Source organism: Streptomyces sp. S.PNR 29 (assembly GCF_030386795.1).
In the GTDB taxonomy this organism is placed as follows: domain Bacteria; phylum Actinomycetota; class Actinomycetes; order Streptomycetales; family Streptomycetaceae; genus Streptomyces.
This window is the reverse complement of the sequence record NZ_JANUQM010000010.1, coordinates 227,799-283,842: the sequence shown is the minus strand read 5'-3', so window position 1 is coordinate 283,842 and position 56,044 is coordinate 227,799. Positions and strand designations below refer to the sequence as shown.

Below are 56,044 nucleotides of genomic sequence, written 5' to 3'. Positions count from 1 at the left end.
GCAGCGGACGGTGAGCAGCTGATGGCGTGGACGCGCGAGGAGATGGCCGCGCGGGCCGCGCGCGAGCTTCGGGACGGCCAGTACGTGAACCTCGGTATCGGACTGCCGACCCTGATCCCCAACCACCTCCCGCCGGGCGTCGAGGTCATCCTCGAATCGGAGAACGGCATCCTCGGCACCGGCCCCTACCCCACCGAGGACCAGGTCGACCCCGACCTGATCAACGCGGGCAAGGAGACGGTGACCGTGCTGCCGGGCGCGTCCTTCTTCGACTCGGCGCTGTCCTTCTCGATGATCCGGGGCGGACACATCGACGTCGCCGTGCTCGGCGCCATGCAGGTCTCCGAGAAGGGCGACCTGGCCAACTGGGCCGTCCCGGGCAAGATGATCACCGGTATCGGCGGGGCGATGGACCTGGTCCACGGGGCCCGCACGGTCATCGTCGTGATGACCCACACCGCCAAGGACGGCTCGCCGAAGATCCTCGCCGAGTGCGCGCTGCCGCTCACGGGCAAGGCGTGTGTGAACCGGGTCATCACCGACCTCGGCGTGATCGACGTGACACCGGAGGGCCTGGTGTTGACCGAGGTCGCCCCCGGCGTGAGCGTCGACGACGTCCTCGCCAGGACCGACGCCAAGCTGACCGTCGCGGAGGACCTGCTGTGAACCCCGTGTACCTCGTCGACGCCGTCCGCACACCGATCGGCCGCTACAACGGCGGGCTGGCGAGCGTGCGCCCCGACGACCTGGGCGCCCACGCCATCCGTGAACTCCTGGCCCGCACACCCGAGTTGGACCCGTCCCGGATCGAGGACGTCTACTTCGGCAACGCCAACGGCGCCGGTGAGGAGAACCGCAACGTCGGCCGCATGGCCGCACTGCTGGCGGGCCTGCCCACGTCCGTGCCGGGCGTGACCGTGAACCGGCTGTGCGCGTCGGGCCTGGAGGCGGTCGTCCAGGCCGCCCGCGCCATCGCCGTCGGTGACGCCTCCATCGCCGTGGCCGGCGGGGTGGAGTCGATGACCCGCGCCCCCTACGTCCTGCCCAAGTCCGACAGGCCGTTCCCGGCCGGGCACACCGAGCTGTACTCGACCACCCTGGGCTGGCGCATGGTCAATCCGCGGATGGAGCCGCAGTGGACCGTCCCGCTCGGCGAGAGCGCGGAACTGATCGCCGAGAAGCACAAGATCAGCCGGGAGCAGCAGGACGAGTTCGCCCTCACCTCCCACCGGAAGGCGGCCAAGGCGCAGGCCGAGGGGCTCTTCGACGCGGAGCTCGCGCCGGTGCCGATCCCGCAGCGCAAGGGTGACCCGGTGCTGTTCGGCGCCGACGAGTGCGTACGGCCGGACGCGTCCCTGGAGGCGATGGCCAGGCTCAAGCCGTCCTTCCGTCCCTCCGGGGGAACGGTCACCGCGGGCAACGCCTCCCCCCTCAACGACGGCGCCGCGGCCCTGCTCCTCGTCGACGAGAAGGGCCTGAAGGCCACCGGCCGCGAACCGCTGGCGCGTATCTCCGCGACCGGCGTCCACGCACTCGACCCGCACTACTTCGGTCTCGCCCCCGTCGAGGCCGTGGGCCGGGCCCTCACCAAAGCCGGGAAGACCTTCGCCGACCTGTCCGTGCTGGAGCTGAACGAGGCCTTCGCCGCCCAGGTGCTGGGCTGTGTCGCCGAATGGCCCGAGTTCGACCCGGCGATCCTCAACCCGCAGGGCGGTGCGATCGCCCTCGGCCACCCCCTCGGCGCCTCCGGTGCCCGCCTGGCCGGCACGGTCGCCCACCAGCTCGCCCGCAAGGGCAGCGGGGTCGGCGTCGCCACCCTCTGCATCGGCGTGGGCCAGGGCCTCGCCCTCGTCCTCGAACGATAGGAACCCCCGAGGAACCCCATGACTCTCACTCAGCACGACATCGACCAGGAGATCGCGGCCGAGCACGCCGCGTACGAGAAGCGCCTCGCCGACGGAGCCCCCGTCGAGCACCACCCGCGCCGCGACTACGCCCCCTACCGCTCCTCGGTGCTGCGGCACCCCAAGCAGCCGCCGATCACCATCGACGTCACCAAGGACCCGGAGCTGGTGGAGCTCTCCTCCCCCGCCTTCGGCGAGCGGGACATCACCGAGATCGACAACGACCTCACACGGCAGCACAACGGCGAGCCGATCGGCGAGCGCATCACCGTCTCCGGCCGTCTCCTGGACAGCGACGGCCGTCCCGTCCGCGGCCAGCTGATCGAGATCTGGCAGGCCAACTCGGCCGGCCGCTACGCCCACCAGCGCGAGCAGCACGACGCCCCGCTGGACCCGAACTTCACGGGCGTCGGCCGCACCCTGACCGACGACGACGGCCACTACCACTTCACCACCATCCAGCCCGGGCCGTACCCGTGGCGCCAGCACGTCAACGCCTGGCGGCCCGCCCACATCCACTTCTCGCTCTTCGGTACGGCGTTCACGCAGCGCCTGGTGACGCAGATGTACTTCCCGAGCGACCCGCTGTTCCCGTACGACCCGATCATCCAGTCGGTGACGGACGACGCGGCCCGGCAGCGACTGGTCGCCACGTACGACCACAGCCTGTCGGTGCCGGAGTTCTCGATGGGCTACCACTGGGACATCGTGCTCGACGGACCGCACGCCACCTGGATGGAAGAAGGGCGCTGACCTGCCATGACGAAGATCGACACCAGTCGTCCGGAGACCGTGCTGCCCACCCCGTCGCACACGGTAGGCCCCTTCTACGGCCACGCCCTGCCGTTCCCCGGCGGCGGCGACATCGCCCCGGTCGGCCACCCGGACGCGATCGCCCTGCAGGGGTATGTGTACGACGGCGAGGGCAAGCCGCTGCCGGACGCGCTCGTGGAGCTGTGGGGTCCGGACCCGGACGGCAACCTGCCGCAGGTCGACGGCTCGATGCGGCGCGACCCCGCGAGCGGCGGCTTCCTCGGCCGCAACGGTGTGGAGTTCACCGGGTGGGGCCGCATCCAGACCGATGCGAACGGCCACTGGACCGCGCGCACCCTGCGGCCCGGCGCGCGCGGGCAGAACGCCCCGTACCTCAGTGTGTGCGTCTTCGCGCGCGGACTGCTCGTCCACCTGTTCACCCGGGTCTACCTGCCCGGTGACAAGGCTGCCCTCGCCGCCGATCCGCTGCTCTCGCAACTGGAGCCGGAGCGCCGTGACACGCTGATCGCCGTGGACCAGGGCGACGGCACGTACCGTTTCGACATCCGCCTTCAGGGCGAAGGCGAGACGGTCTTCCTGGAGTTCCGGTGACTTCCCCACCCTTCGGGCGGGAGGTGCCCCCGGCCGACACCGAAGCCGGCCTGCTCGCCCCCGGGTGGGCAGGCTCCCCGGCCGCCGCGGCGACCGGCGACACCGCCTATCTGCGGGCGCTGCTCGACGCGGAGGCCGCGCTCACCCGTGCCCAGGCCGCGCTGGGCCTCGCCCCCGCCGAAGCGGCGACGGCGGTGACCGCGGCGGCCGGCACCGGCCGGTTCGACGTGGCGTCCCTCGCCGAGCGCGCCCGGAGCGGCGGAAACCCGGTCATCCCGCTGGTCGCGGACCTGACGAAGGCGGTCGGCGAGGAGTACGGCCCGTACGTCCACCGGGGCGCCACCAGTCAGGACATCCTGGACACGGCGACGATGCTGGTCGCCGTACGCACCCTGCACCCGGTCCTCGCCGACCTCGCCCGTACGGAGCGGGCCCTGGCCCGGCTGGCCGCCGGGCACCGCGACACCGCGATGCCCGGGCGGACGCTCACCCAGCACGCCGTACCGACGACGTTCGGGCTGAAGGTGGCAGGGTGGCGGTCGCTGGTGCTCGACGCACGGGACCGGATCACCGCCGTACGGGACGGTCTGCCCGCCCAACTGGGCGGGGCGGCCGGGACGTTGGCCGCCTTCGGGACGTACGGCGCGCCGGAGCCGACCGGGCTGCCGGGCGCGTATGCCCGTGAACTCGGTCTCCGGGAGCCGCTGGTGCCCTGGCACACCCTGCGCACCCCCATCGCCGACCTCGCCGGGTGCCTGGCCTTCACCGCCGGGGCGCTGGGGAAGATCGCCGCGGACGTGCTCTCCCTGTCCCGTACCGAGGTCGCCGAAGTCACGGAGGGCAGCGGCGGCGGCTCGTCGGCCATGCCGCACAAGGCCAACCCCGTGCGGTCCACGCTGATCGCGGCGGCGGCCCGGCGCGCGCCGCAGCTCGCGGCCACGCTGTACGGCTCGCTGGCGGCGGAGGACGAGCGGCCGGCCGGGGCCTGGCACGCCGAGTGGGAGCCGCTGCGGGAACTGCTGCGGCTGGTCGGCGGTGCCGCACGGGACGCCGCCGAACTGGCCGAGGGGCTGCGGGTGCACCCGGACGCGATGCGCGCGCACCTCGATCTCACCCATGGGCTGATCGTCTCCGAGCGGCTGTCCGCCGAGCTGGCACCGGTGCTCGGCCGTGCCCGCGCCAAGGCCCTGCTCACCGAGCTGGCCAGGCGTACGTACACCGAGGGCCGTGCCCTGGGTGAACTCCTCGCCGAGGTACCCGAGTTGAAGGACGTCGACCTCGACGAGCTCACCGACCCCGCCCGTTACACCGGCTCCGCCGCAACCCTCACCGACCGTGCTCTGGAGCGACGTTGACACTGAACTACCGTGCTGAGGGCTCCGCCACCGCTCCCCCGCTGCTGCTCGGACCGTCCCTGGGGACGTCGTACGCCCTGTGGGACAAGGTGGCGCCCGAGTTGTCCATCGGTCACCGGGTGATCCGCTGGGACCTGCCCGGGCACGGCGGCTCCCCGGCCGGCCCGATCGGGCCCGGCGCCACCATCGGTGACCTCGCCGACCTGGTGCTGAGGCTCGCCGACTCGCTCGGCGCGGAGCGGTTCGCGTACGCGGGCGTGTCGCTGGGTGGTGCGGTGGGGCTGCATCTCGCGCTGCACCACCCGGAGCGGGTCTCGTCCCTGGCCGTCATCTGCTCGTCGGCCCACTTCAACGGCGCGCGGCCGTGGGAGGAGCGGGCCGAGCGGGTGCGCCGCGAGGGCATGGCCTGGCTCGCGGAGACCGCCGATGCCCGGTGGTTCACTCCCGGTTTCACCGTGCCGGAGCTGGTGCAGGACCACCGGGACGCCGACCCGGAGGCGTACGCCGCCTGCTGTGACGCGCTGGCCGCGTTCGACCTGCGCGACCGGCTGGCGGAGATATCCGTGCCCACCCTGCTGGTGGCCGGCCGTGCGGACCCCGCGACCCCGCCTGCGCATCTGCGGGAGATCGCCGACGCGGTGCCCGGCGCCGCGCTCGTGGAGATCCCGGGCGCTTCCCATCTGGCGCCGGCGGAGCGTCCCGAGGCGGTGCTGACGGCGCTGCGTGCGCACTTCGGCGCAGGGGCCCGGCGCGGTATGGAGGTGCGGCGTCAGGTGCTGGGGGACGCCCACGTGGACCGGGCGCAGGCGCGGCAGACCCCGTTCACCGCCCGCTTCCAGGACTTCATCTCGCGCTACGCCTGGGGCGAGATCTGGACCGACCCCACGCTCACCCGCCGCGAGCGCAGCATGATCACCCTCACGGCACTGGTGGCGCACGGGCACTACGAGGAGCTGGCCATGCACGTGCGGGCGGCGCGACGCAACGGGCTCACCCCGGAGGAGATCGGCGCGGTGCTGCTGCAGACGGCCGTGTACTGCGGGGTTCCGGCGGCGAACTCGGCGTTCGCGACGGCCCAGCGCGTGCTGGCGGAGGAGGAGGGCGCCGGGTCCTAGCCGGGTGATCCTGCTGGTCGTAGCCTCAGCCATGTCTCGCACCCGCCCGCACCGCGTGCCTACGGTGGGGGCATGTCCACGATTCTGATCACCGGTGCCACCTCGGGGCTCGGCCGGTACGTCGCCTTCGAGCTGGTCCGCGCCGGCCACGTCGTCCTCGCCCACGGCCGCGACGAGGACCGTACCCGACGGCTCGTGGACGAGCTGCGCACCGAGGGTGACGCCGAGGGATTCGTCGCCGACCTCGCCTCGCCGGCACGGGTACGGGAGCTGGCCGCGCAGGTCGCCGACGCGCACCCCGAGCTGGACGTGCTGATCAACAACGCGGGCGTCGGCAGCGGCCCGCCCGGCTCCGGGCGTGAGCTGAGCGCCGACGGGCACGAGCTGCGGCTGGCGGTCAACTATCTGGCGCCGGTCGCGCTGACGCGCGCCCTGCTGCCGGTGCTGCGCGCCAACTCGCCCGCGCGGATCGTGAACGTCGGCTCGGCCGGTCAGGAGCCCCTGGACTTCGACGACCCGGAGCTCACCCGCCGCTACAGCGGCCGCTCGGCGTACTGCCGCAGCAAGTTCGCTCTCGCCGCCCACACGTTCAGCCTCGCCGAGGAGCTGAGGGGCAGCGGTGTCGCGGTGAACGTGCTGCATCCGGCCACCTACATGGACACCGCGATGGTCCGCGACGGCGGTATCACGCCCTGGAACACGGTGGCCGACGGCGCACCCGGCGTGCTCGCGCTGGCCACCCGCGACCTGGGCACGGGCCGCTACTTCGACGGCACCCGTCCGGCGCGGGCGCACGAGGCGGCGTACGACCCTGACGTACTGAAGCGGCTGGCGGCCGTGACCGACCAGCTGCTCAGCGTCTGAGCTCCTCCAGCGCGCCGCGCGCCCGCTTCACCAGCCCGTCCGCGCCGCAGGAACGGGCCAGCGCCAGGCCCCGGCCCAGCTCGGAGATCGAGCGCGAGGCGATGCCGTACTCGACGCGGGCCGCCGCGTGCTCGTACTGGCAGGGCGAGGCCTCCAGGTAGGCGACCGCCTGTCCGGCGAGGCGGACCGCGCGCTGGCCGGTCTCCAGGGCGGCGGCGCAGCGCAGGGCCTCGCCGATGGCGGTGTCCGTACCGAAGCGCTCGGCCTGGCGGCGGACGTCGACCGCGAGCCGGGCGGCGCGGTCCGGGTCCTCGGTGGCGAGGGCGCGGGCGAGGTCGGTGGCCCAGGGCACGAGCACCGGGTTGTGGTGGCCGCGCGCGTCGGCGGCCTTCTCGGCCGCCTCCAGTTCGTTGATGCCGTCCTTGGTGCGGCCGACGGCGAGCAGCAGACGGCCGCGTACCGCCCGTGGGTCCGGCAGCACTATGGTCGACGGGTAGGGCGGGGCGAAGCCGTACCGCTCGGCGACCTCCCAGGCCTCGTCGACGTGGCCGCGGGCGAGCAGCGTGTCGACGAGGTTGCAGGTCACCGTCCAGTACAGGGGCAGTCCGCGGCCGACGCGTTCGGCGAGCGGCAACGCCTCGCGCAGGGAGGTCTCCGCTTCCCTCAGGCGTCCGCGCCTGCGGTGCCCGACACCCACGTAGGCGTGTGCGAGGGCGAGATGTCCGCCGTGCCAGCCGGCGCCCTCATAGACGCGCACCGCCTCGTTGTAGAGGCTCTCGGCGCGGTCGAGGCGGTCGGTGAAGGCGTACGCGTTGGCCAGCATCAGCAGCAGTTCGATGCCCCACTCGGAGCCGGTCCAGCCGAACCCGGGAGCCAGGCGGCCGTTGACGAGGACACGGTCGCACAGCTCGACGACCTCCTCGGCGTTCTCGCCGTGCATCAGGGCGTCGAAGCCGCGCAGGATGAGCAGCGCGCGTTCGGAGTTGTCCCGTCCGGTGCAGCTCCGGGCGAGGTCGGCCAGGCGCTCGGAGCGTCCCGGTGCGATGCTCTCGCCGGCGTGGATGCCCTCCCACATGATGTGCACGGCCTCCAGCCGCATCCGGGCCGGCCCGGGTTCGAGCCGGGCCGCCTCCGCCTCGACCGTGCGGACGGCCTCCTCCAGCTGATCGTTGTGGACCAGCGCCTGGGACAGGCGGACGACGGCGTCCACCCGGTCTTCACCGTCGAGCCCGGACATGCCGAGCGCGGTCCGCAGGTGGCCGATGGTCCTGACGGGCTCGGTCAGGAGGGTGGCGCAGCCGAGTTCGTAGAGCACGCGCGCGTGGACGTCGGGCCGGGGCGGTTCCTCCAGGGCGCGTTCCAGGCAGCGGCGGGCGGCTTCGGGGGCGCCGACGGCGAGGTGTTCGCGGGCGGCCTCGCGCAGCTGCTCGACGAGTTCCTCGTCGTCGTCCGGGTGGACTTCGAGGAGGTGGCGGGAGGCGGCGGCGACGCCGCGGCCGGAGTCGGTGACGACCTGGGCGGCGATGCCGTGCATGGCCCGGCGCAGGGCGTCCGGGATGGAGTTGTAGACGGCGGTGGCGATCAGCGGGTGGACGAACTCCAGGTCGCCGTCGGCCACTTGACCGGTGGCGGGGTCGGGGCTGGTGAGGATGCGGGCGGTGCGCAGCAGCGCGGCGCAGCGGAGGGCGTCGTCGCGGCTCATGGTGAGGAGCCGGGCCACCAGGTCGACGGTGATGCCGGTGCCGAGGATGGCGGCGGCCCAGGCGAACCGGGTGGCGTCTATGCCGAGTTCCTCCAGGCGGTCGACGAGGCCGCCGCCGCGGGCCGAGCGGTTCAGGGCGCGCAGCTCGCCGGCCCGGGCCTCGACCGGCTCCAGCCCGCTGTCGCGCACCTTGGCGAGGAGCTCGACGGTGTCGTAGGGATTGCCGGCGGTGACCGCCCACACCTCGCGGCAGAACGGGGCGTCGGCGTGCTCGCCCAGTGTGGCGCGGGTGAGTCCGGCGGTCCCGTCCGGGGTGAGGGCGCTCAGCGTGGCGACAGGGCGGCCCGCGGCGGCGGCGACCGCGTCGAGGTGGCGGGCGCCGGCGGGCGTGACGTCGCCGGGCCTGCGGGCGACGACGACCAGCACGGACAGGTCGTCGAGGCGTTCGGCGAACGCGGCGAGCCAGCGCAGGGTCTCCTGGTCGGCCCAGTGGGCGTCGTCGATGAGCAGCACCAGCGGCCACTCCCGCCGGGCGAGCCGGCGTACGGCGGCGACCAGGCCGTCGCACACGCCCTGCGGGTCGGCGTGCCGCTCTCCGGGTTCCGCGATGCCGAGGGCGGGTCCGGCGATGTCGTACCAGTCGCCGAGGTACTCCCGGGCCTCCTCCGGCAGCATCGACACGAGGGCGGGCTGCAGCAGTTGCCGTACGACGTTGAAGGGGACGGACCGGAGGGTCTCTCCACCGCGCGCCGACCAGACCACGCAGCCGCGCTGTTCGGCGATGCGACGGGTTTCGGCCAGCAGGGCGGTTTTCCCGAGCCCTGCCTCGCCGCGGACGACCAGCAGGGTGCCGGACGACGAGCGGTCAGCGCACAGGGTGTCGACCGCCTTCACGAGGGCGGCGACCTCCTCGTCGCGCTCCCACAGGGAAGCCGAGGCCTCGGCCGTGGGCCGTACCTCCGTCATCCCGCTACCTCCCCAAGTCGCCCGAACGACGTACAGACCTTGAGCGTAGTCCTCGGATCGGCTGAGCGGAGGACGGTCGGGGCAGCCGTTGCCGTGATGGGTGACACCGGGTAAAGGGGAGGCGACGCGCCGGACCCGCCACCAGCCGTCCTGTGCCTTACGCAGCGTCAAAAGACATGAGGGGGTGGACGGTTCTCCGGGACCGCAGTTCCGGTGCCGGCGCTGGTGCTCGTCGTTTCGCTGATGAGCTCGTGCGCGGGTGACCGGAGTGGCCTGATCCGGTCCGGTTCCTCTCATACGGCTTTCACCGAGACCTCATACGGTGGGCTCATGACGCAGGTGACTCCCCCCGGGTGGTACCCCGACCCCGGGCAGACAAGTGACGGTCCCCCCACCGAGCGCTGGTGGGACGGCAAGGCGTGGACGGACCGGATTCGCCCCGCGGGGCCGGCCGCCGCATGGGGTCCCCCGGTGCTGCCGGCGGCGTCGGGGGCGCAGCCGCCGTATCCGGCATATCCGGTGTACCCGGCCCCGCCTCCGGCCGGCCGGCGCGGGCTGCGGATCGGCATAGCCGTGGCGGTGGCCGCCGCGGTCCTCGCGAGCATCGGTGTCGGCGTGTACGCGCTGTCCGGCGACGGCGGCTCGGGCAGCACCGCCGGCTCCCAGCAGGGCCCCGGTGGTCCGGGCGGGCCGGGCGGGCAGGGCGGATCCGGCGGCCAGGGCGGCCCCTTCGGCGGCCCGGGCGGCGGCTCGGGCGGCGCGTCGCCCTCCCCGGAGCAGTCCGAGGCGCCGAAGATCGACAGCGGGTCGGTGACCGACGCGGTCAGCGGCATCAGCATTCCGATCCCGGACGGCTGGTACGGCCAGGAGATCCGGGCCGGCGCGCAGGTGTCGTCGGACGACTCGTACAAGTGCCCCGGCGACACCTCGGCGACGTGCACCAAGGGCGGCGCGTACTCGGCGCCCGCGCTGCTGCTCGGCACCAAGGGCAGCAGCGCCGAGGAGGTCGCGAAGGCGGACATCTCCGCGAACGCGAAGGAGTCCTACGGCGGCAAGAGCTACGGCTCGATCACCTCGCACGATGTACTGGCCTCCAAGGCGGTGACCGTCGCCGGGCAGAAGGGCTATCTGGTCCGCTGGAAGGCGGTCACGAGCAAGGGTGCCGACGGTTACGTCGAGTCGCTCGCCTTCCCCGCGCCCGCGAACCCGCAAGTGATCGTCGTGGTCCGCTTCGGCGTCGACGTCGGGGAGAAGCAGAGCGTCATCGACGAGATCACCAAGGGCATCAAGGTGTCGACGGGCGGCGGCAACGGGACGGACGTCTGATCCGCCCCCGGCATGAGCCGGCCGGGCGGGGCGCCCCTCCGCTCAAGAGGAACCCCACCCGGCCGGGGGCGCGCCGCCCCCGTCCCCACGGTGCGGCGCGGACAGGTCACCGTCCAGTCATCCCTTGGACGGCGCCCTGAGTCTCAGGTGAGCCCGAGCGTCGGCAGCACGGCGGCCTCCACGAAGCGGACCAGATAGTCGGGGTCGGCGTACTCCCCGTCCACGACGGGCCGGGCCCGCACGACGCCGAACATCTGCGCCGGGATGTACTCCAGCGCCGGATGACCGGCGCTGATCTCGCCGCGCTCGACCCCGCGCCGCAGGATCTCCCGCAGCGCCTCGATCTCCGGGTCGACCAGAGCCTCGCGCAGCGCCCGCGCCAGGTCCTCGTCCGAGGTGACGGCGTGGCCCAGCGCCTGCAGCATCTTGGTGTCGTCCATCGACCACCGGCCCACGGCGCGTGCCGCCTCACGCAGGTCCCCGGCGAGCGATCCGGTGTCGATGCCGACGAGACGCGACCGGCGTCGCGAGCGCAGGGCGGCCACCACGAACTGGGGCTTGGTCTTCCACTGCCGGTAGAGCGTGGACTTGCTGCAGCGCGTGCTGGCGGCGACGCCCTCCATGGTGACGGCCTCGTATCCGCACTCGCGGATCTGCTCCAGGACGGCGTCGAAGAACTCCTGCTCACGCTCGGGCGTGAGCTTGGAGCGGCGCGAGGCGGCGACCGTCTCCGGTCCGTCCGCGGCCTGCGACGTCATCGGATCTGCTCCTTGTCGGTGTCCCGGGTCGGTTTCCACGGGCCGAGGGCCCGCTTCCCAGTGTGTCGTACGTCAATCGATACGCCAGTGTACCGGTACGCGGTCGTATCGGTACACTGGCGTATCGATACGCGATCGTATCGATGGATCGAGTCATGCCCGTACCACCGCAGGCGTCGATCACCGCACGCACCACCGCCAGTGAAGGGGCCGGGGGATGAATGCCCGCACCGAGCCTGCAGAAGCGGAGGACGGCGCCATAGCGCGGCCGCCGCTCGTCCGTGAACTCCTGCTCGTCGCAGGGCTCTTCCTCGTCTACAAGCTCGGCCGGCAACTGGCGACGGGCCACACCGGCGAGGCCTTCCGCGACGCGCACCGCGTATGGGACCTGGAACGCGCGGTCCATCTGCCCGGCGAGGACGCGGTGCAGTCGGTGCTGCTGCACGACGACACCCTGGTGCACGTCGCGAACACCTACTACGCGACCGTCCACTTCCCGGCCACCGCGGCCTTCCTGATCTGGCTCTGGCTGCGGCGTCCGGCACACTACGTCTGGGCCCGCCGGGTCCTGGCCGCGGTCACCGCCGCCGCGCTGGTGGTGCATCTGCTGTTCCCGCTCGCCCCGCCGCGCATGCTGGCCGCGACCGGCCTGGTGGACACCGCACGGGTGTACGGGCCGTCGGTGTACGGTCCGCCGCAGACCGACCATCTGTCGAACCAGTTCGCGGCGATGCCGTCGCTGCACTTCGGCTGGGCGCTGATGGTGGCGATCGGCCGGATCGTGGCGACCCGCTCGCGCCTGCGCCGGCTGTGGCTGCTGCATCCGTTGCTGACGCTGCTGGTGATCGTCGGCACGGCGAACCACTACTGGCTGGACGCGATCGTGGCGGCGGCCCTGCTCGGCCTCGCGCTCGCGGTGATCCGCCCGCCGCACCGCGCGGTGACCACGGCGGGACGCGGACAGGACAGGCTCGTACCGGCCGGGGAGCAGGCGCTCGTGGGGGCGGTCCGATGAACGCCTCTTTCGTCGCCGTCGCCCTGTCCCTCGTCTCCGCCGTCGCCTACGCGACCGCTGCCGTCGCCCAGGAACGCCTGGCGTCCCGCGCCTCCGGCACGGGCGTGCTGCGGCTGTTCGGCAGCGGCGCGTGGTGGTGGTCGGTCGTGCTCAACGCCTCCGCCGCGCTGCTGCACGTCGTGGCCCTCAAGTACGGCCCGCTCACCGTGGTACAGCCGCTCGGCGCCCTCACCCTGGTCGCCGCGGTGCCCCTGGGGGCGCGGCTCGCGGGGCGGCGGGTGAGCGCGGCCGAGTGGCGGGGCACCGCGCTGACGCTGCTCGGGCTGGCGGCGCTCCTGGTCACGGCGTCCGGTCCGGCGCCCGAGAACGTGCTCAGCGTGTCCGAGGCGCTGGCGGTCGCGGGCGGGACTGCGGCGCTGATCGGCCTGCTGGCGCGGCCCGGCACCCGGCCCGGTCTGCGGCACGCGACCGCGTCCGGGATCGCCTCCGGCGTCGCCTCGGCGCTCACCCAGACCGTGACGGTCGCCGCCACGGACCGCTCGGGCCCGCTGCTCAGCCTCCAGGTCGTCGGGGTGGCGCTGCTCGTCGCGGTCTTCGCGACGGGCGGACTGCTGCTGTCGCAGACGGCCTACCGGGGCGGCCTGGGCGCCCCGCTCGCGGTGGTGACGCTGGCGAATCCGCTGGCCGCCGCGGTGATCGGGCTGTCGCTGCTCGGCGAACGGCTGCAGGGCGGGGCGGCGGGAGTGCTGCTCGCGCTGACGGGCGCGGCACTGGCGTCGTGGGGCGTGGTGCTGCTGAGCCGGGCGACACCCCACGACGACCACCCGGTGGCCGCGGTCCTGGCGTTGGAGCCCGGGTCGGCGGCGACCGAACCGGCGTTGGTGCCCCGGCCGTCCGAACCGGGGCACCTCACGACCGCTACCCGGTGATGATCGCCGGGTCGCTCACCCCCGGCCGCCCGTTCTCGACATGCCCGGCGAACCGCCGCAGGAACGCCGGGTCGGCCTCGGAGGTGACCGTCAGGTCGTACCAGCGCCGGCTCGCGGCGAGGTCGACCGTGCGCTTCACCGTGGCGCCGGGGCGCACGGTGACCGTGGAGGCGGGACCGCCGTAGCCGTTGACGATCCTCAGCCGGACCGTGCCGGAGCCCTTGTTGGTGAGGGTCAGCACGATGTCGTCGCCGGTGTGCCTGGCGGTGACCTCGGGGCCGACGGCCTGGTGCGAGCCCTTGAAGACGCGGACGAAGCCGTTCGGACCGTGCACGGTGAGGTCGTACGCCCCGTCGGACGCGGAGTCCCAGGTGCCCGCCACGCTCTTGCCGGCCTCGGTGGTGTACGTCCAGGGGCCGTCGGTGCGGTTGCCGGAGGTGACCAGGAAGGCGGCACCGGCCTTGGCGCCGGAGGCGAAGGTGAGCGTGACCTTCCCGGCCGCCGCGTCGACCGCGCTGTCCGTGCAGGGCGCGTACTTCAGCGGCCGGGCGGGCCGCAGACCGCGCTCCTGCTTCGGCAGCACCGGGTCGGCGGGCGGCGTCGGCACGTAGTCGGGGTGCCGGTCACGGTCCGGCGGCTCGTAGCCGTCGGTGTCCGGGAGGGCGACCGGTGCCGTGTCCTTGCGGGAGAAGTCGAAGGCCGCGGTGAGGTCGCCGCAGATCGCGCGCCGCCAGGGCGAGATGTTCGGCTCCCGCACGCCGAAGCGGCGCTCCATGAACCGGATGATCGAGGTGTGGTCCAGCGTCTCGGAGCAGACGTAACCGCCCTTGCTCCAGGGCGAGACGACCAGCATCGGCACGCGCTGGCCGAGCCCGTACGGACCGGGGACGTTCTTGCTGTCCCCCTTGAACAGGTCCGGGCCGACGTCGACCGTGGACCTGCCCTGCGCGTCGGAGGCGGGCGGGAACGGGGGGATCAGGTGGTCGAAGAAGCCGTCGTTCTCGTCGTAGGTGATGAACAGGGCCGTCCTCGCCCACACCTCGGGCACCGAGGTGAGCGCGTCGAGGACCTGCGCGATGTACCAGGCGCCGTAGTTCGCGGGCCAGTTGGGGTGCTCGGTGAAGGCCTCGGGGGCGACGATCCAGGAGATCTGCGGAAGTCTCCCGCTCTTCACGTCCGCCCTGAGCTGGTCGAAGTACCCCTCGCCCTTGGTGTGGTCGGTGCCGGTGCGGGCCTTGTCGTACAGCGGGTCGCCGGGCGCGGCGTCGCGGTACTGGTTGAAGTACAGCAGTGAGTTGTCGCCGTAGTTGCCGCGGTAGGCGTCCTCGATCCAGCCCCAGGAGCCCTTGGCGTCGAGTCCGTCGCCGACGTCCTGGTAGATCTTCCAGGAGATCCCGGCCTTCTCCAGCCGCTCGGGGTAGGTCGTCCAGCTGTAGCCGACCTCGTCGTTGCCGAGGACCGGGCCACCCCCCTGACCGTCGTTGCCCGTGTAACCCGACCACATGTAGTAGCGGTTGGGGTCCGTGGAGCCGATGAACGAGCAGTGGTAGGCGTCGCAGACGGTGAAGGTGTCGGCGAGCGCGTAGTGGAACGGGATGTCCTCGCGGGTCAGGTACGCCATGGTCGTGGAGCCCTTGGACGGCACCCACTTGTCGTACCTGCCCCCGTCGAAGGCGGCGTGCCCGTCGTTCCAGCCGTGCGGGAGGTCCTGGATGAACGCCATGCCCAGGTCGTCGGCGTCGGGGTGGAAGGGCAGGACGTCCCTGCCGTTCGCGTCCTGCTGGTACCAGACCGGCTTGCCGTCCTGGAGCGTGACCGGACGTGGGTCACCGAAGCCGCGGACGCCCCTCAGCGTGCCGAAGTAGTGGTCGAAGGAACGGTTCTCCTGCATCAGGACGACGATGTGCTCCACGTCCTGGAGGGAGCCCGTGCGATGGTTGGCCGGGAGCGCGGCGGCGCGCTGGATGCCGGCCGACAGCGCGCTGAACGCCGTGCTGGCGCCCGCGAGTTGGAGGAAGCGGCGCCGGTTGACTTCGGGCATGGGGGACAGACCTCTCATCCTGACGTGCTGGATGGCCGGAACGTGACGGAATCTGCGCGGAAGGAGTGTTTCAGGCACACCGAACGCCGCGGAAGCGGCTGATGACACTTGTGTGAAAGTCGCCGGTACGGGAGGTGTGCCGGGCCAGGAGCCGGGGAGGGTCATGGTCGTGACGGACATGGACACGGCAGCGACCGCCCCCGAGAACCCGACGAAACGGCCCGTACGCCAGCTCCTCGCCGCCTCCGTGGGCAACGCCGTGGAGTGGTACGACTGGTACGCCTACACGTTTCTGGCCACCTACATCGCCGCCGCGGTCTTTCCGAAGAGCGCGGACAACTCCCTGGTGCCGCTGCTGTCGACGTTCGCGGTCTTCGCGGTGGGCTTCTTCATGCGCCCTGTAGGCGGGTTGGTCATGGGCGCCATCGCGGACCGGCACGGGCGGCGGGCGGCCCTGACGGTCACCATCCTGCTGATGGGCGGCAGCAGTCTGCTGGTCGGGCTGACGCCGACGTACGCGGCGGTGGGTGTCCTGTCCCCGGTGATCCTGGTCCTCGCCCGGCTGCTCCAGGGCCTGTCCGTGGGAGGCGAGTTCGCGGCGTCGACGACCTTCCTGGTGGAGTCCGCGGGACCCGGCCGTCGCGGACTGTTCTCCAGCTTCCAGTACGTGTCGACGACCGCCGGGCAGCTCGTCGCGTCCGGCATCGCGACCCTGCTCGTGGACACGCTGAGCGACGGGCGGATGAACGGCTGGGGCTGGCGGATACCGTTCGTCCTCGGCGCCGTCCTCAGCCTGGTCGGTTTCTGGATCCGGCAGGGCGCGCAGGAGACCCGCAGCACCGAGCAGCAACAGGCCCCGCGCCCCCGGCTGCTGGAGGCGCTGCGCCGCCATCCCCGCGAGTCCCTCCTCATCGGCGGCATCACGGCGGGCGGCACCATCGCCTACTACACATGGACCTCCTACCTGCCGACGTACGCCGAACTCAACGCCGGCATCGGCAAGTCCGACGCACTGCTCGCGGGCACGATCTCGCTGGCCTTCTTCGGTCTGCTCCAGCCGCTCGGCGGCCTGCTCTCCGACCGCTTCGGCCGCCGTCCCCTCCTGCTCTTCTTCGGCCTGGGCTTCGCCCTGCTGACCGTCCCGCTGCTGCACGCCCTGCGCGACTCGTTCGCGGTGCTGCTGCTCGTGCAGTGCGCGGGCATGATCCTGCTCACCGGCTTCACCTCGATCAGCGCGGCCGTGAACGCCGAGCTCTTCCCGCCCCGGGTCCGCGCGGCGGGCATCGGCTTCCCCTACTCGCTCACGGTCGCCCTCTTCGGTGGCACGGCCCCCTACGTCGGCACGCTGTTCAAGGAACTGGGCCACCCGGGGCTCTTCCCCTGGTACGTCGCCGTACTGTGCCTGCTGTCCTCGCTGGTGTACCTGCGCCTGCCGGAGACCGCCCACCAGCGGCTGCGCAGGTGAACCGGCGCCGCACCTCGCGGCGGCGGCGCTGAGAAGGCACTCGTCCGGCACATGAGAAGACGCTCATCCCGCTCTCACACCGGCCTCACGCGAGTGACGCAGGCTGACTGGTGAACACCTTCCATCCCTCTCCCGTTCACCGGCAGGACATCGTGTCGCGCATTCTGATCGTCGAGGACGAGCCGCATATCGCCTCCCTGGTGGCGAAGGCGCTGCGACTGGACGGGCACGACGTGGTGCTGTCGGAGGACGGGGAGGTGGGGCTGTTCATCGCGGTGGCGGACGGCGTCGACTGTGTGGTTCTGGACCTCGGTCTGCCCGGGCTGCCGGGAGTGATGCTGCTGGGGGTGCTGCGGGAGGACCACCGGGAGCTGCCGGTCGTGGTGCTGACCGGGTACGACGATCCGGAGCACCGGGCCGAGTGCCTGGCCGCCGGCGCGAACGCGTTCCTGACCAAGCCGTTCACCGTCACCTCGCTGCGCAGCGCGGTCCGCGAGCAGCTCGCCGTGGCGGGAGCCGCGGGGCAGAGGGACGACAGATGAACCGCGTGGTGGTCCTCACCGACTCCCGGTATCTGGGTCAGCGCATGCCCGGCGCCCTGCTCGACGCGCTGCGGGCGCGGGACGTGCCCGCGGTGCAGGCCCGGGCCGACCGGCTGGTCGCCGAGGTGCGGGCGGAGGGAATCGCGGCGCCGGAGCCGATACGGGAGAGGCGGCGGGCGCCGCCCGCTCTGCGGCCGGGTGATCTCGTGGTGCCTCGCACCCGGAACGCGTTCGCCCTGTCGCTGCTGCTCCAGGCGGAGCTCCGCGGTGTGCGCACGGTCAACCGCTGGGAGGCCGTCCAGGCGGTACGGGACAAGCCGTACGCCGTGCTGCGGCTGGCCCGGGCCGGGGTGCCCACCCCGCGTACGTTCCTCGCCGACCGGCCGGAGTCGCTGGCCGGTCTGCCGGCCACGGCGTGGCCGCTGCTGCTGAAGCCCCCGTACGGCGACAACGGCCAGGGGATCGTGCGGGTGGACTCCCCGCGCGAACTGGAGCGGCTTCACTGGCCCGAGGGCATGGTGCTCGCCCAGCAGTACGTCGATGTGGCGGGGGTCGACGTCAAGCTGTACGGGGCGGGGCAGCAGGTGTGGGCGGTGCGGCGGCCCTCGCCGCTGCGCGCTCCGGAGAAGCCGGGGCAGGCGGACGAGCCGGTCCGTCTGCCGGTCACCAGGGAGCTGGGGGAGCTGGCGCGCGCCTGCCGGGACGTCTTCGGTCTGGAGCTGTACGGCGTGGACGTACTGCCCTCTCCCGACGGGCCGCTGGTGGTCGATGTCAACGACTTCCCGAACTACACGGGCATCGCCGAGGCTCCCGGCGCGGTCGCCGACCTCGTCGCGGCCCGGCTGACGGAGGTGGTGTCACCGTGACCACGCCCCTGGCCGGCGCGCAGCTCGTCCTGGTGCACGGCAGAAAGCCGACGCCCCGCTCCGTCGTCTGGGGCGTGCTCGCGGGGCTGCGTGCCCTGGGCGCTCGGGTCCGGACCCGGCAGGAGGCGCAGGCCCTGTCCCGGGCCGTCTTCGCCGGTGCCGACCTGGTCGTCCTGCGCTCGGTCCACCCGGCCACGGCGGAGGCGGCGAGGGCCGGTGCCCCTGCGGGAGCCGCCTGGTGCAATGCGCCGGAGGCCACGGCGGTGGTCGCCGACCGGGTGGAGACCTGGCGGCGGCTCGCAGCGGCGGGCCTCCCGGTGCCGTCAGCGCGGATCGTGCACGAGCCACGGGCGGTGGCGGCCCTCGCCGCCGACCGGCCCGTGGTGGTGAAGACACCCCTGGGCAGCCTCGGGGAAGGGGTGACGGTCCTCGAACGCGGTGCCGGGCTGCCGCCCATCGACGGCCCGGGTCCCTGGCTGGTCCAGGACCGGGTGCCGGGCGACGGCTGGGACCGCAAGCTGTTCGTGGTCGGGCCCCACGTCCACGGCACACTCCGCCGCTGGCCCGCCCGGTCGCTCTCGGAGAAACTGGGCCGCCCGCTGTGCCCGGACGCCGGACTGGCCGCGCTGGCCCGGTCCGCGGGGGACGTCTTCGGGCTCTGCGCCTACGGCGTGGACGTCGTCGACGGACCGTGCGGCCCGGTGATCGTCGACGTCAACGCCTTCCCGGGATTCAAGGGAGTGCCCGACGCGGCCGGCCTCCTCCTGGACCACCTGCTGGAACACCTGCTGGAACACCTGTCCGGAACACTTGTAGGGGGCAGCAGCCATGCGCGTCGTGATCGTCGGTGCCGGGAGGCTGGGGTGCGGCTACCTGGTGCCCCTGTTCCTGGGAGCGGGCCACGAGGTGCTGCTCGGCTGCCGCACTCGTGACACCGCCGGTCTCGTGCGGTCCACCGGCGGCTGGTGGGTGCGCGTCACCGGGGAGCCCCCCGAGAAGGTCCACGGCGTCCCCGCCGCGGCCGTGGGCACCACGGAGCTGGACGAGGCCGTGGCGGCCGCGGACCTCCTCGTGCTCAGCGTCGGTGTGGCCCGCGCCGCCGGCGCCGCTCGGCACCTGGTGCCCGGACTCGCCCGGCGCCAGGGGCGTCCGGTGGACGTGTGGGTGGTGGAGAACGGCGAGTGCGCCCCCCGGGTGAGCGACGCGCTTGTGGACACCGCCGCCGCCCGCGGGGTACTGCTCCCTCCGGTCGGAGTCGCCGGGGCGGTGGCCTGGGGGGCGGTGGGCCGCGGCAGCTGGCACGAACCGGGGACGCCCGAATTCGTCGGCGACACCGCACGACGACTGGTCGTCGACGGCCGCCCGCTGCACCGGGCGCCGCCCGCGCTGCCCGGTGTGCGCACCACCGGTCAGTACCGGGCCCGGCTGCACGAGAAGCTGTACGTCTTCAACGCCGGTCACGCGCTCGCCGCGTACCTCGGCTGGCTGCGCGGGCACCGCACCATCGACGCCGCGGTCGGCGACCCGTTCGTCCGGCCGGTCGTGGCCGGGGCCCTGCTGGAGGCGCGGCGCGCGATCCTCGCCGCGCACCCGGGTCTGCTGCCGGGACGCCGCGTGGACCACGGCGCCGACGTGCACGGGCCGGTGGCCGACGCGCTCGCCCGCTACGGCAACGCCGAACTCGCCGACCCGGTCACCCGGGTCGCCCGCGAACCGCTCCGCAAGCTCTCCCCCGGCGACCGGCTGCTGGGCCCGGTCGCCCTGCTGCGGCAGGCCGCCCAACGGGTCCCGGCGCATTTCGCGCTGGGCACCGCCGCCGCGCTGCTGTACGGATACGGCGACGAGGCGGTCCCGGCGGCCGACGCGTCGGCGCGGCGACTGCGCCGGCTGCTGACCGAGCGGGGCGTGTTCGCGGTACTGACCGGTGTGTGCGGCCTGGCGGCCGACGATCCTTTCGCCGCCGCGGTCGCCGCCCGCTACCACGGCTTCGTGTTCACCGACGACGGCGTACGGTTCCCGCCGGCCGCGCCCGCTCACAGCGCGGCGGCCCCTCCTCCGGGCGCCCTGCCCGACCGGGGGGAACGGCTCCACGGGCAGGTGGCGCGGTGAGCCGGCCACGGGTCTGCGTCCTGGTCGAGGCCGGCACGGACGCGGGCCGCAACCCGCTGCTGCGCCCGCTCGACGCGGCCCTGGCCGCACGCGGCGCGCGGTGCACGGCCTTCGACGCCACCGCGCCATGGACCCCGGCGGACCTGCCGGCGGCCGATGTGTTCCTCGTCAAGGGCGGCGACCCGGCGGTGCTCTGTGCCGCCGGGGCCGCGGCCGACGCGGGAGGCGCCTGTCTCAACTCGCTCGCCGCCACACTGCGGGTCAGCGACAAGGCCCGGGTGCTGGCGCTGCTCGACCGGGCGGGGCTGCCGGTTCCCGCGACGACCGTGGCGGCCGACGCCGACACGGTGGCGGGACTGCTCCGTGCGGCCGGGACGCCCCGGTTCGTGAAACCGCTGCACGGACAGCACGGCCGGGCAGTGGGCCTGCTGCGCCCGGGTGAGCGCCCGGTGGGCGCCGGGCCCTGGCTGGTGCAGGAAGCCGTCCACGGGCCGGGGTACGACTACAAGCTGTACGGCGTGGGGAGCCGGGCCGCGGTGCTGCGGGTCCACGTCGAGCCCGGCCGCGTCGACATGCCGCGTGTCCCCGTCCCCGCCCCGGAGCCGGGGCTGGTACGGCTGGGGCTGCGTGCCGCCGGCGTGTGCGGGCTGGTCTGCTGGGGCGTCGACGTCGTCGCCGGCGCGCACGGCCCGGTCATCGTCGATGTCAACGCCTTCCCCGGCTACCGGGGCGTGCCCCACGCCGCCGACTGGATCGCCGACGCCGCCCTCGCCACCGCGGGCGCGGCCGGGAGGCCGGCATGAGCGCGCCGACGGGCCACCGCCCGGGCCGCGTCCTCGGCGCCCACCCGGTACGGGCCGTGGTCGTGGAGGGCTTCACCACCCGGCTGGCCTTCGGCGTGGTCACCTTCGCGATGCCGCTGTACGCCCGGCAGCTGGGCATGTCCCTGGCCGAGATCGGGGTGCTCGTCGCGCTGAAGGCGCTGATCGAGCCGGCCGTCAAACCCTTCATGGGGCGGGCGGTGGACCGGTGGGGCGCCCGGCGCGGCTATCTGACCGCGGTGACGGTCCGTCTGGTCGCGTCGGTGCTGCTGTTCACCGCCACGACGCCCGTCTCGCTCTACGCGGTGCGCCTGGTCCAGGGCGCGGCGTCGGCCGCGCGCGATCCGGCGTCGATCAACGTGGTGGCCGACTCCAGCGAGCGGAAGCTCGGCCGGGCCTTCTCCCTGTCCTTCGGTGCGAAGGACCTGGGGGCCGTGTCCGCGGGGGCGCTCGGCGGGCTCCTGCTGTCCGGCAGCGGAAACGACTTCCGGTTGCTGTGGGGCTTGGTCGCGGTCATCTCCCTCGTACCGGTCGTGGTGATCTGGCTGTGGGTTCCGCGCCCCGAACGGAAACCGGCGGTCGTGGCGGCCACCGCGGCACCCCCGCGGAAAGCAGAGCCCCCCGCCGGGTCACGGGTGTTCCACGACCGCCGGTTGCGGCTGCTGTGCGCCCTGGGGCTGCTCGCCGGGGTGACCGCCCACATGACCCATGGCCTCTTCCCCGTGATCGCCACCGAGGTCGCCGGACTGAGCCCCGGCCAGATCGGCGCCATCTACTCCGCGTCCGTGCTCGTGCTGATCGTCGTCGGGCCGCTGGCGGGCCTGGCCGCCGACCGTTTCGGGGCGGCACCGCTCACCGGGGCGCGCGGGCTGGCCAACACGCTGTCCTCCCTGTTGTACCTGGTGTTCCCGACGGCCGGCGGCCTGCTGGCCGGCCGTCTGGTCGACGACGCGGGGAAGGCCGCGTTCCGGCCGCCGTGGGGAAGCATGCTGGCCCAGGCGGCACGCGGGGCCGGGCCGCGGGCCGGCCGGGTCGCGGCAACCCTGGACACCGCGTTGTCGGTCGGGGAGGCCTGCGGCCCGATCATCGCCACGCTGCTGTGGGACGTATGGGGCCTGGCGGCGTTCCTGCTGGCCCGCGCCGCTCTGGGCATCGCCACCGAGCTGGTCGTCACCCGGCGCCTGTGCCGCACCGCGCCCGCGCAGTGAGCGGACCGGCGCAGGGCCCGGCCGGTGCAGCCCCTGACGGCCGCATCGGGCGTGCCGACGGGGGCGACACGACGCACGATGAGGTCGATGAAGACGACTGAGCGCAACCGGGTGCGCGCCCTCGCTGCGGTGCGGTCGGTCCGGGTGCGTGTGCTCGCTTCCATCCTGCTGCTCACCGCGCTGGGGATGACGCTCGCGGGAGTCGCGGTGTACCTGGTGCAGAAGTCGCGGATCGACCACCGGGTACGGCTGCACGTGGACCGGGAGGCGGCGGAGTTCGAGAAGTTCAGCGCCCTGGCCGTCGATCCGCGGACCGGCAAGCCGTTCACGTCCCTCGACCGTCTCCTGTCCACCGCCACGCAGCGCAACGTCCCCGACGAGCACGAGGCGCTGCTCGCCGTGATCGACGGCGCGGTGCGCTACTCCTCGCCCGGGTCCAGGCCCGAACGGCTCAGCACGGACGAGGCCTTCCTGCGGGCCGTGCAAGCGGTGATCGACAGCGGGGAACCGGCGCTCGCCGCCGTCGGCACGGCGGCGGGACGGGTGCAGCTCGCCGTGCGTCCGGTGGCCCGCCGAGGGCACAGCGGGGCCTGGGTGGTCGTGCACTGGACCGAACGCGAGGAGGCCGAGTTCACCGACGTCATGCGCACCTACGTCCTCACGGCGCTCGGGGTCCTGCTGCTGGTGGCGATCGCCGGCTGGTTCGTGACCGGACGGCTGCTGGCACCCATCCGGCTCCTGCGGCGCACCGCCCTGAGGATCACCGACACGGACCTCACCCAGCGGATCAGCGTCAGCGGGCACGACGACCTGGCCGAGCTGGGGCGGACCTTCAACGTCATGCTCGGCCGTCTGGAGCACGCGTTCACCGGCCAGCGGGAGTTCCTGGACGACGTCGGGCACGAGCTGCGCACTCCGATCACCGTCGTGCGCGGCCACCTGGAACTCCTCGACAGCTGCGATCCGGCCGAGGTGGAGGAGGTCAGGGCGCTGGTGATCGACGAGCTGAACCGCATGGCCCGTATGGTCGACGACCTGCTGGTGCTGGCGCGGGCGGAGCGACCGGACTTCCTGCGCCTCGCGGCGGTCGACGTCGGCAGTCTGATCGACGAGGTCTTCGAGAAGGCGCGCGCGCTCGGCGACCGCCGCTGGCGGGTGGACGCGCGGGCGGAGGCCGAGTTGTACGGCGATTCCCAGCGACTCACCCAAGCCCTGCTGGAGCTCGCGCACAACGCGGTCGCGCTGACCGGCGAGAACGACACGGTCGCCCTGGGCTCCGCCGTCGACGAGGAGGGCGGGACCGTCCGGCTGTGGGTCCGCGACACGGGCCCGGGAGTGGCGCCCGACGACGCGGACCGCATCTTCGACCGGCGCCGGCGCGGTGCTTCGGGCCGCCGCGGAGGATCCGGGCTCGGCCTCGCCATCGTCCGGGCCATCACCGAGGCCCACGGCGGACGCGTTCTGCTCGATTCCCGCCCCTGGCACGGCGCCACGTTCACCCTCGTCATCCCCAGGGTCCACGCCGACCGGCCGGCCCGCGTGCCGTCCTGGGAGCCGACGCGATGAGCCGGATCCTCATCGCCGAGGACGAGGCGGGCATCGCCGCCTTCATCGAGAAAGGGCTGCGGGCCACGGGATTCTCCACCACCGTGGTCGGCGACGGAGCCACCGCGCTCGACCACGCCACGAGCGGGGAGTTCGACCTGCTCGTGCTCGATCTCGGGCTGCCCGTGATGGACGGCTTCACCGTGCTGCGCCGGCTGCGCCAGGAGCACGCGGACCTGCCCGTCGTCATCCTCACGGCCCGCGACTCGGCCGACGACACGGTCGCCGGTCTGGAAGGCGGTGCCGACGACTACATGGTCAAGCCGTTCCGGTTCGCGGAGCTGCTGGCCCGCATCCGGCTGCGGCTGCGCGACAGCCGGACCTCGGAGCTGACCGTGCTGCGGCACGGCGACCTCTCCCTCGACCTGCACACCCGGCGGATGTACGTCGACGGACGCGTCGTGGACCTCACGGCCAGGGAGTTCGTCCTGGCGGAGTGCTTCCTGCGCAACCCCGGCCAGGTGCTCTCCCGCGAACAGCTGCTGTCCCATGTCTGGCGGTACGACTTCCACCCGGGGTCGAACATCGTGGACGTCTACGTCCGTTACCTGAGGAACAAGCTGGGCCACGACCGCATCGAGACCGTACGCGGCATGGGCTACCGCCTCGCCGACCCACCACCGGACCCGGCCGGATGAGCACGGGCAGGTGCGCGTTCTCGTACCGCAGTCGTCGCAGTACGTGCACGCCGTCCAGGTCGGGCAGCATCCCGTCCAGGACGGCGGCGTGCGGGGCGCAGCCGCGGGGGCGATCACGCCGGTGACACCGCCGAGCAGGCTGTCGTAGTCGTCCTCGCTCGTGACGGCGACAGTCGCCGTGACACCCGCCCGGTGCAGCGTCGCACGGGCCTGCGCGGCGGCGTGCCGGGCGTCGGCGGCGTCACGGTGATCACCGCCAGATCGAGGTCCGCCTGCGGGACCTCACCGGCCGTCTGGAGGTGTCGGTGGCGGACGACGGCCGCGGCGGCACGCAGCTTCCGGCGGCCGCCCACGGCGGCGGCTTCGGCCTCGTCGGCCTGAAGGAACGGGTGACCGCGCTGGGCGGCGGACTGGACGCCGGGCCGGGGACGGCGTGGGATGGGAGGTGCGGGCGGTATTCCCGGCCCGGACATCCTGAGAGGCACGCCCCGCGCCCGCGTCCTGCCCGTGTGAGCGGCGGCGACCGGCATGGACCTGGCCGTGATCACCGCCGGGCGGGCGGGCGGGCGGGGCGGCTCACCGGCTGCTCGCGGTGGCGGCGACGGCGGGCAGGACGGCCAGGGCGAGGATGCCGCCGGTGAGAGCCAGGACGGGGTAGCCGGCAGCGGAGACGACGAGGCCGGAGGAGAGGCCGCCGGTGGCCCCGGCGATGGCGATGGAGACGTCGACCATGCCCTGGGTCCTGGCGCGGGTGGCCGGCGGCACGGCGTCGGTGATCATCGCGGTGCCGGAGACGAGGCCGAAGTTCCAGCCCAGGCCCAGCAGAGCGAGCGCGAAGGCGAGCCAGGCGACGGAGTCCGCGGGCGCCGCGGCGGCGGTGATTCCGGCGGCCAGGAGGGTGAGGCCGGAGGCGGCGGCGACGCCGGTACGGCCGTACCGGTCCACGAGCCAGCCGGTCAGCGGCGAGGGCAGGTACATGGCTCCGACGTGGAGGGCGATGACGAGACCGGAGGCGGCGGTGCCGTGGCCGTGGTCGTGCATGTGCACGGGGGTCATCGTCATGATCGCGACCATGACGAGCTGGGTGAGGATCATCGTCAGCGCGCCCGGTATCAGCCCAGGCCCACGAGGGGGCGCTGCCTCCGCCGGAGCGGCTTCCCTGTGCTCGAGGTCGAGGCTGCGGGCGAGCAGCAGGGGGTCGGGGCGCAGCCATACGGCGAGCACGAGGGCGGCCAGCGCGTACGCGGTGCCGGAGAGCAGGAACGGCCCGGCCAGGGTGGGGATGCCGAGGCCGGCGGCGAGGTCGCCGGTGGGTGCGGCGAGGTTGGGGCCGAGGACGCCGCCGAGGGTGGTGGCGACCAGGACGGTGGAGACGGCGCGGGCGCGGTGGGCGGGCGCGGCGAGGTCGGCTCCGGCGTAGCGGGCCTGGAGGTTGGTGGCGGTGCCGGCGCCGTACACGAACAGGGCGATGAACAGCAGCGCGGGGGTGCCGGCGACGGCGGCGGCGATGACGCCCGCGCTGCCGACGGCGCCGGTCAGGTATCCGGCGGCGAGGCCCGGGCGGCGGCCGCGGGCCTGGGAGATACGGCCCACCGCGACGGCGGCCAGTGCGGATCCGGCGGTGAACAGGGCGCTGGGCAGGCCCGCGAGATCGGTCGAGCCGAGCATGTCCTGCGCGAGCAGCGCCCCGACGGTGATGCCGGCCGCGAGCCCGGCGCCGCTCAGGACCTGGGAGGTGACCAGAACGGTCAGGGTGCGGCGCTGCGCCTCGGGCCGAGGGGACATACCGGCGGTGGTGTCCGGGGCGGTGCTTGTCACAGGCGAGTCTCCCTCCACGGCTACAGGACGTCGACGACGAGGTAGCCGTCGACACGGCGTACGTGCTCGCTGTCGGGATCGGGCGGGAGCGCGTGGCCGAGGTCGCCCGCGCGGACTTCGCTGATCCACTGATCGTGCTGGTACTCGTGGTTGATGAGCGTGGTGAGCAAGTGAGTGGCGACGATGGTGAGTTGTGTGGGGGCGCCGACCCGGCCGACGGCGATGTCGCCGATGCGGGCGTGCACGCGTTCGGCGACGGTGGTGCGGAAGTCGGTGAGGCGTCGGATCGTGGGCAGGGCCCCGCGGAAACGTTCGGGGTTCGCCGAATCCATCAGTGCGTCCAGCTCCGGGTCCGGGCTGGGCTCGGCCGCGGTGAGGTTGCGGATCATGAAGTGCGCGACATGGGCCTGGTGCCCCAGGTGCCAGCCGATCGCACTGGAGTTCTCGTGCGGGCGCCAGGTCACCTCGTCCGGGGTAAGGTCCCTCCACAGTTCGTCGGTGTAGGCGCGGGCTCGGTCGTACTCGCGCAGCAACGCGTCTATGGGGAGCATGAGTTCACCTCGTCTGTGGTCAGGGACGCCGTCACCGCTCGCTCGGCGGCGGCGGCGAGAGCACCCTCGATGTGTCCGGCGTACTGGGCGGCCGTCTCGGTCGACGCCCAGTGCAGCCTGCCGCCCAGCGCGGGCCGCTGGTAGACAGGGTGGCCGAACAGGGAGTAGTCGGCCAGGTGGTGCACGGCGGGCGGAGCGGTCCACCGCTCGCTGCTCCAGTCCTGCACCTGCCGCGTCTCGGGCTCGGCGGCGGCAGGGCCGAAGAGCTGTGTCAGCTGGGCGGTCACCGCCTGCGCGAAGCCGGGGCCGACGGCCCGGGCGGGAGCGAAACCGAACAGCGCGGCGGGCCGCCCGTCGGGACCCGACATGTCGTGCAGTTCCTGCAGCGGGCCGGTTCTGCTGAACGCCGCCCCGGCGAGCCCTTCGTCACGCCAGAAGGCGTCGGGGTAGCGGGCGACGACCTTGGCGACCGCTCCCATCCACACCGGGGTCGCCCGGGCGAGGCGGACCAGTTCCGGCGACAGCTCCGTGCCGAAGTCGATGCGCGCGAGGGCGAGCGCGGGAGGTACGGCCACGACGACCTGCTCGGCGTGCAGCACCGAACTCGGCGTACGGACTTCGAGCCCGCCGGTGGCGCGGCGGTGGATCGCGGTGACAGGACTGTCCGGTCGTACGACGTCCGTGGGCAGTTCGGTCGCGAGAGCGTGAGCGAGGGCGTCCGCCCCCGGTACGAAGCGGCGGGCGGGGGCGTCGATCAGGTTGCCGGGCAGCCGTCGTACGCCGGTGGCGTCCTGAACGAGCGTGTCCCCCGCGAGATGCTGCTCGAAGGTGCCGACGCCGAGCCGCGCGGCGAGATCCGCGACGCGTCTCTCCTCGTCCCAGAACCAGGTGGCCCCCAGGTCGAGGGCTCCGGGCGGGGCGGCCGTGCTGAGCAGCCGCCCGCCGATGCGTTCACGGGACTCCAGACACACGGTGTCGCGCCCGGCGCCAACAAGAGCGGTGGCCACGGCCAGTCCGGCGATCCCCGCACCGACCACGACGACGTCGTGACCGTCATGGTGGAGCATGTACGGCTCCCTTTCTCTGCTCGACTCTCTGCTCCACGGCCCCCATCAGGCGCCGGGAACGAGGACCATCCGGAACCGGGCCTCGCCGTCCTGCTGTACGTCGAGTGCCTGCCGCGCTTCCTCCAGCGACACGGTCTGCACCCGGGGGCGGACACCTGTGGCGACCGCGAAGCGCATGGCCTGTTCGGTGTCGGCGGGGCTGCCGGTCAGATGACCGGTGACACTGCGAGCGCCCATGACGAGCTTGGCCAGGGGAAGGTTCAGGGGAGATCCGTCGAAGCCGACGATGGTGAGCCGCCCGTGCGGGGCGAGCCCGTCCACCAGCTCCGCGAGCGGCTTGCCGCTGGAGGCCGTGGACAGGATCAGCCGCGCCCCGCCCAACTCCCGCAGCGCCGCCCCGGGTTCCTGCCGTTCGGTGTCGATGTAGTGCCGCGCGCCCAGCTCCTGGGCGAGCTGCCGCTTCTGCTCGCCCCGGCCGACCGCCACCGTCTCGTACCCCATCGCCGCGGCGAACTGCACCGCCAGATGCCCCAGACCGCCGATCCCGAGGACGGCGACCAGGTCACCCGGCCCGGCGCCGGAGTGCCGCAGGGCGTTGAAGGTGGTGACACCGGCGCAGCCGAAGGGCGCGGCCTCCGCCAAAGACAGGCCCTCGGGGATCCGGGCGAGTGCGGAGGCGGGAACCGTGAGGGTGCTCGACCAGCCACCGGGGTACGCCATTCCCGGGATCTTCCGCTCCGGACAGTGGACGACATCCCCGGTACGGCAGGCGGAGCAGTGCCCGCAGCTGCCGCCGAACCAGCCGACGGCGACCCGCTCCCCCACGTCCCAGCCCCGCACCTGGGGGCCCAGCTCCGCGATGGCACCGGCGACCTCGTGGCCCGGGGTGATCGGGAAGCCCGCCGCCGGAGCGGAGTCGCGGACCGTACCGATGTCGGCGCCGCAGATGCCGCTCGCCGCCACGTCGATACGCACCTCGCCGGCCCCAGGCGGCCGCTCCCGTACCGGGACGACCCGTGCGGCGGCCCCGGACTCCGCCACCTGTGCGGCCCTGTGAACACGGTTGGCATCCTGGGACACGAGAATCGCTCCTGAAAAACAAAAACCCGAAAACAAAGGAAAATGGAAAGAGAAGGGACGCGGATATCCACGGAACACCGCGCGCATGGCTCCGCCCGCACCGTAAGGCGACCTGAGCGGTCCCGGGTAGAGGATCATGGCGAATGAGGCCATAAGGAGCGGCTATGACAACGGAGGTCATGCCCCCATGACTCCGGTACCGGTCAGCGGGAGGCGGTGACGACCCCGACCCCGAAGCCGATCAGCGCCACGCCCGTGGTCCGGCCGAGCGCGCGGCGGATCCGCGGCTTTCCGAAGGACCGGATCGGCCGGCGTTCCCCTCCTCGAACCGGTCGCGCGTTCAGCCACATCGGACGCCGACGGCCGGCGCTGCGCGAACACTGGCTCCGCCTCCCCAGGGTGCGGCGGACAGGACGGGCGTAGGCACTTGCTGCTGCCCGGCATGCCGCTCCCGGCGCCGGGGGCCCTGGCAGATCTCCCCTTCTGTCCGCCGAAAGTCCAGGTCAGCGGTGTACCCGGCGATGTGTCAGGTGGCGCAACAGTTCCGCAACACCACTATCCCTACCGGATGGGTATGGTTCCGGCCATGCCTCCGACCGACCGCATCCGAGACCACGCCGGCCAGGGCGCGACGACTGTCGCCGCCCACCGTGCGCGACGCCGGCTGCGCGCGGACCGGGCGCGTCAGCTCGCCGACCTTCTCCGCCGTCAGATCCTCGTCGGCGGCTTCTCCTCCGGCACTCTCCCCCATGAGTCCGTCCTCGCCACCGACTACCGCGCCTCCCGCAACACCGTTCGCGAGGCCCTGGACCTGCTGCGCGCCGAGGGCCTGGTGGAACGCCAGCCCGGCGTCGGCACCGTGGTCGTGGCCCGTAAGTACCCCCACGGCCTGGACCGCCTGATGGGCCTCGCGGAGACCCTCCACGAGCACGGCCGGGTCACCAACGAGGTCCGCACCATGGGCCCCGCCCCGGCGCCTCTCCCCGTCGCCGATCGCCTCCGCGTCCCATCCGGCACCGACGTCCTCTATATCGAACGCCTGCGCCGGCTGAACGGCCTCCCCCTGTCCCTGGACCTCACCTACATCCCGCTGGACATCGGCACCGCTCTGCTCGGCTGCGACCTGGAGAACACGGACGTCTTCCGCCTCCTGGAAGCCGTCACCGGCCAGCGGCTCGGCCACGCCGGGATCACCCTGGAGGCGGTCACCGCGGACGCCCATTCCGCCGCCGTGCTCCAGGCCCCGCGCGGTGCGGCCGTGCTGATGCTGGAACGCCTCACGCACCTCGCCGACGGGCGCCCCGTCGACCTGGAGTTCATCCGCTTCCGCGGCGACCGCATCACGATGAGCGGCCTGCTGCACCGCTCCCTCTGACACACCTCCCCCTTACCGAGTCCGACCTTCCTGGAGACAGCCATGCCCTTGGCGCCCCAGCGGGCCGATGTGCCCGTGACCATCGACGAGTCGAAGTGCATCGACGGCTGCACGCTCTGCGTGGACATGTGCCCGCTGGACTCCTTGGCCATCGACGTCAGCAGCGGGAAGGCGTACATGCACGTCGACGAGTGCTGGTACTGCGGCCCGTGCGCGGCCCGCTGCCCCACCGGAGCCGTCACGGTCAACATGCCCTACCTGCTCCGGTGAAAGGCCCCGCCACCATGAAACGCACGGCAGTCGCAGTATCCGCACTCGCCCTTCTGCTCCCGCTCACCGCCTGCGGCGGTGACGCCGAGGCCGGTGGCGGCTCCACGGTCACCGTCACCGTCGGCTACCAGTCCAAGACCATCAACACGGTCACGGCCGGCACGCTGCTCCGCTCCCTCGGCTACTTCGAGAAGCAGCTGAACTCGCTCGGCGACGGCGTCACCTACAAGGTCGTCTGGCAGGACTACGCCACCGGTGCCCCCATCACCGCCCAGATGACCGCCGGAAAGATCGACATCGGTTCGATGGGCGACTTCCCGCTGCTCATCAACGCGGCCCGAGGCAAGCAGCTGGGCCGGCCCACCCGTCTGGTCTCGGTCACCGGCTACAACCTCCGCGGCGGCCTGAACACCATCGTCACGGCGCCCGGCTCGGGGCTCACCTCCGTGAAGGATCTGAAGGGGAAGAAGGTCTCCACGAGCGTCGGCTCCGCCGCCGACGGCACGCTCGTACGGGCCCTGCAACGCGCCGGCATCGACCCCGGCAAGGGCATCGAGAAGCTCAACCAGCAGCCCGCGGTGGGCGCTTCGGCCCTGGCGGCGGGCAGCGCGGACGCGTTGTCGCAGTTCGTGGCCTGGCCCGGACTGCTCGCCCACCAGGGCAAGGCGAAGGCCTTGTACGACGGCGCGCAGCTGAACCTGCCCACCTTCCACGGCGTCACCGCCCGCGAGGACTTCGCGAAGGACCGGCCGACCGTCCTGGAGGCGTTCCTCAGGGCCCAGGCACAGGCCACCGACTACCTGAACGACCATCCCGTCACCGCCGCCGAGAAGGTCGCAGGGGCCACCGGCCTGCCCGCCGAGGTCGTCTACCTCTACAACGGCGCGCACGGCATCGCCACCTTCGACCCGGCCCTCAAGCCCCGGCTCGTCTCCGCCCTGAAGCACGACGTGTCGATCCTGAAGTCCGCGAAGCTGACCGGTGACGTGGACGTGGACTCCTTCGTCGACGACCGGTACGTGAAGAAGGCCCTGGGGACGACGTACGCCGAGCGGCTCGCCGCCACGCCCCCGGCCGCCGCGAGCGAGGTGTGGCCGAAGGGCTCCGCGCGGACGCGGACCTTCAAATCGCCCGCCGGACTGCTGCGTTACGTGTCCGCCCACCGCGACGCCATCCGCGCCGCCTACGTCCCCGACGCCACCACCGGCACCCTGTGGTTCGCGGACAAGGCGGTGTGGGTGGCCGACGGCGAGAAGCTGCTGCCCTTCGTCGCACCGGCGACCGCACGGGCCTACGTCGACGGTCATGGCGGCGCGAGCGTCGTCACCTATGCCGAGGCGCTGGAGCGGGCGTCGTGACCCGGTACGCGCTGCGCGGGCTGTCCCTGGCCGCCGCCCTCGGCCTCTGGCAGTTGCTGACCAGCCTGGACATCGACGTCTGGCTGCGCTTCTCGCAGTTCCCCACGGTCACCGACGTGGCCCGCGCCTTCGCCGACCGGCTGTCCGGACCCGACTACTGGACGGATCTGGCCGACAGCCTCACCCGTATCCTCACCGGTTTCCTGCTGGCCTCAGTGCTGGGTGTGGCCACGGGCGTGCTCGTGGCACGCTCCCGGCTCGCCGAGGACCTGCTCGGCCCGCTGCTGGAAGTCGTCCGCCCCGTCCCGGCCATCGCCCTGGTCCCCGTGGCGATCCTCCTGTTCCCCTCCAATGAACAGGGCATCGTCTTCATCACCTTCACCGCCGCCTACTTCCCGGTCCTGGTCTCCACCCGGCACGCGGTGCGCGCACTGACCCCCGTGTGGGAGGAGGCGGTGCGCACCATGGGCGGCGGCCGGTGGCGGATCCTCGGTTCGGTCGTCCTGCCGGGCGCGCTGCCCGGCATCTTCGGCGGCCTGTCGGTCGGCATCGGCGTGGCGTGGATCTGTGTGATCTCGGCCGAGATGATCTCCGGCCAGTACGGGGTCGGCTATCGCACCTGGCAGGACTACACGGTCGTCGACTACCCCGGGGTGTTCGTCGGCATGGTCACGATCGGCGTGCTCGGCTGGCTCACCTCCACGGCCGTCGAGCTGCTGGGCCGCCGACTGACCCACTGGCTGCCGCGTACGTCGTACGTCCCCGGCGGACGGGCCCCACGCCTGGTGCGCGGCGCCACAGCCCTCCTACCGGCCGGCCCCAGGACCAAGGAGAACGTGCCCCATGACCAGCTCGTCTGACGTGCGTTCCCCCGCTGGCACCGGTGCGGGGCTGGCCCTGCGCGATGCCGTCCTCGGACGGCCCGGCGCGCCCGTGCTCGACGAGGTGAACCTCCATGTGGCTTCCGGTGAGATCCTCACCGTCGTCGGCCCCTCCGGCTGCGGCAAGTCGACGCTGCTGCGCACGCTGGCCGGGCTGCTGTCGCCTCTGGCCGGAGAGGTCACCCAGGATGCGGGACCACTGACGGGGCCCTCCGCCGACCGTGCGCTGATCTTCCAGGAGGATGCCCTCCTGCCCTGGCGCACCCTGCGCGCGAACGTCGAACTGCCCCTCGCCATCAAGGGGTTGTCCCGCTCCGCACGCCGTGCCCAGGCCGCTGCCTGGCTCAGCCGCGTGGGGCTGGCCGAACAGTCCCGGCACCTGCCGCACCGCGTCTCCGGCGGGCAACGCCAGCGCGCCCAACTGGCCCGGGCCCTCGCCGGAGCGCCCCGTGCCGTCCTGATGGACGAACCGTTCGGCGCCCTCGACGCCCAGACCCGCGCCGGCATGCAGGACCTGCTGGTGGAGGTGCTGCACGGCACGGGCGCCACCGTCGTCTTCGTCACCCACGACGTGGACGAGGCCCTGTTCCTCGGCGACCGCGTGGCCCTGCTCGGCGCCGGCCGCCTCATCGCCGTACGGGACGTACCGCGCCCGCGCGAGCGCGCCGCCCACGACGATCCGGCGCGTGTCGCCCTGCGGCGCGAAGTCCTCACATCACTCGGTTCTTGAAAGGCACCCTGGTGGACACCCCCCTTCGGATCCCGGCTCTCACCGACGCCGAGGAAGTGACCTGTGACGTCCTCGTGATCGGCGGCGGCACCGCCGGCACCATGGCTGCCCTGACGGCCGCCGAGCACGGCTCGGACGTACTGCTGCTGGAGAAGGCCCACGTCCGCCACTCGGGCGCGCTCGCCATGGGCATGGACGGCGTCAACAACGCTGTCATCCCCGGCCGTGCCGAGCCGGACGACTACGTCGCCGAGATCACCCGCGCCAACGACGGCATCGTGGACCAGTCCACCGTCCGCCAGACCGCCACCCGCGGGTTCGCGATGGTGCGGCGGCTGGAGTCGTACGGGGTGAAGTTCGAGAAGGACGAGCACGGCGACTACGCGGTCCGCCAGGTCCACCGCTCGGGTTCCTATGTGCTGCCGATGCCGGAGGGCAAGGACGTCAAGAAGGTCCTGTACCGGCAGCTGCGGCGGCGCGAGATGCGCGAGCGGATCCGGATCGAGAACCGGGTGATGCCGGTGCGCGTTCTCACGATGGACGGGCGGGCCGTGGGCGCGGTCGGCTTCAACACCCGCACGGGCGCCTTCGTCACCGTCCGGGCGGGCGCTGTGATCCTGGCGACCGGCGCCTGCGGTCGCCTCGGCCTGCCGGCGTCCGGCTACCTGTACGGCACGTACGAGAACCCGACGAACGCGGGTGACGGCTACGCGATGGCGTACCACGCGGGCGCTGAGCTGACCGGCATCGAGTGCTTCCAGATCAACCCGCTGATCAAGGACTACAACGGCCCCGCCTGCGCGTATGTCGCCAACCCCTTCGGCGGCTACCAGGTCAACCGGCACGGCGAACGCTTCGTCGACTCCGACTACTGGTCGGGCCGGATGATGGCCGAGTTCGCGGCGGAGGTCGCCAGTGACCGGGGCCCGGTGTACCTGAAGCTGAGCCACCTGCCGGAGGAGTCGGTCTCGGCCCTGGAGTCGATCCTGCACTCCACCGAGCGCCCGACCCGCGGAACCTTCCACGCCGGCCGCGGCCATGACTACCGCACCCACGACGTGGAGATGCACATCTCCGAGATCGGCCTGTGCGGCGGCCACTCGGCCTCGGGCGTACGGGTCGACGACCACGCCCGTACGACCGTCCCCCGGCTGTACGCGGCCGGAGACCTGGCCTGTGTCCCGCACAACTACATGATCGGCGCGTTCGTCTTCGGGGACCTGGCGGGCGCGGACGCGTCCCAGTACACCCCGTACGAAGGGGAGTTGCCCCTTGACCAGCTGCAGGCGGCGCACGAGCTGATCTACCGTCCGCTGGGCAACCCCGACGGCCCGCCGCAGCCCCAGGTCGAGTACAAGCTGCGGCGCTTCGTGAACGACTACGTGGCTCCGCCGAAGTCCGGCGCCCGGCTGTCGCTGGCCCTGGAGGCGTTCGAGCGGATGCGCGCCGACATCGCCGCGATGGGGGCGCGCACCGCGCACGAGCTGATGCGCTGCGCGGAGGTGAGCTTCATCCGGGACTGCGCGGAGATGGCCGCGCGGGCCTCCCTGGCCCGCACGGAGTCCCGCTGGGGCCTCTACCACGACCGTCTCGACCACCCGCGGCGTGACGACGCGTCCTGGTTCCACCACCTCGATCTGCGCAAGTCCCCCACGGGCGCGATGGAGTTCACGGCACGTCCCGTTGCCCCCTATCTGGTCCCGGTCGACGAGTTCAGGCCGGTCGGCGGCCCCTCCCGTCATCTCGGCGAGGTCCACCCGGAACAGGTGGCGATCGCGGGTGTCCGGGAAGCAGCGCCGGTGGCGATGCGGCAGGAGCCCGCCGTCACCGGTACCACTTCCCACCCCGGTACCGACGCGGACGTGCCGGTCTCACCGCGTCTGCTCGAACTCCTCTCCCTCGCGGAGGACGAACCCCCGCTCCCCGCCCTCACCCCCTACCTGACCGACCCCGACCCCACCGTCCGCCGAACGGCCGTCACCGTCCTGACGGAGACGGTTCCGCCGGGCACCGGACCGGCACTGGCCGCCACGCTCGCCGACACCGACGCCGACGTCCGCGCTGCCGCCGCCGCCTCACTGCGCGAACTGGTCGAGACGCTGGCGCCTGAACCAGCGTTGCGCGACGGCCTTGTCGCCGCTCTGTCGCAAACCGACCCCGTCGCCCGCGCCGCCGCGCTGGACGCCCTGCGGGTCCTGCGTCTCGGTGACACCGGGCTGTTCGCGAACTCCCTGTCGGACTCGGACACCGCCGTCCGCATCGCGGCAGTGCGGGCGCTCGTGTCGGTCGACGCCGCCGCGGAGCTGGCCCGCGCGGCGACCGCCGACCCGTCCCGCGAGGTCCGCGTCACCATCGCCAAGGCCCTGGCCACCGTGACAGCTAGGCCGCTCGGCGGCACCCTGCCGACCGGCCCCGGCCCCGGCCTGGTCCACTCGGCCCTCGCCGGGCTCATCGACGATCCCGACGTCCTGGTGCGTGCAGCCGCCTACGAAGCTCTGGGCATGAATGGCTGTCCGGCTCCCCTGGCCGCACGCGCGCAGGCAGCCTTGTCCGACCCGGCTTGGCAGGTGCGGGTCGGCGCCGCCACCGCTCTGTCCCTCGCGGACCCAGGCCTCGCGGTCCCCGCCCTCGCCAAGGCACTCGCCGACCCCAACGCCGACGTCCGCAAGGCAGCCGTGGCGGCACTGACCCGCCACCGTGCCACCGAGGACGCCCGAGCGGCCCTGGCCACGGCGACGACGGACCCGGACGCGGACGTCAGGGCCTTTGCGGCCCGGGCCCTGTGAGCGAACCGCTGCGACGGAGACGACAGCTCCGGAGCGCGGGCAGCGACGTGGGCCGTGCTGACAAGGGCCCTCAGAAGCCATGCGGAGGTTGACCGAGCTTCCGCGACTGTGCGCCGAGGTCGAGGGAGCTGGTGGTGTTCGATCCGCATTCACCCGTACCGTCGGCATCGCATCAGGCATCGTCGTCGGACGGCTGCGCCCGGCCCCGCCGCCCGCCAGGGACAAGCCCAGGACTACTCAGCTGGGCATCAGCCGAACCACCTCTCCGAGGGTGATGCGTCCCGCGTCACGGAGGGCGGCCTCGCGGGCGAACTCGGCGGCCGGCTCGGCGGCCGGCTGGGCGGCGAGGGCGTCCGCCTCGGCGTCGTCGGCGATCACGTGGGTCATCGCCGGCCCCCCGCGTCCGCGAAGGGGATCTGAGCGACGGGCCGTGCGGCCGTCGCGCCGCGGAACGGATGGCTCCACAGCCCGCGCGCCTGAAGCCGTGGCAGGACGCCCTCGCCGAACCAGTACGCCTCCTCCAGGTGCGGGTAGCCGGAGAGCACGAACTCGTCGATGCCGAGGGAGTGGTACTCCTTGATGCGCTCGGCGACCTCGTCATGGCTGCCGACCAGTGCGGTGCCCGCGCCGCCGCGGACCAGGCCGATGCCGGCCCACAGGTTGGGGTGGATCTCCAGACGGTCGCGGCCGCCACGGTGCAGGGCGAGCATCCGCTGCTGCCCCTCGGACTCGCTGCGGGCGAGCCCGGCCTGGACCGACCGCACGGTTTCCGGGTCGAAGCCCTCCAGGAGACGGTTCGCCTCCGCCCAGGCCTGCTCGGGGGTGTCGCGGGTGATGACGTGCAGCCGGATCCCGAAGCGCAGGGTGCGGCCCTCCTTGGCCGCCAGACCTCGGATCCAGGCGATCTTCTCGGCGACCGCGGCCGGCGGCTCGCCCCAGGTGAGGTACACGTCGACGTGCTTGGCCGCGACCTCCCCGGCGATGGGCGAGGACCCGCCGAAGTACACCTCCGGCACCGGGTCGGGCAGCCGGGCCAGCTCCGCCTCCTCGACCCGGAGGTGCTCACCCGCCAGGCCGACGGTCTTTCCCTGCCACAACCCCCGGACGATTTCCAGGAATTCGCCGGTCCGGCGGTAGCGGGCATCCTTGTCGAGGAAGTCGCCGTAAGCCTTCTGCTCGTGGCTCTCGCCGCCGGTGACCACGTTGAGCAGCAGCCGTCCGCCGGTCTGCCGCTGGAAGGTGGACGCCATCTGCGCGGCGAGCGTCGGCGAGACGAAGCCGGGCCGGAAGGCGACCAGGAACTTCAGCCGCTCGGTGTTCTGGCTGACCATCGCCGTGGTCAGCCACGCGTCCTCGCACCAGGCGCCGGTGGGGGTGAGCGCGCCCACGAAGCCCAACTCCTCGGCGGCACGGGCGATCTGGCTCAGATAGGCGACCGTCGGCGGCCGGTCACCGCCGGTCGTGGTGACCGGGGTGCCGTGGCCGCCGCCGACGACGTGGCGGCTGTCGCCGTTGGTGGGCAGGAACCAGTGGAAGGTGAGGGACACGTGGGCCTCCGATGGGGGATTGGTTCGTCAGAGCAGGCCGTGCCGGGGCGGCCGTGTGCCGTTGAGCAGGTAGCGGCCGATGTGCTGGATCTTCCAGCGGGCCGGGTCGTGCAGCGTGTGGGTGCGGGCGTCGCGCCCATGGCGGTGCAGGCCCAGGGAGTCGAGCGCCGACCGGGTGCCGGAGACCTCGAAGAGGGCGCTGCCGACCTCCAGGGCGGCCTCCGCCGCCGTCACCTTGGCGGCGGCCACCGCGATGGATGCCTCCGCGGCGAAGTCGTCGGTCAGGTCGGCGCGGGCCGCGTCCACGGACCTGGCCGCGGTGGCGAGCAGCGCGTCGGCGGCCGGACACGGATCGCCAGTTCACCGAACCGTTGGATCAGCAGGGGGTCCTCGGCGGCGGTCGGGTGGCCTTCGTCGACGCTCTCGAACCAGGGGCGGCTCTTGGTGCGGACGAACTCCACGGTTGGGGGCCTTGGAAGGTGAGGTGGTGCGGCACGACCCGGTCGGCCGGGACGGGCACCGACTCCAGGCGGACGGTTCCACCGGCGGTGGTGCGCTGGCCCATGCCGTCTCGGTCGTCCACGACCGGGCGAGGACGGGGGATCCAGTCGGCGAACAGCGCGCCGGTGGAGTAGTGCTTGACGCCGTCGAGGACGTACGACCCGTCGGGGCGCCTCGCGAGCCGCGTACGGATGTCCTGCACATGGCTGGTGCCCGCCTCGGACTGGGCGTTGCCGAACCGCTTGCCCGCGAGCACCTCGCCGAAGAAGAACTCCTTCTGCGCCTGCGTCCCCTGTCGGCGGAGAACATTGACGTACACGAAGTGACTCTGCGGGATCTGGGCGAGGCCGGCGTCGGCCGAGGCCGGCAGCCGGAAGATCTCCGCGAGTGTCTCGGTGCTGACGTCCGCGCCGCCGAACTGCGCGGGCACCGTCACGGCGAGCAGCCCGGACGCGGACAGCCGCTCCAGTTCCGCGTGCGGCAGCCGCCGGGCGTCCCGCTCGGCGGCGTCCTTGCAGAAGTCCGCGGCCAGTTCGGCCGCGACGGCGAGGGCCTCGGCATCATCGGCGATCACGGTCGCGGCGCTCATCCGGTGGCCGCCAGCAGGGTCGAGCGGCCACCGAGCGCCAGCGAGAACTGGTCGGTGACCTGGGCCAGGGCCTCGGCGGGGCCCGGTGCGACGGTCAGGGTGCCGTCGTCGGCCACGCTGATGTCCTTGTCGAGCGTGAACCAGCCGGGCGTGATGTGGGCGGGTCCCATGGAGTTCAGCACGGGACGCAGGGCGTAGTCGATGGCCAGGACGTGGGCGGTGGTACCGCCGGTGGCCAGCGGGAGGATGGTCTTGCCGGCCAGCGCGTACTGCGGGAGCAGGTCCAGCAGCGCCTTCAGCAGCCCGGAGTAGGCGGCCTTGTAGACGGGGGTGCCGATCACAACCCCGTCCACCCGTTCGAACAGGGCGGTGGCCTCGACGATCGCCGGATGCCGGAAGTCGGCGTGCAGCAGGGCCTCGGGCGGGAGCGTACGGACGTCGAAGGGGATGACGTCGTGCCCCTGGGCCCTGAGCCGGCCGTCGAGGTGGCGCAGCAGCCGGGCGGTGCGGGAGGTGACGGAGGGGCTTCCGGAGACGGACAGGACGGTGGCCATGCGAGGACCTTTCAGGGTCGTGTCGGATGCGGATGGCGGTCAGACTCGGGCGTCGACGGGCTCGGACTCGGCTTCCCGGGTCTCCAGTTCACGGACCCAGGGCAGGGCTCGGGGGTGCCGATCAGGCCGGTGCGGAAGCCGTCGTTGTACTGGACGAGGTCCTCGACATCGCGCCGCCCGGCGCGGCCACCCCGGGCACCGGCCCCGGGGCCCCGCCCACTGTCACATCCACTGCAGACCAGGATGGTTGGGCTACGGAGGTCATTCGCCCACCGCCGCAAGGGTTTGCGTCCCGCGTGCCGCCCGTTCGGCGTCGCGCTTGGCGACCTCCTCGCGGACGATCGGGATCACGTACCGGCCGAAGTCGATGGCGTCGCCCAGCAGGTCGTAGCCGCGGGCGGAGAGGATGTCGACGCCGAGGTCGTAGTAGTCGAGGAGTGCCTGGGCGACCGTCTCCGGCGTGCCGACGAGGGCGTTGGAGTTGCCCGCGCCGCCGGTCGCTGCGGCGGTCGGGGTCCACAGGGCGCGGTCGTAGCGCTCCCCCGCCTCGGCGATGGCGAGCAGCCGTTGCGATCCGGCGTTCTGCGGCTGGGTGTGCCCGTTGTGGCGCTTGGTGATCGCCTCGCCTTGCTCCTTGCGGGCCTTGATCGCGCCGACTGTGCGGTGGGCCTTCTCCCAGGCCAGCTCCTCGGTCGGGGCGATGATCGGGCGGAACGCCACCTGGATGCGCGGCACGTCGGTGCGGCCCGCGGCCTGCGCGGCGGCCTTCACGTTCTCGATCTGCTCGGCGGTCTTCGCCAGCGGCTCGCCCCACAGGCAGTAGATGTCGGCCTCGGCGCCTCCGGCGGCGTACGCGGCAGGGGACGAGCCGCCGAACGAGACATTCGGTCGGGGCTGTTGGACGGGGAAGACGTCGCTGACGAAGTCGTCGAAGCGGTAGTGCTCGCCCTCGTGGTCGAAGGGCTCGTGGGTGGTCCAGATCTTCTTGACGATCCGGATGTACTCGCGGGTGCGGGCGTAGCGCTCGTCCTTGGTGAGGGTGTCGCCCTCGCGGCCCTGCTCGTGGTCGTTGCCGCCGGTGATGAAGTGCACGGTCAGACGGCCCTCGCTGATCTGGTCGAGGGTGGCGAAGGTCTTGGCGGCGAAGGTGGGGTAGGAGACGTTGGGCCGGTGGGCGAGCAGGATCTGCAGGCGCTCCAGCCTGCTCGCGATGTACGCGGCGGCCGGGGCGGGGTCCGGGGACCCGGAGCCGTAGGCGAACAGCACCCGGTCCCAGCCGTGGTCCTCGTGGGCCCGGGCGAGCCGGAGCGTGTACTCCTTGTCGAACGCGGCGCCGGAGCGGGGCGTGGTTTCGGAGCCGTCGTTGGTGGCGGCGATGCCGAGGAACTCCACGGGCATGGGCATGGCCTTTCAGGGGTTGCGGCGGCACGCAGGCAGGCGGAATCGCCTTGCGTGCAGGCATGAGTGAACAGCCCGTCAGGCAGACGGGTCGGTGCAGTCGTGACGACGTCGAGCGTCGGGAGAAGCAGAGCTGCGGCAGCGCGCGTGGGGAGAGAACTCGGCCCGCGACGGGGTCACCGAGGGAGGGAAGGGCCGGTCAGACGGCCCGCTGCCGAGTCAGGCGCAACACGCGGCGGACCACACCCGACCGAAGTCGATGTGATCGCGCGAGACCAAGCGCCGCTGGGCATACATGCGACCAATTGAGCAGTACATCGTGGCGCTCGTCAAGCAGCGCCCGGATGCCGGACCGCCCCGGGCTGGCGCTGTCCTGGGCACTGTTGACACATCGATGCCCTGGGCCCATACGATCGACAGCGGATCGGCCGCCCTGCCCGGCAGCCTTCCCGGCCGCGTTGAGGGACGCGGCGAATGTGACGACACCGAGCCCCGGCCGCACCGTATGCACGCAGCGCCTGTGCCGTTGCGCTCCCTGCGAGTGCCACCGGGTGGTCACCCACGCCTGCGATCCCCTCCCCCGGAGAGCCTCTCGATGGTCACGCCTTCCGAAGTCACGCCGGCCCCTGCGACGAAACCCCCGAAACGGGCGAGCGCGCCTGGCCCCGACGTGCCGCGGATCGTGCCGCGCCGACACGTCGGCCGGTGGCTGACCGCTGCGGTCGCGCTGCTGCTGTTCGCGATGGTGCTCAACTCCGTCGTCCGCAACGACGCCTTCCAGTGGGACGTGGTGGGCCGGTACTTCACCACCGCCGCCGTGCTCGACGGACTGCTGCTGTCCCTGTGGCTGACGGCTGTGGTGATGGTGCTCGGATTCCTGCTCGGCACCGTGCTCGCGGTGATGCGGCTGTCGGCCAACCCCGTTCTGCGCACGCTGAGTGGCTGCACCAGCAGCGGCGTGGACCTGCTGATCGGCACCCTCAAGGGCACCAGCATCGTCAGCGTGCTGGCCGTGCACGACCTGCTGTACTCGGTGCAGCTGATCTACAACCAGACCTACCAGGTCATCCCGCTGCTGATGGTCGCCACCCTCTGGTACATCGCGGTCACCACCGTGCTCAGCGCGGGCCAGTTCCACGTCGAGCGGTACTACGCCCGCGGCAACTCCCGTGCCCTGCCGCCGACCCCGCTGCAACGGCTGCGCGGCCACCTCACCGCCGTGCGCCGCCGGCTGAACGCGGCCACGGCTGCCGACGCCCGCCCGGCGATCGGCGGTGACCGGTGAGCAGCACCCCTTCGCCGGCCGTCCTGGTCGTCGTCGGCGCGGGGCCGCGCGCCACGGGCCTGCTGGAGCGCATCGCCGCCAACGCGCCCGAACTGTGGGACGACGTACGGGAGTTGCGCATCCATCTGGTGGACCCGCACCCGCCCGGCCCGGGACGCGTCTGGCGCCACGAGCAGTCGGCGCTGCTGCGGATGAACTCCATGGCCGAGGACGTCACCATGTTCACCGACGAGTCCTCCACGATCGACGGCCCGGTACAGCCGGGCCCTTCCCTTGCCGAGTGGGCCGCCCAGTTCTCCGGCCGGAGCCCGCGCCACGCCCCGTACGCCGAACCCACCGACCCTGACGTGCTCGCCGAACTGCGCACGCTCGACGGGTCCGACTTCCCCACCCGCCGCACCCAGAGCGCCTACCTCGACTGGGTGTTCCGCAGGGCGCTGGCCCAGCTACCGCCCACCGTCACGGTCGAGTGGCACCCCACCACCGCGACCGCCGTCACCGGCCCCCCGGACGGCCCGCAGCAGGTGCACCTGGCCGACCGCGCCACTCCGCTCACCGCCGACCTGGTGATCCTGGCCCAGGGCCACCTCGGCTCCAGGCCCGCCGCCGAGCACCGCGACCACGCCGCCTTCGCCCGCCGGCACGGCCGCTTCCACCTCCCGCCCGAGTTCTCCGCCGACGCCGACCTGTCCGCACTGCGACCCGGCGAGCACGTCATCCTGCGCGGCTTCGGGCTCGCCTTCATCGACCTGATGACCCTGCTCACCGAGGGCCGCGGCGGCAGATACCGCACCGAGGCCGACGGCACCCTCACCTACCTCCCGTCCGGCCGCGAGCCCGTCCTGCACGTCGGATCGCGGCGCGGGGTGCCGTACCACTCCAAGACGCGCTACCAACTCCAGGGCCCGCGGCCCCCACTGCCGCGCTGCTTCGGCCCCGAGGCGATCGACGCGCTGCTCGCCGAGGACCGCCCGCTGGACCTGCGGCGCGATGTGTGGCCGCTGATGGCCAAGGAGATCGGCTTCGGCCACTACCACGAGCTCTTCCACGCCCACCCCGAGCGCACGGCCCTCCCCTGGCCGGATTTCGTCGCCGCCTACGACCGCCTGGGCTGGTACGACGAGGACATGGCGACCCTCGTGGCCACAGCCATACCCGACCCGGCGGACCGCCTCGACTTCGAAGCCCTGGACCATCCGCTGGACGGCCTCACGTTCCCCACGCCGGAGGCCTTCCAGGACCACCTGCGCGACCACATCACCCGCGACGTCGCCCGCCGCGAGGACCCGGAGTTCAGCGCCGACCTCGGGGCATTCCTCGCCCTGCTCTCGGTCTACGGGCAACTGCCCCGCCTGGTCGCGGCGGGGCGACTGACCGCGCATTCCGTCGCCGAGCAACTCGACGGCTGGTGGCACGGCTTCTTCGGCTTCCTCGCCTCCGGCCCGCCAGGCTTCCGCCTGCGCCAACTCCTCGCGCTGTCCCGGTCCGGGATCGTCCGCTTCCTGGGCGCCGGCATCCGGATCGACACCGACGAGAGCACCGGCACCTTCACCGCGACCAGCCCCACCGTCCCCGGCCACACCACCCACGCCACCGCCCTCATCGAGGCGTACCTGCCGGGCCCCTCTCTGGACCGCACCGAGGACCCACTCCTGCGGGGCCTGTATCGGGAAGGCGCACTCGCCGAGGAGGTCATCGCCGACCCCACCCACACCCACCGCTCCGGCCTGCTCGCGGTCTCCCCCACGGACGGCCACCTGATCGACCCGTCCCTCGACAGCCCCCACCCCCGCCGCATCGCCCTCGGCGCCCCCACCAACAGCCGGGCCGTCGCCGCCTTCGCCCGCCCCCGCACCAACGCACCCGCCTTCCGCCAGAACGACGCGGTCGCCCGCGCGCTCCTGCGTGCCCTGAGCGCCACCGAGGCTGAGACGGCTACGTCTCCGGTGAACGGCCGGCCTCTCAGAGTGTGAGACCTTCCCTACTTTTCCTATGGAATTACTAGGGAAGCCTTGACTGCGTCCGCCGGGGGTGCGCAGGATGATGAACATGTCCCGTAAGCAGCAACGACTCGTTCGTCGTCGGCATGTCGACTTTGGTCACGTCGTCAGTGCCGCCTGCTGCCGCGCGTAGGGCACGCGGCTCCCACCTTCGCCCGTGCCACTCCGCTCCCACCTTCACAGGCGATCAGGCGAATTCTCCCGCTGCGCCTGATGGCCCGACACACTTCTGAGGGACAACCGCCATGACCACGGCAACTCCGGCCCAGGCCACCCCACACGATCCGCGCCGCTCCGACACACCCCGCCTCCGTCTGGTGGGCGATACCGCGCAGAGAGACACCCAGGGACACACTTCCGCGCCGCTCGTCGGCTACCTCGTGCTCGTCCCCGAGGGCACCGATCCCACCGAGCTCTTCGCCAAGGACAGGCCACGGCCCGAGATCCGACCGGTCGTCACCGCGGAGTCGGCCCCTGTCCGGCGGACGGCGGACGATGTCGTCCGCATCGATCCGCAGCGACATGTCGCTGAGGTGGACGGACGCGAACTGGACCTCACCTACCTGGAGTTCGAGCTGCTGGCGCATCTCGTTCAGCATCCCCACCACGTGCAGACACGTGATCGGCTGGTGGCCGCCGTCTGGGGCTACGACCACATCGGCGACGGCCGCACCGTGGATGTCCACATCGCCCGCCTGCGTCGCAAGCTGGGCGAAGCTCACCGGCATCGCATCGTCACCGTTCGGCGCGTGGGCTACAAGTACGTGCCCGACCAGCAGGAGAGCTCCAACGCCGCGCCCTGCGGCCGATCTTGAGGAGACCACTTCCATGGGCCTTGCCTCCGCGCCGTCCCGCCCCGCCTCGCCGTCCGACCGAACCGGGCCTGGCCATGCGCACTGGCTGCGCGTGGCCCGCGAGGCCGCGGACGACCTGGCCACGGACGCGGCGGCCCGGGAGCAGGCGGGCAAGGCCCCGATCGACGAGGTGTCCCGGCTGCGCGAGGCGGGACTGCTGACGCTCCTGACGTCGGACGAGTCCCGGGGAGGCGGCGCGGACTGGCCCACGGCCTACGCCGTCGTCCGGGAGATCGCCGCGGCCGACGGCGCGATCGGTCAACTGCTCGGCTGTCACTACTTCCTGTCGTGGAGCGCCCGGTTCTTCGCCGGGTCCGCTCTCGCCGAGCAGACAGAGGAGCGGGCCGCAGCCGAACAGTGGTGCTGGGGCGGCGGTTTCGCGCGTCAGGAGCCGCCTCTGATGCTGGCCAGGACCTCCAAGGGACGGGTGCTCGTCGGCCGGCAGAGCTACACCACCGGGGTCCTGGTCGCCGATCGTCTCGCTGTGCGCGCCGTGCGGGAGAACACGGGTGAACCGCTCGCCGTCGTGGTGGATCCCTCCCGTCGCGGTGTGGTGATCGACGGCGATACCGACACCTTCGGCCAGCGGCTCGCGGCCGGCGGCAGCGTGGAGTTCGACAACGTCCCGGTGGGTGCGGACGAGGTGCTCGGCTCTCTGTCCGCGGACGAGGACCTGCTGTCGCCCCGGGCCGCCCTGGTATCTCCGGTCGGGCGTCTCTTCTCCGCCCAACTCCTTCTCGGCATGGCCGAGGGAGCGCTCACCGAAGCCCGTGAGTACAGCAGGACGGGCCACGTACCCTCGCACACCGCCTGGCCGACCGGCACCCCGCACGACCCGCAGGTGCAGACCGCCTACGGAGAACTCACCGTCCTCACCCGCTCCGCGTCGGCACTCACCGATCAGGCACTGGAAGCCGTGCAGTGCGGTCTTGAGCGCGGCGAAGCCCTCACCTACGACGAGTCTGCGGACATCTCCGCCCTCGTGGCCATGGCCGAAACCGCCGCGGCCCGGGCAGCGCAGGAGTCCACCACCCGCGCCCTCGACATCATCGGCGCCCGCTCCGCCTCCGCACGGCTGGGCTTCGACCGGTTCTGGCGCAATGCCCGAACCCACACCCTGTACGAGCCCGTCGCCCACCGGCTCCGCGATATCGGGGAGTACTTCCTCAACGGCGCCCACCCTCCGTTCGTCCTTCCCGCCTGACCGGGAGGCGGAGACGGTCGGGGAGAACGATTCCGCCCTCGGCCCCATACTGGGCGGCCGGGGCATGCCCGTCGCCCGCGTGGCACCGGCCGCCCTCGCCTCCACGTTCACCGCCTCCGTGACCGGGGCCACGGCCTTCGCGCTGCTGTCCCTCCGGTGACATCGCCCCTGACTGGTATACCTCGGTCTGGCCTGCGGCCTCGGCGGACTGATCGGCGGCTGCCTCGGGGCACACCTGCAACCTCGGCTGCCCGAAACGGCACTACGTCTCCTGCTCGGCCCCCTGGCCACCGCCCTCGGTGCCCTCTACGCCGTGCAGTCACTGCGCTGACGGCAGTGGCGGCATAAAACGGCAGCCACCACCTCACCGCCCATCCAGACAATTGTGAACGCCGCGCTTCATTCGCATGTCGGGCCGTTGAGAACATATGACGCGTACGCAAGCGACATTGACCTGGCTGGATTTCGCTGCAACGCTCGTGGCTGTGAGCAAGTCCGAGACCCTCGCCGCGCGCCTGCACGTCGATCTGCGACGTCAGGCCAGCGCCATCTGTGCCGTCGGCCGCCGCACTCACTGACAGGCACAGCTCCCCTTCGCTCCATTTCACAGTCGGCCTCTCGCAAGCCGCTGCTTTTTTCACCAGACGTCGGCCCTCGTCATAGCCAATTCTGCCGAGATCTTTTCTCCGCCGTTCGACGTCTGCCCTTCCTTTCCCCGTTTCCCGAACAGGAACCTGCCATGGCCACGACGGCATCGACCCGACGTCACTTCCTCACCCTTCTCGGTCTTTCGGCGGTGTCGGTGAGCTGCGGCACGACCGCGTCCGGGACACCGGCCGCCAAAAACCAGACCAAGACGCTGAGATACCAGGGCTGGGCCGGACAGGTCACATTGCCCGAACTGGCCGAGGATCTCGGCTATCTGGAGGACGTGAAGCTGCAGTGGGTCGGCAACACGATCAGCGGACCGCAGGACATCCAGTCCGCGGCCACGGGTCAGGTCGACTTCGGCGGCGCGTTCAACGGCGCGGTCGTCAAGCTGGCCGCCAACAACGCTCCCATCAAGGCCGTCATCAGTTACTACGGCGCCGACAAGTACGCCTACAACGGCTTCTACGTCCTCAAGGACAGCCCGATCCGCTCGGCCCGGGACCTGATCGGCAAGAAGGTCGGGATGAACACCCTCGGAGCCCACTCCGAGGCCATGCTCGACATCTACCTTCAGCGAGGCGGTCTGTCCCAGGCCGACATCGACAAGGTCGAGCCGCTCGTGGTGCCCCCGGTCAACACCGAGCAGTCCTTGCGCCAGAAGCAGATCGACGTGGCCGTACTCGGCGGCATCCTGCGCGACAAGGCCCTGGAGACCGGCGGTATCCGCCCACTGTTCACGGACTACCAGCTGCTGGGCGCGTTCAGCGCCGGCACGTACGTGATGACAGACCACTTCCTGAAGCAGAACCCCGACACGGCCCGGACCTTCGTCACCGCCGTGGGGCGGGCCATCGAGTGGTCCCGTTCCACTCCGCACGACGAGGTCGTCGACCGGATGACGGAGATCGTGGAGAAGCGCGGCCGCAACGAGGACACCGCACCGCTGAAGTTCTGGCGGTCCTACGGCGTCGCGGAAACAGCGGGCCGGATCACCGGCAAGGAACTCCAGTTGTGGATCGACTGGCTGGCCGAGCGGGGCGACATCAAGAAGGGCCAGGTCACGCTGTCGGACCTCTACACCAATGAGTTCAACGCCTACAAGAAGTCCTCCGCCGCGAAGAGCGGGAGCTGATCCCATGCCGGAAGACACCACGCAATGCACGACGCCCAAGATCGTGTTCGAGGACGTACGGAAGGACTTCACCGTCAAGGACCGTACGGGGGACGGGCAGACCACCCGTTTCACCGCCCTCGACGGTATCGACCTGGAGATAGCGGACGGCGAGTTCGTCGTCCTGGTCGGTCCCAGCGGCTGCGGAAAGTCGACACTGCTGGAACTGCTCGGCGGCCTCACCCAGCCCACTGGCGGACGGATCCTGCTGGACGGCGAACCCGTCACCGGGCCGGGCCTGGACCGGGGCATCGTCTTCCAGCAGTACGCGCTGCTGCCGTGGCGCACGGCACAGGGCAACGTCGAGTTCGGACTGGAAGCCACCGGCGTCCCACGGCGCCGACGTGCCGCACGCGCCCGGGAGTTCCTGGACCTGGTCGGCCTGACGGGGTTCGAGGACCGCCATCCGCACGAGCTGTCGGGCGGAATGCGGCAGCGGGTGGCGATCGCCCGCAGCCTCGCCTATGACCCCGATGTGCTGTTGATGGACGAGCCGTTCGCCGCGCTGGACGCCCAGACCCGGGAGTCGCTCCAGGACGAACTCCTGCGCATCTGGCAGCGCACCGGCAAGACCGTCGTCTTCATCACCCACGGCATCGACGAGGCCGTCTACCTGGGACAGCGCGTCGCCGTCATGACGTCGAGGCCCGGCCGGATCAAGCAGATCGTGCCGGTCGCCCTCGGCTCCCGTGCGGCGACGGACGACCCTCGCTCCAGTGCCGAGTTCGCACGGCACCGCCACGAGATCTGGTCGCTGCTGCACGACGAGGTGGCCAGGGCCCAGCAGTTGGAGAAGGAGGAGGCCTCCGTATGAGTTCCACGACCGGCACGACCACGGAGAAGGCCGACGCGACCCACGCGGCCACCACGACCGACGCGGCGAGCACGACGGAAAAAGTCCGGGCAGCTTCCCTCACCGAGCCCGCCGAGTCCGCCACGTCCCCTGAGGCCGGCACATCCACCGCACCCACGCCCGGCGCCTCATCACCCCCGGACGCGCGCCGGGCCCCCTTCCTCACGACCCGTGTCCGCCGGACAGCGCTGCGGACGGTCCGCCGACTGCCGCACCTGCTGCTGAAGGGGGCGACCAAGTCCGCGGCCATCGTGGCCCTGCTCCTGCTGTGGGAGATCGCGCCACGAGCCGGTCTGGTGGACCGGACCTTCCTGCCGCCGTTCAGCGAGGTCGCCGACGCCTGGTGGGGGCTCGCCGCAGACGGTCAGCTCGCCGACAACGCGCGTGCCAGCCTGGCGCGTTCGTTCGGCGGATTCGGTATCGCCGTGGCCGTCGCCGTACCGCTCGGGCTGCTGATCGGCTGGTACCGGCCGGTCGCCGACCTCCTCGGACCGCTGCTTGAGGTGTTCCGCAACACCGCGGCGCTGGCCCTGCTGCCGGTGTTCGTCCTGTTGCTGGGAATCGGCGAGACCTCGAAGATCTCCATCGTGGTGTACGCCTGCGCCTGGCCGATCCTGCTCAACACCATCAGCGCTGTCCGCCACGTCGATCCGACCCTGCTGAAGCTGGCGAAGTCGATGGACCTGTCCGCGCCCCGGCTGTTCCAGAAGGTCATCCTGCCGGCCTCGGTGCCGGTGATGTTCACCGGCATCCGGCTGGCCGGAGCGGTGTCGATCCTGGTGCTGGTCGCCGCCGAGATGATCGGTGCCAAGGCGGGCCTCGGCTATCTGATCAATGCCTCGCAGTACAACTTCGCGATCCCGCAGATGTACGCGGGCATCATCACGATCTCCGCCATAGGCGTGGTCTTCAACCAGTTCCTGGTGACCGTCGAGCGCCGGCTCAGCTCCTGGCGCGTACCCGCGGGCGGCTGACCCCACCCGTCACCGCCCCTCCCCTCTCCGCCCTCTGCTCCTCCCCCTGTCACCCGCTCCGCTCACCGGCCCCCGATCCGAGGAACCCCATGACCGCGCCCAGACCCCGTCAGCTGCATCTCAACGCCTTCCTGATGAACGCAGGCCACCACGACGCCGCCTGGCGACACCCGCGCACCCAGCCCGAACGCGTCACCGACCTGCGCTACTTCCAGCACCTCGCGCGCACCGCCGAGCGCGGTCTGCTCGACTCCGTCTTCCTCGCCGACGGACTCGCCCTGTGGGGGAAGGTCCGCTACAACGCCCTCGGCGGCTTCGAACCGCTCACCCTGCTGTCGGCCCTGGCGGCGGTCACCGAACACGTCGGTCTGATCGCCACCGTCTCCACCACCTTCAACGAGCCCTTCCACACCGCCCGCAAGTTCGCCTCCCTGGACCACATCAGCGGCGGCCGGGCGGGCTGGAACATCGTCACCTCCGGAACTGTGAACGAGGCCCGCAACTTCGGGCAGGAGGAGCACCTTGAGCACGGGCTGCGCTACGAGCGGGCGCGGGAGTTCGTCGAGGTCGCCACCAAGCTGTGGGACAGCTGGGAGGACGACGCGATCCTGCTCGACCGTGAGCGCGGCGTCTACGCCGACACCGACAAGGTGCGGGAGATCAACCACCGCGGGGAGTACTTCGGGGTGCAGGGACCCCTGAACGTACCGCGCACCCCGCAGGGCTACCCGCTGCTGGTACAGGCCGGCTCGTCGGAGGACGGCAAGGAGTTCGCCGCCCAGTACGCCGAGGCCGTCTTCACCGCCCAGCAGACTCTCGCCGACGGCCAGGCCTTCTACAAGGACCTCAAGTCCCGGCTCGCCCGCTACGGCCGTACCGGGGACCAGCTGCTGGTGCTTCCCGGCATCGCACCCGTCATCGGCTCGACGGAAGCCGAAGCTCGGCTCTTGGAGCAGGAGTTGACGGATCTTCAGGTGCCTGAGTACGGGCTCGCCCAGCTGTCCGGGATGCTCGGCACCGATCTGACCGGGCTGCCGCTGGACGGGCCTCTGCCCGAGCTGCCGGAGGAGCGGGACATCAACGGCAACAAGAGCCGCTTCACGCTCGTCGCCGAACTCGCCCGCCGTGACGGCCTGACCTTGCGTGAGCTCATCGCCCGCCTCGGTGCCGGCCGTGGCCACCGCGTCTTCGCCGGCACTCCCGAGCAGATAGCCGACGAGATCGAGGAGTGGTTCACCGAGGGCGCCGCCGACGGCTTCAACATCATGCCGCCCCATCTGCCGGGCGGCCTGGAGGACTTCGTCGACCACGTCGTACCGATCCTGCAGCGGCGCGGGCTGTTCCGTACCGAGTACACCGGCCGCACCCTGCGCGAGAACTACGGCCTGGCCCGCCCCGCCAACCGGCTGGTCGCGACAGCCGCAGGAGAGGAGGTGGCGGTATGACCGGTCTCGACCTCACCACGGACGTCCTGGTGGTCGGTGGTGGCCCCGCGGCCACCTGGGCCGCGCTCAAGGCGGCCCAGGCCGGGGCGGACGTCGTCCTCGCCGACAAGGGCTACTGCGGCACCAGCGGCGCCACCGCCTCGGCCGGAACCGGCGTCTGGTACGTCCCCCCGGAGCCCGCCGCTCGGGAGGCGGCCATGGCCAGCAGGGAGGGACTCGGCGGATACCTGGCCGACCGGCGCTGGATGGCCCGGGTGCTGGACCAGACATACGCCGGGATGAACGAGCTCGCGGCGGCGGGGCGCTACCCCTTCCCGACCGGGCCCGACGGCAAACAGCTCAGGAACGGCCTCCAGGGGCCGGAGTACATGCGCAGGATGCGGATCCGCGTGCAGCGGGCCGGGGCACGCGTCCTCGACCACAGCCCGGTCACCGAACTGCTCACCGATCTCTCCGGAGCGGTCGCCGGGGCCCGGGGACACCGGCGGCAGGCCGGGCAGCCGTACCGGGTGCGCGCCGGGGCGGTCGTCCTGGCCACGGGCGGCTGCGCGTTCCTCAGCGGCGCGCTCGGCTGCAACGTCAACACCGGCGACGGCGCGCTGTTCGCCGCCGAGGCGGGCGCGGAGCTGTCGGGGATGGAGTTCTCAGGCGCGTACGGCATCGCGCCCGAGGGCACCTCCGTCACCAAGACCGCGTTCTACTCGTTCGCGACCTTCTACCACGAGGACGGCACGGTCCTGGAGGGTGCGGCCAGCCAGGGCGGCCGGTCCGTGATCGCGCGGGCGCTGCTCAGCGAGAAGGTGTACTGCCGCCTCGACCGGGCGGACGCGGCGGCCCGGCAGGCGATGCGGCTGGCCCAGCCCAACTTCTTCCTCACCTTCGACCGGCTCGGCATCGACCCCTTCACCCAGCGCTTCGCCGTCACGCTCCTCGCCGAGGGCACCGTGCGCGGCACCGGCGGCATCCGCATCACCGGCGACGACTGCTCCACCACCGTCCCCGGACTGTACGCGGCCGGCGACGCGGCGACCCGTGAGCTGATCTGCGGCGGCTTCACCGGCGGCGGCAGCCACAACGCCGCCTGGGCCATCTCCTCCGGCATCTGGGCCGGCCGGGGCGCGGCCCGCCACGCCCGCTCGCTCGGCGCACGCGCCGCCACGAGGCGCCTGGTGGCCGTGGGTGGGGCCGGTCTCCGGCCCACCGGAACACCGGGTCCGGCCGAGGACTTCCGCGAGGTCGTCACCGCGGTCCAGGCCGAGGTGCTGCCGTACGAGAAGAACTACCTGCGCCACGGCGACCGGCTCACCGCCTCGCTGGAGGTCCTCGACAGCGTCTGGGAGCAGTCGCGCGCCTCTCTGCACGCCCAGGGCGGGGACACAGTACGGGCGAGGCAAGCGGCGGCGATGGCGGCACACGCCCGCTGGATGTACGCGGCCGCACTGGCCCGCACCGAGACCCGCGGTATGGCCAAGCGGCTCGACTTCCCGGCACAGGACCCCGGTCAGCACCACCGCATCACGACGGGCGGTCTGGACCGGGTGTGGACCCGTGTCGAGCCCCTGACGGACGCGTCGGCCACGTCAGCCGCAGCCCTGGAGGTGGCCTCATGATCGAACTGGTCTCGGCGGAACGCTGCATCGCCTGCGACAAGTGCATCAGGGTCTGCCCGACCGATGTCTTCGACCGCGGCGAGGACGGCATCCCGGTACTAGCCCGCCGCGACGACTGCCAGACCTGCTTCCAGTGCGAGGCGAACTGCCCGGCCGACGCCCTGTTCGTCGCGCCCCTGACCCACCCGCTGCCTGACGACTCCACCGCCCGCGACGAGGACCACCTGGACCGTACGGGGCTGCTCGGCAGCTACCGCCGGCACATCGGCTGGGGACGAGGCCGCACCCCCGGCGCGCTACGGGCCGTCGGTCCTCCCCTCAGCCCGCCAGGGTCCCAGGGAACCTCCCTGCCCATCACCTCCTGACGACCTCCCGACTGATCGCCCTCGAAAGGACACCCGCGCATGACCACCAGCACCGACTTCGACATCCGCAGGATCGGCGGCCGTATCGGCGCCGAAATCCTCGGCGTGGATCTTTCCACCGAGCTCGCCCCCGCCGTCGTCACCGAGATCAACTCCGCGCTCCTGGAACACAAGGCGCTCGTCTTCCGCGACCAGGAGCTGGACGACGCGGGCCAGCTCCGCTTCGCCTCCCTCTTCGGTGAGCTGACCACCGCGCACCCGACGGTCCCCTCCGTCGACGGCCAGCCGAACATCCTGCCGGTCGACGGCGACGAGGGGATCCGCGCCAACCAATGGCACACGGACGTCACCTTCGTCCGTACGCCCCCGAAGGCGTCCACGCTGCGCAGCATCGTGGTCCCGCCCTACGGCGGCAACACGCTCATCGCCAACTCGGCCGCCGCGTACCGGGATCTGCCCGAGCCGCTGCGGGAGCTGGCGGACAAGCTGTGGGCGGTGCACACCAACGACTACGACTACGCCGCCCCGAAGAGCGAGAAAGCGGCCGAGCACCGCAGGCGGTTCGTCTCCCGGAAGTACCGAACCGCCCACCCAGTCGTCCGCGTCCACCCCGAGACCGGGGAGCGTGGGCTGTTCGTCGGCGGCTTCGCCCAGAGCATCGTGGGCCTCGGCCCGTCCGACTCCCGCGACCTGCTGCGCATCTTCCAGTCGTACGTCACGCGTCCCGAGAACATCGTGCGCGTGGCCTGGACGCCCGGCGACCTCGTCCTGTTCGACAACCGCATCACCCAGCACTACGCCCCCGACGACTACGGTGACCTGCCGCGCCTGCTGCACCGCGTGACCGTCGCGGGCGACGTCCCGGCCGGTGTCGACGGCACTCTCAGCCACGTCATCGAGGGCGACGATGCCGCCCACTACACCCCGGTCGCGGCCTGAGCGCCGCACCCGCCACTCGCGGCCGCCGGGCAGGGACATCCGCTCCCGCCCGGCGGCCTGCCCGTAGCGGATGACGGCCGAAGCCTTACGGGATAATGGACGCATGCGGATCTCAGCCAGAGCGGACTACGCGGTACGTGCCGCGCTGCAGCTCGCCGCGTCACGCGATGACGGGCCGATGAAGGCCGAGGCCATCGCCGACGCCCAGGACATCCCGCACAAGTTCCTCGAAAGCATCCTGAACGACATGCGCCGGGGCGGTCTCGTGCTCAGCCAGCGCGGCGGCAACGGCGGCTACCGGCTGGCCAAACCCGCCGAGTCGATCAGCATCGCCGACGTCATCCGCGTCGTGGAGGGACCCTTGGTCTCGGTGCGCGGGGTCCGCCCGCCCGAGCTGTCCTACACCGGCCCCGCCGAGTCACTGCTCCCCCTGTGGATCGCGTTGCGGTCCAACGTGCGCGCCATCCTTGAGGGCGTGTCGCTCGCCGACGTGGCATCGGCCCAACTGCCCGCAGACGTGGCCGCGCTGAGCGACGCCCCGAAAGCCTGGACAAACCCCTGACACGCTGGGCCATCGACCGAACATTTCAGTCGTGACAAGCCCGCAGGACGAGGACGCGTCACATTCGAGAAGGCCGAACGCGAGCCGGGAGGGCGGCTGACCGAGGTACGGCCCATACGTGCCGAGGACCGACTTGATGCCGGGGTCGTCGCGGTGCTCGTCCAGGACGTCCTTCAGGGCGCTCCACCAAGAGGGTGCGCAGTCCCGCGCGCTGGAGGGTGGCGGCGGCGGTCAGTCCGGCGTCGCCCGCGCCGATGACCACCGCGTCGACGTCCCTCGTCGCGGTCATTGTTCGGCAGCCTCTCGGGCGATCTGCTCGAACTGGGCGCCCATGGCCTCGGAGAGTGCCTGGGCGGCGGAGAGCGGGCGGACCATCACCGTGAACTCGTCGATCTTCCCGTTGTCGTCGAAGTGCAGGAAGTCGCAGCCGTGGAGCTTCTTGCCGGCGACGGTGGCGGTGAAGACGAAGGCGTGGTCGCGGCCGTCGGGGTTGGCTATCTCGCGGACGTAGGTGAAGTCCTGGAAGACCCGGGACACGCCGCGCAGGATCGCGGCGGTGATGGCCTTGCCCGCGTATGGCTTGAAGGCGACGGGGCTGGTGAAGACGACGTCGTCGGCCAGCAGAGCGGCCACGGCGTCCATGTCGCCGCTCTCGACAGCTTTGCGGAAGGGATGCACGAGCCCGCCTCACATAGTCAAAAACTTGAGTAAGTGTAAGCGAGATTAGAGGGCTTGTCAGGGCTTGTCTACAAGGAGGGGGTGACCGTCACTCACTTCGTTGACTAATCACAGCGGTGCTAGCGTGTGTCCATGGCTTTGCGGAACGCGGTGATGGCCGCGCTGCTGGAGGGCGAGGCGTCCGGGTACGACCTCGCGAAGGCGTTCGACGCGACGGTCGCCAACTTCTGGATGTCGACGCCCCAGCAGCTCTACCGGGAGCTGGAACGCATGGAGGCCGATGGACTCGTCACGGCCCGCGTCGTCGAGCAGGAGCGACGCCCCAACAAGCGACTGTTCTCCCTGACGGAGGCC

General features: G+C 72.2%; 53 protein-coding genes and 4 pseudogenes (2 of these 57 only partly in view). 42 read left to right on the top strand and 15 right to left on the bottom strand.

Annotated features, from left to right (window positions below; genetic code table 11):
* The 8 genes from NW895_RS26800 to NW895_RS26765 all read left to right on the top strand — a co-directional run.
* Nucleotides 1-22 carry the 3' end of a CoA transferase subunit A gene (locus NW895_RS26800; protein WP_289938659.1) on the top strand. It extends 734 nt beyond the left edge of the window, so the window shows 22 of its 756 coding nt (coding positions 735-756); its start codon lies beyond the left edge, outside the window; it ends in the stop codon at nt 20-22.
* Nucleotides 22-666, top strand: coding sequence for a CoA transferase subunit B (locus NW895_RS26795; protein ID WP_289938657.1), 645 nt, complete (start codon nt 22-24; stop codon nt 664-666). Before NW895_RS26800 ends, NW895_RS26795 begins: the two co-directional genes overlap by 1 nt.
* A complete protein-coding gene (locus tag NW895_RS26790; protein WP_289938656.1) occupies nt 663-1,865 on the top strand; it encodes a thiolase family protein in 1,203 nt (400 codons plus the stop codon). The genes NW895_RS26795 and NW895_RS26790 overlap by 4 nt, the downstream gene beginning before the upstream one ends.
* An 18-nt stretch (nt 1,866-1,883) precedes the next feature.
* Nucleotides 1,884-2,657 (top strand): protocatechuate 3,4-dioxygenase subunit beta, encoded by a 774-nt coding sequence (gene pcaH, locus NW895_RS26785; protein WP_289938655.1) that lies wholly within the window; start codon nt 1,884-1,886, stop codon nt 2,655-2,657.
* 6 nt (nt 2,658-2,663) lie between these two features.
* A complete protein-coding gene (gene pcaG / locus NW895_RS26780) occupies nt 2,664-3,269 on the top strand; it encodes a protocatechuate 3,4-dioxygenase subunit alpha (protein WP_289938654.1) in 606 nt (201 codons plus the stop codon).
* Between the two features lie 23 nt (nt 3,270-3,292).
* A complete protein-coding gene (pcaB, locus tag NW895_RS26775; protein ID WP_289938746.1) occupies nt 3,293-4,624 on the top strand; it encodes a 3-carboxy-cis,cis-muconate cycloisomerase in 1,332 nt (443 codons plus the stop codon).
* Nucleotides 4,621-5,739: a 3-oxoadipate enol-lactonase gene (gene pcaD, locus NW895_RS26770; RefSeq protein ID WP_289938653.1), complete on the top strand. Its 1,119-nt coding sequence runs from the start codon at nt 4,621-4,623 to the stop codon at nt 5,737-5,739. Before pcaB ends, pcaD begins: the two co-directional genes overlap by 4 nt.
* A 72-nt stretch (nt 5,740-5,811) precedes the next feature.
* Nucleotides 5,812-6,603: an SDR family NAD(P)-dependent oxidoreductase gene (locus NW895_RS26765; RefSeq protein WP_289938651.1), complete on the top strand. Its 792-nt coding sequence runs from the start codon at nt 5,812-5,814 to the stop codon at nt 6,601-6,603.
* Here the strand turns inward: NW895_RS26765 and NW895_RS26760 are convergent.
* Entirely contained in the window at nt 6,593-9,271 is a 2,679-nt protein-coding gene (locus NW895_RS26760) for an AAA family ATPase (protein ID WP_289938650.1), read from the bottom strand. The two genes, NW895_RS26765 and NW895_RS26760, sit on opposite strands and share 11 nt — an antisense overlap.
* Nucleotides 9,272-9,601: 330 nt before the next feature.
* Between NW895_RS26760 and NW895_RS26755 the strand changes: the two genes are divergently transcribed.
* The gene (locus tag NW895_RS26755; protein ID WP_289938648.1) at nt 9,602-10,597 is read left to right on the top strand and encodes a DUF2510 domain-containing protein; all 996 of its coding nucleotides are present in this window, start codon (nt 9,602-9,604) and stop codon (nt 10,595-10,597) included.
* 143 nt (nt 10,598-10,740) lie between these two features.
* Here the strand turns inward: NW895_RS26755 and NW895_RS26750 are convergent, their stop codons facing one another.
* A complete protein-coding gene (locus NW895_RS26750; protein WP_289938645.1) occupies nt 10,741-11,355 on the bottom strand; it encodes a TetR/AcrR family transcriptional regulator in 615 nt (204 codons plus the stop codon).
* 217 nt (nt 11,356-11,572) lie between these two features.
* Here NW895_RS26750 and NW895_RS26745 point away from each other — a divergent pair, with 217 nt between their 5' ends.
* Complete coding sequence (locus tag NW895_RS26745) at nt 11,573-12,370, top strand: phosphatase PAP2 family protein (protein WP_289938644.1); 798 nt, start codon at nt 11,573-11,575, stop codon at nt 12,368-12,370.
* Nucleotides 12,367-13,299, top strand: coding sequence for a hypothetical protein (locus NW895_RS26740; protein ID WP_289938643.1), 933 nt, complete (start codon nt 12,367-12,369; stop codon nt 13,297-13,299). Before NW895_RS26745 ends, NW895_RS26740 begins: the two co-directional genes overlap by 4 nt.
* On the opposite strand, the gene NW895_RS26735 is transcribed toward NW895_RS26740, so the two are convergent.
* Nucleotides 13,289-15,340, bottom strand: coding sequence for a phosphocholine-specific phospholipase C (locus NW895_RS26735; protein WP_289938641.1), 2,052 nt, complete (start codon nt 15,338-15,340; stop codon nt 13,289-13,291). The genes NW895_RS26740 and NW895_RS26735 overlap by 11 nt on opposite strands.
* A 163-nt stretch (nt 15,341-15,503) precedes the next feature.
* Between NW895_RS26735 and NW895_RS26730 the strand changes: the two genes are divergently transcribed.
* From NW895_RS26730 to NW895_RS26690, 9 genes are all read left to right on the top strand, one after another.
* Nucleotides 15,504-16,805, top strand: coding sequence for an MFS transporter (locus NW895_RS26730; protein WP_289938638.1), 1,302 nt, complete (start codon nt 15,504-15,506; stop codon nt 16,803-16,805).
* Between the two features lie 152 nt (nt 16,806-16,957).
* A complete protein-coding gene (locus tag NW895_RS26725; protein ID WP_289938636.1) occupies nt 16,958-17,347 on the top strand; it encodes a response regulator in 390 nt (129 codons plus the stop codon).
* Nucleotides 17,344-18,213: a hypothetical protein gene (locus NW895_RS26720; RefSeq protein WP_289938635.1), complete on the top strand. Its 870-nt coding sequence runs from the start codon at nt 17,344-17,346 to the stop codon at nt 18,211-18,213. The genes NW895_RS26725 and NW895_RS26720 overlap by 4 nt, the downstream gene beginning before the upstream one ends.
* Nucleotides 18,210-19,145: a hypothetical protein gene (locus NW895_RS26715; RefSeq protein WP_289938633.1), complete on the top strand. Its 936-nt coding sequence runs from the start codon at nt 18,210-18,212 to the stop codon at nt 19,143-19,145. The genes NW895_RS26720 and NW895_RS26715 overlap by 4 nt, the downstream gene beginning before the upstream one ends.
* Nucleotides 19,042-20,322 (top strand): hypothetical protein, encoded by a 1,281-nt coding sequence (locus NW895_RS26710; RefSeq protein ID WP_289938631.1) that lies wholly within the window; start codon nt 19,042-19,044, stop codon nt 20,320-20,322. Before NW895_RS26715 ends, NW895_RS26710 begins: the two co-directional genes overlap by 104 nt.
* Nucleotides 20,319-21,125, top strand: coding sequence for a hypothetical protein (locus NW895_RS26705; RefSeq protein WP_289938629.1), 807 nt, complete (start codon nt 20,319-20,321; stop codon nt 21,123-21,125). Before NW895_RS26710 ends, NW895_RS26705 begins: the two co-directional genes overlap by 4 nt.
* Nucleotides 21,122-22,351 carry an MFS transporter gene (locus NW895_RS26700; protein ID WP_289938627.1) on the top strand — a complete coding sequence of 410 codons (1,230 nt, stop codon included), beginning with the start codon at nt 21,122-21,124 and terminating at the stop codon, nt 22,349-22,351. The genes NW895_RS26705 and NW895_RS26700 overlap by 4 nt, the downstream gene beginning before the upstream one ends.
* A gap of 87 nt (nt 22,352-22,438) precedes the next feature.
* On the top strand, nt 22,439-23,917 hold the full coding sequence (locus NW895_RS26695; protein ID WP_289938626.1) for an ATP-binding protein: 1,479 nt from the start codon (nt 22,439-22,441) through the stop codon (nt 23,915-23,917).
* Nucleotides 23,914-24,594 carry a response regulator transcription factor gene (locus NW895_RS26690; protein WP_289938624.1) on the top strand — a complete coding sequence of 227 codons (681 nt, stop codon included), beginning with the start codon at nt 23,914-23,916 and terminating at the stop codon, nt 24,592-24,594. The genes NW895_RS26695 and NW895_RS26690 overlap by 4 nt, the downstream gene beginning before the upstream one ends.
* Here NW895_RS26690 and NW895_RS26685 read toward each other — a convergent pair.
* A pseudogene (locus NW895_RS26685) lies at nt 24,593-24,688 on the bottom strand (DNA-binding response regulator); the annotation flags it as partial. The gene NW895_RS26690 and the pseudogene NW895_RS26685 overlap by 2 nt on opposite strands.
* 142 nt (nt 24,689-24,830) lie before the next feature.
* Here NW895_RS26685 and NW895_RS26680 point away from each other — a divergent pair.
* Nucleotides 24,831-25,072 (top strand): annotated as a pseudogene (locus NW895_RS26680) (sensor histidine kinase); the annotation flags it as partial.
* 98 nt (nt 25,073-25,170) lie between these two features.
* Here NW895_RS26680 and NW895_RS26675 read toward each other — a convergent pair.
* Genes NW895_RS26675 through NW895_RS26660 form a run of 4 tightly spaced genes read right to left on the bottom strand, consistent with a single transcriptional unit; the run spans nt 25,171 to nt 29,110 of the window.
* Nucleotides 25,171-26,412 (bottom strand): MFS transporter, encoded by a 1,242-nt coding sequence (locus NW895_RS26675; RefSeq protein WP_289938623.1) that lies wholly within the window; start codon nt 26,410-26,412, stop codon nt 25,171-25,173.
* Between the two features lie 20 nt (nt 26,413-26,432).
* A complete protein-coding gene (locus NW895_RS26670) occupies nt 26,433-26,963 on the bottom strand; it encodes a DinB family protein (protein ID WP_289938622.1) in 531 nt (176 codons plus the stop codon).
* Nucleotides 26,951-28,030: an FAD-dependent oxidoreductase gene (locus tag NW895_RS26665; RefSeq protein WP_289938620.1), complete on the bottom strand. Its 1,080-nt coding sequence runs from the start codon at nt 28,028-28,030 to the stop codon at nt 26,951-26,953. The genes NW895_RS26670 and NW895_RS26665 overlap by 13 nt, the downstream gene beginning before the upstream one ends.
* Before the next feature lie 45 nt (nt 28,031-28,075).
* A complete protein-coding gene (locus tag NW895_RS26660; protein ID WP_289938619.1) occupies nt 28,076-29,110 on the bottom strand; it encodes an alcohol dehydrogenase catalytic domain-containing protein in 1,035 nt (344 codons plus the stop codon).
* A gap of 586 nt (nt 29,111-29,696) precedes the next feature.
* On the opposite strand from NW895_RS26660, the gene NW895_RS26655 reads away from it, so the two are divergent.
* The 6 genes from NW895_RS26655 to NW895_RS26630 are packed head-to-tail and all read left to right on the top strand — an operon-like array spanning nt 29,697 to nt 36,510.
* Nucleotides 29,697-30,485: a GntR family transcriptional regulator gene (locus NW895_RS26655; RefSeq protein WP_289938618.1), complete on the top strand. Its 789-nt coding sequence runs from the start codon at nt 29,697-29,699 to the stop codon at nt 30,483-30,485.
* A 42-nt stretch (nt 30,486-30,527) separates the two neighbouring features.
* Complete coding sequence (locus tag NW895_RS26650) at nt 30,528-30,755, top strand: ferredoxin family protein (protein WP_055491243.1); 228 nt, start codon at nt 30,528-30,530, stop codon at nt 30,753-30,755.
* 14 nt (nt 30,756-30,769) lie between these two features.
* Nucleotides 30,770-32,113, top strand: a complete 1,344-nt coding sequence (locus tag NW895_RS26645) for an ABC transporter substrate-binding protein (protein ID WP_289938617.1) — start codon at nt 30,770-30,772, stop codon at nt 32,111-32,113.
* Nucleotides 32,110-32,973, top strand: coding sequence for an ABC transporter permease (locus tag NW895_RS26640; RefSeq protein WP_289938616.1), 864 nt, complete (start codon nt 32,110-32,112; stop codon nt 32,971-32,973). Before NW895_RS26645 ends, NW895_RS26640 begins: the two co-directional genes overlap by 4 nt.
* Entirely contained in the window at nt 32,957-33,724 is a 768-nt protein-coding gene (locus tag NW895_RS26635) for an ABC transporter ATP-binding protein (protein ID WP_289938614.1), read from the top strand. Before NW895_RS26640 ends, NW895_RS26635 begins: the two co-directional genes overlap by 17 nt.
* 29 nt (nt 33,725-33,753) lie before the next feature.
* Nucleotides 33,754-36,510 (top strand): fumarate reductase/succinate dehydrogenase flavoprotein subunit, encoded by a 2,757-nt coding sequence (locus NW895_RS26630; RefSeq protein WP_289938745.1) that lies wholly within the window; start codon nt 33,754-33,756, stop codon nt 36,508-36,510.
* A gap of 237 nt (nt 36,511-36,747) precedes the next feature.
* Here NW895_RS26630 and NW895_RS26625 read toward each other — a convergent pair whose 3' ends face one another.
* From NW895_RS26625 to NW895_RS26605, 5 genes and pseudogenes are all read right to left on the bottom strand, one after another.
* The gene (locus tag NW895_RS26625) at nt 36,748-36,897 is read right to left on the bottom strand and encodes a hypothetical protein (RefSeq protein ID WP_289938613.1); all 150 of its coding nucleotides are present in this window, start codon (nt 36,895-36,897) and stop codon (nt 36,748-36,750) included.
* Nucleotides 36,894-38,057 (bottom strand): LLM class flavin-dependent oxidoreductase, encoded by a 1,164-nt coding sequence (locus NW895_RS26620; protein WP_289938611.1) that lies wholly within the window; start codon nt 38,055-38,057, stop codon nt 36,894-36,896. Before NW895_RS26620 ends, NW895_RS26625 begins: the two co-directional genes overlap by 4 nt.
* 27 nt (nt 38,058-38,084) lie before the next feature.
* A pseudogene (locus NW895_RS26615) lies at nt 38,085-39,147 on the bottom strand (acyl-CoA dehydrogenase family protein).
* Entirely contained in the window at nt 39,144-39,701 is a 558-nt protein-coding gene (ssuE, locus tag NW895_RS26610; protein WP_289938609.1) for an NADPH-dependent FMN reductase, read from the bottom strand. The pseudogene NW895_RS26615 and the gene ssuE overlap by 4 nt, the downstream one beginning before the upstream one ends.
* 261 nt (nt 39,702-39,962) lie before the next feature.
* Nucleotides 39,963-41,099: an LLM class flavin-dependent oxidoreductase gene (locus tag NW895_RS26605; protein ID WP_289938744.1), complete on the bottom strand. Its 1,137-nt coding sequence runs from the start codon at nt 41,097-41,099 to the stop codon at nt 39,963-39,965.
* A gap of 595 nt (nt 41,100-41,694) precedes the next feature.
* On the opposite strand from NW895_RS26605, the gene NW895_RS26600 reads away from it, so the two are divergent.
* The 14 genes and pseudogenes from NW895_RS26600 to NW895_RS26540 all read left to right on the top strand — a co-directional run bounded on the left by NW895_RS26600 (nt 41,695) and on the right by NW895_RS26540 (nt 55,012).
* Nucleotides 41,695-42,384 (top strand): hypothetical protein, encoded by a 690-nt coding sequence (locus tag NW895_RS26600; RefSeq protein ID WP_289938607.1) that lies wholly within the window; start codon nt 41,695-41,697, stop codon nt 42,382-42,384.
* Complete coding sequence (locus tag NW895_RS26595) at nt 42,381-44,357, top strand: FAD/NAD(P)-binding protein (RefSeq protein ID WP_289938606.1); 1,977 nt, start codon at nt 42,381-42,383, stop codon at nt 44,355-44,357. The genes NW895_RS26600 and NW895_RS26595 overlap by 4 nt, the downstream gene beginning before the upstream one ends.
* Nucleotides 44,358-44,629: 272 nt before the next feature.
* Nucleotides 44,630-45,199 carry a winged helix-turn-helix domain-containing protein gene (locus NW895_RS26590; RefSeq protein WP_289938604.1) on the top strand — a complete coding sequence of 190 codons (570 nt, stop codon included), beginning with the start codon at nt 44,630-44,632 and terminating at the stop codon, nt 45,197-45,199.
* Nucleotides 45,200-45,212: 13 nt separating this feature from the next.
* On the top strand, nt 45,213-46,442 hold the full coding sequence (locus NW895_RS26585) for an acyl-CoA dehydrogenase family protein (protein ID WP_289938603.1): 1,230 nt from the start codon (nt 45,213-45,215) through the stop codon (nt 46,440-46,442).
* Nucleotides 46,443-46,473: 31 nt separating this feature from the next.
* Nucleotides 46,474-46,773, top strand: a pseudogene (locus tag NW895_RS26580) (sulfite exporter TauE/SafE family protein); the annotation flags it as partial.
* Between the two features lie 154 nt (nt 46,774-46,927).
* Complete coding sequence (locus NW895_RS41270) at nt 46,928-47,020, top strand: putative leader peptide (RefSeq protein WP_354670109.1); 93 nt, start codon at nt 46,928-46,930, stop codon at nt 47,018-47,020.
* A gap of 161 nt (nt 47,021-47,181) precedes the next feature.
* Complete coding sequence (locus NW895_RS26575; RefSeq protein ID WP_289938602.1) at nt 47,182-48,225, top strand: ABC transporter substrate-binding protein; 1,044 nt, start codon at nt 47,182-47,184, stop codon at nt 48,223-48,225.
* Nucleotides 48,226-48,229: 4 nt separating this feature from the next.
* Nucleotides 48,230-49,078: an ABC transporter ATP-binding protein gene (locus NW895_RS26570; RefSeq protein WP_289938601.1), complete on the top strand. Its 849-nt coding sequence runs from the start codon at nt 48,230-48,232 to the stop codon at nt 49,076-49,078.
* Complete coding sequence (locus tag NW895_RS26565; protein ID WP_289938600.1) at nt 49,075-50,091, top strand: ABC transporter permease; 1,017 nt, start codon at nt 49,075-49,077, stop codon at nt 50,089-50,091. The genes NW895_RS26570 and NW895_RS26565 overlap by 4 nt, the downstream gene beginning before the upstream one ends.
* Before the next feature lie 89 nt (nt 50,092-50,180).
* Nucleotides 50,181-51,536 carry an LLM class flavin-dependent oxidoreductase gene (locus NW895_RS26560; RefSeq protein WP_289938599.1) on the top strand — a complete coding sequence of 452 codons (1,356 nt, stop codon included), beginning with the start codon at nt 50,181-50,183 and terminating at the stop codon, nt 51,534-51,536.
* Entirely contained in the window at nt 51,533-53,146 is a 1,614-nt protein-coding gene (locus tag NW895_RS26555; RefSeq protein WP_289938598.1) for an FAD-binding protein, read from the top strand. Before NW895_RS26560 ends, NW895_RS26555 begins: the two co-directional genes overlap by 4 nt.
* Entirely contained in the window at nt 53,143-53,511 is a 369-nt protein-coding gene (locus NW895_RS26550; protein WP_289938597.1) for a ferredoxin family protein, read from the top strand. Before NW895_RS26555 ends, NW895_RS26550 begins: the two co-directional genes overlap by 4 nt.
* Before the next feature lie 39 nt (nt 53,512-53,550).
* Nucleotides 53,551-54,450, top strand: coding sequence for a TauD/TfdA family dioxygenase (locus tag NW895_RS26545; RefSeq protein ID WP_289938596.1), 900 nt, complete (start codon nt 53,551-53,553; stop codon nt 54,448-54,450).
* A gap of 103 nt (nt 54,451-54,553) precedes the next feature.
* Nucleotides 54,554-55,012 (top strand): Rrf2 family transcriptional regulator, encoded by a 459-nt coding sequence (locus NW895_RS26540; RefSeq protein WP_289938594.1) that lies wholly within the window; start codon nt 54,554-54,556, stop codon nt 55,010-55,012.
* Nucleotides 55,013-55,070: 58 nt separating this feature from the next.
* Here NW895_RS26540 and NW895_RS26535 read toward each other — a convergent pair whose 3' ends face one another.
* A complete protein-coding gene (locus NW895_RS26535) occupies nt 55,071-55,301 on the bottom strand; it encodes an FAD-binding protein (RefSeq protein ID WP_289938593.1) in 231 nt (76 codons plus the stop codon).
* Complete coding sequence (locus NW895_RS26530) at nt 55,298-55,690, bottom strand: nuclear transport factor 2 family protein (protein WP_289938592.1); 393 nt, start codon at nt 55,688-55,690, stop codon at nt 55,298-55,300. Before NW895_RS26530 ends, NW895_RS26535 begins: the two co-directional genes overlap by 4 nt.
* 132 nt (nt 55,691-55,822) lie before the next feature.
* Between NW895_RS26530 and NW895_RS26525 the strand changes: the two genes are divergently transcribed.
* Nucleotides 55,823-56,044 carry the start of a PadR family transcriptional regulator gene (locus NW895_RS26525; protein ID WP_289938591.1) on the top strand. 354 nt of this gene lie beyond the right edge of the window, so only the first 222 of its 576 coding nucleotides appear in the window; the start codon lies at nt 55,823-55,825; its stop codon lies beyond the right edge, outside the window.

Excerpts from the sequence above, each read along its gene's own strand:
- NW895_RS26625 (WP_289938613.1), bottom strand. The coding sequence starts at position 36,897 with ATGACCCACGTGATCGCCGACGACGCCGAGGCGGACGCCCTCGCCGCC.
- NW895_RS26750 (WP_289938645.1), bottom strand. The coding sequence starts at position 11,355 with ATGACGTCGCAGGCCGCGGACGGACCGGAGACGGTCGCCGCCTCGCGC.
- NW895_RS26600 (WP_289938607.1), top strand. The coding sequence starts at position 41,695 with ATGGTCACGCCTTCCGAAGTCACGCCGGCCCCTGCGACGAAACCCCCG.
- NW895_RS26635 (WP_289938614.1), top strand. The coding sequence starts at position 32,957 with ATGACCAGCTCGTCTGACGTGCGTTCCCCCGCTGGCACCGGTGCGGGG.
- NW895_RS26550 (WP_289938597.1), top strand. The coding sequence starts at position 53,143 with ATGATCGAACTGGTCTCGGCGGAACGCTGCATCGCCTGCGACAAGTGC.
- NW895_RS26735 (WP_289938641.1), bottom strand. The coding sequence starts at position 15,340 with ATGCCCGAAGTCAACCGGCGCCGCTTCCTCCAACTCGCGGGCGCCAGC.
- NW895_RS26590 (WP_289938604.1), top strand. The coding sequence starts at position 44,630 with ATGACCACGGCAACTCCGGCCCAGGCCACCCCACACGATCCGCGCCGC.
- NW895_RS26670 (WP_289938622.1), bottom strand. The coding sequence starts at position 26,963 with ATGCTCCCCATAGACGCGTTGCTGCGCGAGTACGACCGAGCCCGCGCC.
- NW895_RS26645 (WP_289938617.1), top strand. The coding sequence starts at position 30,770 with ATGAAACGCACGGCAGTCGCAGTATCCGCACTCGCCCTTCTGCTCCCG.
- NW895_RS26690 (WP_289938624.1), top strand. The coding sequence starts at position 23,914 with ATGAGCCGGATCCTCATCGCCGAGGACGAGGCGGGCATCGCCGCCTTC.
- NW895_RS26535 (WP_289938593.1), bottom strand. The coding sequence starts at position 55,301 with ATGACCGCGACGAGGGACGTCGACGCGGTGGTCATCGGCGCGGGCGAC.
- NW895_RS26745 (WP_289938644.1), top strand. The coding sequence starts at position 11,573 with ATGAATGCCCGCACCGAGCCTGCAGAAGCGGAGGACGGCGCCATAGCG.
- pcaH (WP_289938655.1), top strand. The coding sequence starts at position 1,884 with ATGACTCTCACTCAGCACGACATCGACCAGGAGATCGCGGCCGAGCAC.
- NW895_RS26755 (WP_289938648.1), top strand. The coding sequence starts at position 9,602 with ATGACGCAGGTGACTCCCCCCGGGTGGTACCCCGACCCCGGGCAGACA.
- NW895_RS26795 (WP_289938657.1), top strand. The coding sequence starts at position 22 with ATGGCGTGGACGCGCGAGGAGATGGCCGCGCGGGCCGCGCGCGAGCTT.
- NW895_RS26740 (WP_289938643.1), top strand. The coding sequence starts at position 12,367 with ATGAACGCCTCTTTCGTCGCCGTCGCCCTGTCCCTCGTCTCCGCCGTC.
- ssuE (WP_289938609.1), bottom strand. The coding sequence starts at position 39,701 with ATGGCCACCGTCCTGTCCGTCTCCGGAAGCCCCTCCGTCACCTCCCGC.
- NW895_RS26585 (WP_289938603.1), top strand. The coding sequence starts at position 45,213 with ATGGGCCTTGCCTCCGCGCCGTCCCGCCCCGCCTCGCCGTCCGACCGA.
- NW895_RS26720 (WP_289938635.1), top strand. The coding sequence starts at position 17,344 with ATGAACCGCGTGGTGGTCCTCACCGACTCCCGGTATCTGGGTCAGCGC.
- NW895_RS26695 (WP_289938626.1), top strand. The coding sequence starts at position 22,439 with ATGAAGACGACTGAGCGCAACCGGGTGCGCGCCCTCGCTGCGGTGCGG.
- NW895_RS26570 (WP_289938601.1), top strand. The coding sequence starts at position 48,230 with ATGCCGGAAGACACCACGCAATGCACGACGCCCAAGATCGTGTTCGAG.
- NW895_RS26605 (WP_289938744.1), bottom strand. The coding sequence starts at position 41,099 with ATGCCCGTGGAGTTCCTCGGCATCGCCGCCACCAACGACGGCTCCGAA.
- NW895_RS26545 (WP_289938596.1), top strand. The coding sequence starts at position 53,551 with ATGACCACCAGCACCGACTTCGACATCCGCAGGATCGGCGGCCGTATC.
- NW895_RS26575 (WP_289938602.1), top strand. The coding sequence starts at position 47,182 with ATGGCCACGACGGCATCGACCCGACGTCACTTCCTCACCCTTCTCGGT.
- pcaG (WP_289938654.1), top strand. The coding sequence starts at position 2,664 with ATGACGAAGATCGACACCAGTCGTCCGGAGACCGTGCTGCCCACCCCG.
- NW895_RS26655 (WP_289938618.1), top strand. The coding sequence starts at position 29,697 with ATGCCTCCGACCGACCGCATCCGAGACCACGCCGGCCAGGGCGCGACG.
- NW895_RS26555 (WP_289938598.1), top strand. The coding sequence starts at position 51,533 with ATGACCGGTCTCGACCTCACCACGGACGTCCTGGTGGTCGGTGGTGGC.
- NW895_RS26665 (WP_289938620.1), bottom strand. The coding sequence starts at position 28,030 with ATGCTCCACCATGACGGTCACGACGTCGTCGTGGTCGGTGCGGGGATC.
- NW895_RS26700 (WP_289938627.1), top strand. The coding sequence starts at position 21,122 with ATGAGCGCGCCGACGGGCCACCGCCCGGGCCGCGTCCTCGGCGCCCAC.
- NW895_RS26565 (WP_289938600.1), top strand. The coding sequence starts at position 49,075 with ATGAGTTCCACGACCGGCACGACCACGGAGAAGGCCGACGCGACCCAC.
- NW895_RS26710 (WP_289938631.1), top strand. The coding sequence starts at position 19,042 with ATGCGCGTCGTGATCGTCGGTGCCGGGAGGCTGGGGTGCGGCTACCTG.
- NW895_RS26540 (WP_289938594.1), top strand. The coding sequence starts at position 54,554 with ATGCGGATCTCAGCCAGAGCGGACTACGCGGTACGTGCCGCGCTGCAG.
- NW895_RS26650 (WP_055491243.1), top strand. The coding sequence starts at position 30,528 with ATGCCCTTGGCGCCCCAGCGGGCCGATGTGCCCGTGACCATCGACGAG.
- NW895_RS26765 (WP_289938651.1), top strand. The coding sequence starts at position 5,812 with ATGTCCACGATTCTGATCACCGGTGCCACCTCGGGGCTCGGCCGGTAC.
- NW895_RS26760 (WP_289938650.1), bottom strand. The coding sequence starts at position 9,271 with ATGACGGAGGTACGGCCCACGGCCGAGGCCTCGGCTTCCCTGTGGGAG.
- NW895_RS26730 (WP_289938638.1), top strand. The coding sequence starts at position 15,504 with ATGGTCGTGACGGACATGGACACGGCAGCGACCGCCCCCGAGAACCCG.
- NW895_RS26560 (WP_289938599.1), top strand. The coding sequence starts at position 50,181 with ATGACCGCGCCCAGACCCCGTCAGCTGCATCTCAACGCCTTCCTGATG.